The sequence below is a fragment of the Rubellimicrobium aerolatum genome, from assembly GCF_017872975.1.
GTDB classification, from domain to species: Bacteria; Pseudomonadota; Alphaproteobacteria; order Rhodobacterales; family Rhodobacteraceae; genus Rubellimicrobium; species Rubellimicrobium aerolatum.
On sequence record NZ_JAGGJP010000009.1, the window covers coordinates 1 to 53,619 of the forward strand.

Annotated in this window: 54 protein-coding genes; 23 read left to right on the forward strand and 31 right to left on the reverse strand. The window is 72.1% G+C overall.

Annotated features, from left to right (window positions below):
• Positions 1 to 189 precede the first annotated feature (189 nt).
• The 3 genes from J2Z33_RS11015 (at position 190) to J2Z33_RS11025 (ending at position 1,312) form a co-directional block, all read left to right on the forward strand.
• Positions 190 to 504, forward strand: a complete 315-nt coding sequence (locus J2Z33_RS11015) for an I78 family peptidase inhibitor (protein WP_209840792.1) — start codon at positions 190 to 192, stop codon at positions 502 to 504.
• Between the two features lie 43 nt (positions 505 to 547).
• Entirely contained in the window at positions 548 to 898 is a 351-nt protein-coding gene (locus J2Z33_RS11020) for a hypothetical protein (RefSeq protein ID WP_209840794.1), read from the forward strand.
• Positions 899 to 961: 63 nt separating this feature from the next.
• Complete coding sequence (locus J2Z33_RS11025) at positions 962 to 1,312, forward strand: DUF2794 domain-containing protein (protein WP_209840796.1); 351 nt, start codon at positions 962 to 964, stop codon at positions 1,310 to 1,312.
• On the opposite strand, the gene J2Z33_RS11030 is transcribed toward J2Z33_RS11025, so the two are convergent.
• Both J2Z33_RS11030 and J2Z33_RS11035 read right to left on the reverse strand, forming a co-directional pair.
• Positions 1,309 to 2,136, reverse strand: a complete 828-nt coding sequence (locus J2Z33_RS11030; protein WP_209840798.1) for a C40 family peptidase — start codon at positions 2,134 to 2,136, stop codon at positions 1,309 to 1,311. The genes J2Z33_RS11025 and J2Z33_RS11030 overlap by 4 nt on opposite strands.
• The gene (locus J2Z33_RS11035) at positions 2,133 to 3,515 is read right to left on the reverse strand and encodes a leucyl aminopeptidase family protein (RefSeq protein ID WP_209840800.1); all 1,383 of its coding nucleotides are present in this window, start codon (positions 3,513 to 3,515) and stop codon (positions 2,133 to 2,135) included. The genes J2Z33_RS11030 and J2Z33_RS11035 overlap by 4 nt, the downstream gene beginning before the upstream one ends.
• Before the next feature lie 140 nt (positions 3,516 to 3,655).
• Here J2Z33_RS11035 and J2Z33_RS11040 point away from each other — a divergent pair, with 140 nt between their 5' ends.
• Positions 3,656 to 4,303, forward strand: a complete 648-nt coding sequence (locus tag J2Z33_RS11040; RefSeq protein ID WP_209840802.1) for a carbonic anhydrase — start codon at positions 3,656 to 3,658, stop codon at positions 4,301 to 4,303.
• Between the two features lie 720 nt (positions 4,304 to 5,023).
• On the opposite strand, the gene uvrC is transcribed toward J2Z33_RS11040, so the two are convergent.
• The 6 genes from uvrC to J2Z33_RS11070 all read right to left on the reverse strand — a co-directional run bounded on the left by uvrC (position 5,024) and on the right by J2Z33_RS11070 (position 10,836).
• Positions 5,024 to 6,898 carry an excinuclease ABC subunit UvrC gene (gene uvrC, locus J2Z33_RS11045; protein ID WP_209840804.1) on the reverse strand — a complete coding sequence of 625 codons (1,875 nt, stop codon included), beginning with the start codon at positions 6,896 to 6,898 and terminating at the stop codon, positions 5,024 to 5,026.
• 260 nt (positions 6,899 to 7,158) lie between these two features.
• Positions 7,159 to 7,947 (reverse strand): SDR family oxidoreductase, encoded by a 789-nt coding sequence (locus tag J2Z33_RS11050; RefSeq protein WP_209840806.1) that lies wholly within the window; start codon positions 7,945 to 7,947, stop codon positions 7,159 to 7,161.
• On the reverse strand, positions 7,944 to 8,108 hold the full coding sequence (locus J2Z33_RS11055) for a hypothetical protein (protein WP_209841207.1): 165 nt from the start codon (positions 8,106 to 8,108) through the stop codon (positions 7,944 to 7,946). Before J2Z33_RS11055 ends, J2Z33_RS11050 begins: the two co-directional genes overlap by 4 nt.
• Positions 8,105 to 8,902 (reverse strand): S49 family peptidase, encoded by a 798-nt coding sequence (locus J2Z33_RS11060; protein ID WP_209840807.1) that lies wholly within the window; start codon positions 8,900 to 8,902, stop codon positions 8,105 to 8,107. The genes J2Z33_RS11055 and J2Z33_RS11060 overlap by 4 nt, the downstream gene beginning before the upstream one ends.
• A 228-nt stretch (positions 8,903 to 9,130) precedes the next feature.
• A complete protein-coding gene (locus J2Z33_RS11065; RefSeq protein WP_209840809.1) occupies positions 9,131 to 9,892 on the reverse strand; it encodes an ABC transporter permease in 762 nt (253 codons plus the stop codon).
• Positions 9,889 to 10,836 (reverse strand): ABC transporter ATP-binding protein, encoded by a 948-nt coding sequence (locus tag J2Z33_RS11070; RefSeq protein ID WP_209840811.1) that lies wholly within the window; start codon positions 10,834 to 10,836, stop codon positions 9,889 to 9,891. Before J2Z33_RS11070 ends, J2Z33_RS11065 begins: the two co-directional genes overlap by 4 nt.
• A gap of 229 nt (positions 10,837 to 11,065) precedes the next feature.
• Here J2Z33_RS11070 and epsE point away from each other — a divergent pair, with 229 nt between their 5' ends.
• Both epsE and aroC read left to right on the forward strand, forming a co-directional pair.
• Positions 11,066 to 12,334, forward strand: coding sequence for an exopolysaccharide biosynthesis GT4 family glycosyltransferase EpsE (epsE, locus tag J2Z33_RS11075; RefSeq protein ID WP_209840812.1), 1,269 nt, complete (start codon positions 11,066 to 11,068; stop codon positions 12,332 to 12,334).
• Between the two features lie 27 nt (positions 12,335 to 12,361).
• Positions 12,362 to 13,465, forward strand: coding sequence for a chorismate synthase (gene aroC / locus J2Z33_RS11080; protein WP_209840814.1), 1,104 nt, complete (start codon positions 12,362 to 12,364; stop codon positions 13,463 to 13,465).
• A gap of 4 nt (positions 13,466 to 13,469) precedes the next feature.
• Here aroC and J2Z33_RS11085 read toward each other — a convergent pair whose 3' ends face one another.
• The 4 genes from J2Z33_RS11085 to J2Z33_RS11100 all read right to left on the reverse strand — a co-directional run bounded on the left by J2Z33_RS11085 (position 13,470) and on the right by J2Z33_RS11100 (position 17,603).
• A complete protein-coding gene (locus J2Z33_RS11085; RefSeq protein ID WP_209840816.1) occupies positions 13,470 to 13,829 on the reverse strand; it encodes a PRC-barrel domain-containing protein in 360 nt (119 codons plus the stop codon).
• Between the two features lie 93 nt (positions 13,830 to 13,922).
• Positions 13,923 to 14,213 (reverse strand): HU family DNA-binding protein, encoded by a 291-nt coding sequence (locus tag J2Z33_RS11090; RefSeq protein ID WP_209840818.1) that lies wholly within the window; start codon positions 14,211 to 14,213, stop codon positions 13,923 to 13,925.
• A 109-nt stretch (positions 14,214 to 14,322) separates the two neighbouring features.
• Positions 14,323 to 15,810: an AMP nucleosidase gene (locus tag J2Z33_RS11095; protein ID WP_209840820.1), complete on the reverse strand. Its 1,488-nt coding sequence runs from the start codon at positions 15,808 to 15,810 to the stop codon at positions 14,323 to 14,325.
• Positions 15,807 to 17,603, reverse strand: a complete 1,797-nt coding sequence (locus J2Z33_RS11100; RefSeq protein ID WP_209840822.1) for an adenine deaminase — start codon at positions 17,601 to 17,603, stop codon at positions 15,807 to 15,809. The genes J2Z33_RS11095 and J2Z33_RS11100 overlap by 4 nt, the downstream gene beginning before the upstream one ends.
• Positions 17,604 to 17,889: 286 nt before the next feature.
• Between J2Z33_RS11100 and J2Z33_RS11105 the strand changes: the two genes are divergently transcribed.
• From J2Z33_RS11105 to J2Z33_RS11115, 3 genes are all read left to right on the forward strand, one after another.
• Positions 17,890 to 18,309 carry a DUF1810 domain-containing protein gene (locus tag J2Z33_RS11105; RefSeq protein WP_209840824.1) on the forward strand — a complete coding sequence of 140 codons (420 nt, stop codon included), beginning with the start codon at positions 17,890 to 17,892 and terminating at the stop codon, positions 18,307 to 18,309.
• A 121-nt stretch (positions 18,310 to 18,430) separates the two neighbouring features.
• On the forward strand, positions 18,431 to 19,282 hold the full coding sequence (locus J2Z33_RS11110; protein WP_209841173.1) for an SDR family oxidoreductase: 852 nt from the start codon (positions 18,431 to 18,433) through the stop codon (positions 19,280 to 19,282).
• A 210-nt stretch (positions 19,283 to 19,492) separates the two neighbouring features.
• Positions 19,493 to 20,494 carry a TerC family protein gene (locus J2Z33_RS11115; RefSeq protein WP_209840826.1) on the forward strand — a complete coding sequence of 334 codons (1,002 nt, stop codon included), beginning with the start codon at positions 19,493 to 19,495 and terminating at the stop codon, positions 20,492 to 20,494.
• Between the two features lie 60 nt (positions 20,495 to 20,554).
• Here J2Z33_RS11115 and J2Z33_RS11120 read toward each other — a convergent pair whose 3' ends face one another.
• The 7 genes from J2Z33_RS11120 to J2Z33_RS11150 form a co-directional block, all read right to left on the reverse strand.
• Positions 20,555 to 21,076 (reverse strand): SH3 domain-containing protein, encoded by a 522-nt coding sequence (locus tag J2Z33_RS11120; protein WP_209840828.1) that lies wholly within the window; start codon positions 21,074 to 21,076, stop codon positions 20,555 to 20,557.
• A 237-nt stretch (positions 21,077 to 21,313) separates the two neighbouring features.
• Positions 21,314 to 23,254, reverse strand: a complete 1,941-nt coding sequence (gene dxs / locus J2Z33_RS11125; protein WP_209840830.1) for a 1-deoxy-D-xylulose-5-phosphate synthase — start codon at positions 23,252 to 23,254, stop codon at positions 21,314 to 21,316.
• A 4-nt stretch (positions 23,255 to 23,258) separates the two neighbouring features.
• Positions 23,259 to 24,161, reverse strand: coding sequence for a polyprenyl synthetase family protein (locus J2Z33_RS11130; protein WP_209840832.1), 903 nt, complete (start codon positions 24,159 to 24,161; stop codon positions 23,259 to 23,261).
• Between the two features lie 7 nt (positions 24,162 to 24,168).
• Positions 24,169 to 24,411 (reverse strand): exodeoxyribonuclease VII small subunit, encoded by a 243-nt coding sequence (locus J2Z33_RS11135; RefSeq protein WP_209840835.1) that lies wholly within the window; start codon positions 24,409 to 24,411, stop codon positions 24,169 to 24,171.
• Complete coding sequence (locus J2Z33_RS11140; protein ID WP_209840837.1) at positions 24,408 to 25,325, reverse strand: histone deacetylase family protein; 918 nt, start codon at positions 25,323 to 25,325, stop codon at positions 24,408 to 24,410. Before J2Z33_RS11140 ends, J2Z33_RS11135 begins: the two co-directional genes overlap by 4 nt.
• Positions 25,326 to 25,400: 75 nt before the next feature.
• Positions 25,401 to 26,105: a response regulator gene (locus J2Z33_RS11145; RefSeq protein WP_209840840.1), complete on the reverse strand. Its 705-nt coding sequence runs from the start codon at positions 26,103 to 26,105 to the stop codon at positions 25,401 to 25,403.
• Between the two features lies 1 nt (position 26,106).
• On the reverse strand, positions 26,107 to 26,616 hold the full coding sequence (locus J2Z33_RS11150; RefSeq protein ID WP_209840843.1) for a MarR family winged helix-turn-helix transcriptional regulator: 510 nt from the start codon (positions 26,614 to 26,616) through the stop codon (positions 26,107 to 26,109).
• Between the two features lie 139 nt (positions 26,617 to 26,755).
• On the opposite strand from J2Z33_RS11150, the gene J2Z33_RS11155 reads away from it, so the two are divergent.
• Complete coding sequence (locus J2Z33_RS11155; RefSeq protein ID WP_209840845.1) at positions 26,756 to 27,625, forward strand: branched-chain amino acid aminotransferase; 870 nt, start codon at positions 26,756 to 26,758, stop codon at positions 27,623 to 27,625.
• Between the two features lie 94 nt (positions 27,626 to 27,719).
• Complete coding sequence (locus J2Z33_RS11160) at positions 27,720 to 29,009, forward strand: aminotransferase class V-fold PLP-dependent enzyme (protein ID WP_209840848.1); 1,290 nt, start codon at positions 27,720 to 27,722, stop codon at positions 29,007 to 29,009.
• A gap of 25 nt (positions 29,010 to 29,034) precedes the next feature.
• Here J2Z33_RS11160 and J2Z33_RS11165 read toward each other — a convergent pair whose 3' ends face one another.
• Together J2Z33_RS11165 and J2Z33_RS11170 are read right to left on the reverse strand one after the other, a co-directional pair.
• Positions 29,035 to 29,955, reverse strand: coding sequence for a DMT family transporter (locus J2Z33_RS11165; RefSeq protein ID WP_209840850.1), 921 nt, complete (start codon positions 29,953 to 29,955; stop codon positions 29,035 to 29,037).
• Positions 29,956 to 30,017: 62 nt separating this feature from the next.
• On the reverse strand, positions 30,018 to 30,212 hold the full coding sequence (locus tag J2Z33_RS11170) for a hypothetical protein (RefSeq protein ID WP_209840853.1): 195 nt from the start codon (positions 30,210 to 30,212) through the stop codon (positions 30,018 to 30,020).
• 417 nt (positions 30,213 to 30,629) lie between these two features.
• Between J2Z33_RS11170 and J2Z33_RS11175 the strand changes: the two genes are divergently transcribed.
• Genes J2Z33_RS11175 through J2Z33_RS11185 form a run of 3 tightly spaced genes read left to right on the forward strand, consistent with a single transcriptional unit; the run spans position 30,630 to position 33,364 of the window.
• Positions 30,630 to 31,124: a c-type cytochrome gene (locus J2Z33_RS11175; RefSeq protein WP_209840856.1), complete on the forward strand. Its 495-nt coding sequence runs from the start codon at positions 30,630 to 30,632 to the stop codon at positions 31,122 to 31,124.
• 24 nt (positions 31,125 to 31,148) lie between these two features.
• Entirely contained in the window at positions 31,149 to 32,819 is a 1,671-nt protein-coding gene (locus J2Z33_RS11180) for a hypothetical protein (protein ID WP_209840858.1), read from the forward strand.
• Positions 32,816 to 33,364 (forward strand): HAD-IIIA family hydrolase, encoded by a 549-nt coding sequence (locus tag J2Z33_RS11185; protein ID WP_209840861.1) that lies wholly within the window; start codon positions 32,816 to 32,818, stop codon positions 33,362 to 33,364. Before J2Z33_RS11180 ends, J2Z33_RS11185 begins: the two co-directional genes overlap by 4 nt.
• On the opposite strand, the gene glgX is transcribed toward J2Z33_RS11185, so the two are convergent.
• The 4 genes from glgX to treZ all read right to left on the reverse strand — a co-directional run bounded on the left by glgX (position 33,304) and on the right by treZ (position 40,626).
• On the reverse strand, positions 33,304 to 35,406 hold the full coding sequence (gene glgX / locus J2Z33_RS11190) for a glycogen debranching protein GlgX (RefSeq protein WP_209840864.1): 2,103 nt from the start codon (positions 35,404 to 35,406) through the stop codon (positions 33,304 to 33,306). The two genes, J2Z33_RS11185 and glgX, sit on opposite strands and share 61 nt — an antisense overlap.
• A complete protein-coding gene (locus tag J2Z33_RS11195; protein WP_209840867.1) occupies positions 35,406 to 36,440 on the reverse strand; it encodes a sugar phosphate nucleotidyltransferase in 1,035 nt (344 codons plus the stop codon). Before J2Z33_RS11195 ends, glgX begins: the two co-directional genes overlap by 1 nt.
• 140 nt (positions 36,441 to 36,580) lie before the next feature.
• Positions 36,581 to 38,842: a malto-oligosyltrehalose synthase gene (treY, locus tag J2Z33_RS11200; RefSeq protein WP_209840868.1), complete on the reverse strand. Its 2,262-nt coding sequence runs from the start codon at positions 38,840 to 38,842 to the stop codon at positions 36,581 to 36,583.
• Positions 38,839 to 40,626 (reverse strand): malto-oligosyltrehalose trehalohydrolase, encoded by a 1,788-nt coding sequence (gene treZ / locus J2Z33_RS11205; RefSeq protein ID WP_209840871.1) that lies wholly within the window; start codon positions 40,624 to 40,626, stop codon positions 38,839 to 38,841. Before treZ ends, treY begins: the two co-directional genes overlap by 4 nt.
• Positions 40,627 to 40,795: 169 nt before the next feature.
• Between treZ and J2Z33_RS11210 the strand changes: the two genes are divergently transcribed.
• The 4 genes from J2Z33_RS11210 (at position 40,796) to J2Z33_RS11225 (ending at position 44,144) form a co-directional block, all read left to right on the forward strand.
• Positions 40,796 to 41,599 (forward strand): SDR family oxidoreductase, encoded by an 804-nt coding sequence (locus tag J2Z33_RS11210; protein WP_209840873.1) that lies wholly within the window; start codon positions 40,796 to 40,798, stop codon positions 41,597 to 41,599.
• Positions 41,600 to 41,717: 118 nt separating this feature from the next.
• The gene (locus tag J2Z33_RS11215) at positions 41,718 to 42,908 is read left to right on the forward strand and encodes a PRC-barrel domain-containing protein (protein WP_209840877.1); all 1,191 of its coding nucleotides are present in this window, start codon (positions 41,718 to 41,720) and stop codon (positions 42,906 to 42,908) included.
• Positions 42,909 to 43,056: 148 nt separating this feature from the next.
• Positions 43,057 to 43,245, forward strand: coding sequence for a PLDc N-terminal domain-containing protein (locus J2Z33_RS11220; RefSeq protein ID WP_209840880.1), 189 nt, complete (start codon positions 43,057 to 43,059; stop codon positions 43,243 to 43,245).
• Between the two features lie 14 nt (positions 43,246 to 43,259).
• On the forward strand, positions 43,260 to 44,144 hold the full coding sequence (locus J2Z33_RS11225) for a YihY/virulence factor BrkB family protein (RefSeq protein ID WP_342454171.1): 885 nt from the start codon (positions 43,260 to 43,262) through the stop codon (positions 44,142 to 44,144).
• Between the two features lie 4 nt (positions 44,145 to 44,148).
• On the opposite strand, the gene J2Z33_RS11230 is transcribed toward J2Z33_RS11225, so the two are convergent.
• The gene (locus J2Z33_RS11230) at positions 44,149 to 45,132 is read right to left on the reverse strand and encodes a zinc-binding metallopeptidase family protein (RefSeq protein ID WP_209840883.1); all 984 of its coding nucleotides are present in this window, start codon (positions 45,130 to 45,132) and stop codon (positions 44,149 to 44,151) included.
• Between the two features lie 11 nt (positions 45,133 to 45,143).
• Positions 45,144 to 45,959: a transglutaminase-like domain-containing protein gene (locus J2Z33_RS11235; RefSeq protein WP_209840886.1), complete on the reverse strand. Its 816-nt coding sequence runs from the start codon at positions 45,957 to 45,959 to the stop codon at positions 45,144 to 45,146.
• Between the two features lie 254 nt (positions 45,960 to 46,213).
• Here J2Z33_RS11235 and J2Z33_RS18710 point away from each other — a divergent pair, with 254 nt between their 5' ends.
• The 5 genes from J2Z33_RS18710 (at position 46,214) to J2Z33_RS11255 (ending at position 49,130) form a co-directional block, all read left to right on the forward strand.
• Positions 46,214 to 46,339, forward strand: coding sequence for a hypothetical protein (locus J2Z33_RS18710; RefSeq protein ID WP_280922904.1), 126 nt, complete (start codon positions 46,214 to 46,216; stop codon positions 46,337 to 46,339).
• A gap of 51 nt (positions 46,340 to 46,390) precedes the next feature.
• Positions 46,391 to 46,702 (forward strand): hypothetical protein, encoded by a 312-nt coding sequence (locus J2Z33_RS11240; RefSeq protein WP_209840889.1) that lies wholly within the window; start codon positions 46,391 to 46,393, stop codon positions 46,700 to 46,702.
• 183 nt (positions 46,703 to 46,885) lie between these two features.
• Positions 46,886 to 47,650, forward strand: a complete 765-nt coding sequence (locus tag J2Z33_RS11245) for a hypothetical protein (RefSeq protein WP_209840892.1) — start codon at positions 46,886 to 46,888, stop codon at positions 47,648 to 47,650.
• Positions 47,651 to 47,656: 6 nt separating this feature from the next.
• Complete coding sequence (locus J2Z33_RS11250) at positions 47,657 to 48,064, forward strand: phage holin family protein (protein WP_209840895.1); 408 nt, start codon at positions 47,657 to 47,659, stop codon at positions 48,062 to 48,064.
• Positions 48,048 to 49,130, forward strand: coding sequence for a DUF3618 domain-containing protein (locus J2Z33_RS11255; protein ID WP_209840898.1), 1,083 nt, complete (start codon positions 48,048 to 48,050; stop codon positions 49,128 to 49,130). Before J2Z33_RS11250 ends, J2Z33_RS11255 begins: the two co-directional genes overlap by 17 nt.
• A gap of 77 nt (positions 49,131 to 49,207) precedes the next feature.
• Here the strand turns inward: J2Z33_RS11255 and J2Z33_RS11260 are convergent, their stop codons facing one another.
• From J2Z33_RS11260 to J2Z33_RS11275, 4 genes are all read right to left on the reverse strand, one after another.
• Entirely contained in the window at positions 49,208 to 50,836 is a 1,629-nt protein-coding gene (locus J2Z33_RS11260; RefSeq protein WP_209840902.1) for a phospholipase D-like domain-containing protein, read from the reverse strand.
• A 60-nt stretch (positions 50,837 to 50,896) separates the two neighbouring features.
• The gene (locus J2Z33_RS11265; RefSeq protein ID WP_209840905.1) at positions 50,897 to 52,615 is read right to left on the reverse strand and encodes a sensor histidine kinase; all 1,719 of its coding nucleotides are present in this window, start codon (positions 52,613 to 52,615) and stop codon (positions 50,897 to 50,899) included.
• A gap of 83 nt (positions 52,616 to 52,698) precedes the next feature.
• A complete protein-coding gene (locus J2Z33_RS11270) occupies positions 52,699 to 53,265 on the reverse strand; it encodes an RNA polymerase sigma factor (RefSeq protein WP_245218801.1) in 567 nt (188 codons plus the stop codon).
• Between the two features lie 176 nt (positions 53,266 to 53,441).
• Complete coding sequence (locus J2Z33_RS11275) at positions 53,442 to 53,600, reverse strand: NepR family anti-sigma factor (protein ID WP_245218790.1); 159 nt, start codon at positions 53,598 to 53,600, stop codon at positions 53,442 to 53,444.
• Positions 53,601 to 53,619: the final 19 nt, after the last annotated feature.

Here is a 53,619-nt window from a genome sequence, read left to right on the forward strand (position 1 = left end):
CCGGCCCGAGGCCCCCCCAGCTCCACCTCCATCACCTCCAAGGGCAACCCCGCCCCCACCGCAACCGCCGCCCGCGCCCGCATGGACCCCCTCCCCATGACCTCAATTCGAGACGGGACTTCACCATTCCGCGAGCGGATTGGCAACCGTGCGCTGGCGGGAGGCCCGGACTCGGGCTAGGCTGGGGGCATGACCCTGATCCGCTTCGCCTTCCCGCTCCTCGCGCTTGCCGCCCTGCCGGCCTGCGTCGTTCCGATCCCGGTGCCGCCCGGCACGCCCTTCGCTTTCGAGGTCGTTCTCGACGAGGGCGACTCCTGTGGGGCGCGCAGCTTGCAGGACTACGTGGGCCAGGACGCGGACGTGGTGCGCGGCACGACGTTCCAGTCGCCCGTCCCCGTCCGCGTGGTGGGGCCCGGCGCGACTTCGGCCGACGGGGTGAACCCGCAGCGGGTGACCTTCGTCACGGACGCGGCGGACAAGGTCGTCACCGTCGGCTGCGGCTGAGGGCGGCTTGGCGGGGCCGCGCCCTGTGCTAGGATCACCGACCATGACCCATGCCCGACTCCTCGCCCCCGCCCTCGCCCTCATGTTCCTGTCCGCCTGCGACGCCGGGCCCGGATCGGAGGTCGCGCCGTCGCCGGACGGCACGATCTCGGCCGGCGAGGCCCTGGGCGAGATGCCGCTTCCCGTCCTGCCGCCGATGGCGGCCGACACCTGCGGGGGCGGGGCTCTCGCCGGCTACATCGGCATGGAGGCCGGGTCGGTCGATCCCGCCCGCTTCGAGGCGCCGGTGCGGGTGATCCGGGCGGGCTCGGGACCCTTGCGGAACCGCGACCCGCGCCGCATCAACTTCGAGGTCGGCAGCATGAACGAGATCATCCGCGTCCGCTGCGGCTGACGCCGACCGGGGTTGCGCCGTTCGGCCTTGATTTGGGACGGGCGCGACCCCAGACTCCTGCCCATGTCCGTCTTGCCGCCGATCCCCTTTCCGGGACCCGCCAACCCGGCCGCCCTGTCCCAGGTCGCCTTCCACCGCACCGAGCTGAGCCTGATCCTCGGCCTCTACGGTCGCAGGGTCGCGGCTGGCGAGTGGCGCGACTACGGCATCGCGCATCTTCGGGACGCGGCCGTCTTCTCCATCTTCCGCCGCACGGCCGAGACGCCGCTCTACCGCATCGAGAAGCGCCCGGCGCTGAGGCTGCGTCAGGGGCAATACGCGGTGATCGGCGCCGAGGGGCAGGTGCTCCGGCGCGGGCACGACCTGGGGCAGGTGCTCCGGGTGCTGGAGCCGAAGCCTCGGGTCGTGGACTAGGCTCGGGGCCGCCGCCGGGCGATCACCTCGCTGTCGCCCTGCGCGGCGATGCGGCGCATGGCGTGGTCGGTCCCCTCGTAGGCCACGGCCATGTGGTGCGCGTTGGCGTGGATCAGCGTGCCCTCGTCCACCGCCATCGCGACGTGGCCCTTCCAGAACAGCAGATCGCCCCGCCGCGGGGGCTCGCCCTCCGGCACCTCCGCGCCCACGGCCTGCTGGAGGTCGCTGTCGCCGCCGCAGGCGATCCCGCAGGCCAGCAGCGCCGCCTGCACCAGCCCCGAGCAGTCGATCCCCAGGACCGAGTTCCCGCCCCACAGGTAGGGAACCCCGAACAGGAGTTGCGCGACCGCCGCCGGGTCGGTGAAGGGGCGGTCCAGCGGGCGCAGGTGGGCTTTCGGGATGTAGCCCTCGGGCGTCTCCCAGAACCGCCGGCCCTCGGCCTCGACCGTCACCAGCGACCCGAAGGACAGGTGCCGCAGGTCCGGGCTCTTCATGTCGTCGTCGCGGTAGAGATGCGTGGCGGGCACGGCGACGCGGTGGGTGGGCGCGCGGGCGGGGGCGAGCGAGACGGCGGAGACGTAGCCGACGTAGCCGTCGCGCTGGGCCTCCACGAAGGCCACGCCGTTGCGGGTCTCGTAGACCGTCACCCCCTCGCCCCAGAGGAGCTGGCGGTCGCGCATCCCTCCGGGCGAGCCGTCGAGGTCGGCCACCGGGACGGCGACGCGGCGGGGCTCTCCGGCGACGTAGCGCTGGGCCGGCACGAGGCCGCGCAGGCGTTCCGCCGCAACGCGACCGTTGGCGGGGGTCAGGCGGGGGTCGGTCACAGGGGCAGCGCCTCGGGCAGGGCGGCGAGGAGGGCGCGGACGCCCTGCATCAGCCCGCCCTTGGTCCGGCCCGGCGCATTGGACTGCGACCACGCGAAGATGTCGAAGTGGCAGTAGCGCGTCGGCGCGAAGCGGCGCAGGAACAGCGCCGCCGTGATCGCCCCGGCCATGCCGCCCGAGGGCGCGTTGTCGAGGTCGGCGATGGCGGGCTCGATCAGCGCCTCGTAGGGCTCGTGGAAGGGGAGCCGCCAGACTGGATCGGCCCAGTCGCGACCGCCCTGAGCCAGGGCCTGCGCGAGGGCGTCGTCGTCGGTGAAGAAGGGCGCGAGGTCGGGGCCGACAGCGACGCGGGCCGCGCCGGTCAGGGTGGCGAAGGTGACGGTCAGGCCGGGCTCGCCCTCGGCGGCCAGCGCCAAGGCGTCGGCGAGGACGAGGCGGCCTTCCGCGTCGGTGTTGTTGATCTCGACGGTCAGGCCCTTGCGGGAGCGGAGCACGTCGCCGGGGCGGAAGGCGTCCGGGCCCACGGCATTCTCGACCGCCGGGATCAGGACGCGCAGGCGCAGCGGCAGGGCCAGCGCCATGATCGCCTGGGCCAGCGCGAGGACGTGGGCCGCGCCGCCCATGTCCTTCTTCATGGTCAGCATCGACGCCGACGGCTTGAGGTCGAGCCCGCCGGTGTCGAAGCAGACGCCCTTGCCGACGAGGGTGAGCTGCGGCCCGGCCTCGCCCCAGGCCATGTCGATCAGGCGGGGCGCGCGGTGGGGCATGGCGGCGCGGCCGACTGTGTGGATGAGCGGGAAGCCATCGCGCAGGGCCTCGCCCGTCATGACCTCGATCCGCGCGCCGAAGCGGGTGGCGAGGTCGCGGGCGGCCGCTTCCAGCTCGGCGGGGCCGAGGTCGTTGGCGGGGGTGTTGACGAGGTCGCGGGCGAGGGCCTCGGCCTGCGCGAGGATCTCCAGGCGGGGGGCGTCGATCCCTTCGGGCGCGACGAGGCGGGCGCGGGGGGCGGGCGCGTCCTTGTAGCGGCCGAAGCGGTAGCCGTCGAGGAGCCAGCCCAAGGCCAGCTCCCGCGCCTCGGCGGGATCGAGGGGGGCGTCGAGCCGCCAAGCGCCCTCGGGCAGGCGGGCGGCGGCCTGGGCCAAGGCGAAGCGGGTGCGGGCGCGGGTGGCAGGGGTGCCCCGGCCGAGGAGGGCGCGGGCGATGCCGTCCTCGCCGGGCAGCACCGCGACCTCGCCGGCGGCGGCCTTGAAGCCGAGCGCGCGGACCCAGGCCGCCTGGGCGGGCGGCAGCGCCGAAAGGGTCGCCTCGAGCGCGTCGGAGGCAACCGGGGTCAGGGGGAGCGCGGGGGCGTCGGCGGGGGCGAAGGAGGGGATCGGCATGGGCCTCGGGGGGCTGTGGGGGGACGGGGCGGGAGCCTAGCCGCGCGGGCGGGCGGGGCAAGGGGGTCCAGCGCGCCGTTGCGTCACGCCGGATTTGATCTCATATGAACGGGATGCCGCGACGCGGCGACAGGAGACCCATGATGACCGCACGGCCCCTGCCCGATTACCTCGTCCGCCGTTACCAAGGCTGGCGGGCGACCACCTACGCCGGCAATCGCCCCTGGTACCGGCGGCTGGCCGAGGAGGGGCAGCGCCCCCGCGCGATGATCGTCGCCTGCTGCGACAGCCGGGTGCACGTCGCCTCGATCTTCGGGGCCGATTCGGGCGAGTTCTTCATCCACCGCAACATCGCCAACCTGATCCCGCCCTTCGCGCCGGACGGGGACCACCATGGCACCTCGGCCGCCGTGGAATACGCGGTGAACGCGCTGCGGGTCGCCCATGTCATCGTCATGGGCCATTCGCAGTGCGGCGGCGTGAAGGGCTGCTACGACATGTGCGCGGGCCACGCGCCGGAACTGCTGGAGGCCACGAGCTTCGTCGGGCGCTGGATGGAGATCCTGCGGCCGGGCTTCGAGGCGCTGCCGCCGGGCGACGACGAGGCCCGAGTGCGGGCGCTGGAGAAGCTGTCGGTGAAGGTGTCGCTGGAGAACCTGCTGACATTCCCCTTCGTGAAGGCGGCGGTGGAGGACGAGCGACTGACGCTCCACGGGCTCTGGAACGACATCGGCGAGGGCACGCTGGAGGCCTGGGACGAGGCGCGGGACGAGTTCGTGGGGATCTGAAGGGGCTCTGCCCCTCGCCGCTGGCGCGGCTCACCCCGGGATGCTTGGAGCCAAAGAAGGGGGGTCTCGGACAGACTAAATCCCCGCGAAGCCTCCGGGTTCACTCCCGGGCTCGCGGGGACCAGGGGCGCGCGCGAGCGGGAGCACCGGCCGCCATTGGGCGGGCTGGGTCTCAGTGGCATCGAGGGAGAACGCCCGTGGGGCGCCTCGGCCTCCCTGGCCGGGTATCTGGCCGCTCCTGGCCCATCGCGTGTGTCTCGCGCCACCCCTGTCACGGGTGGCTCGCTCTTTGTCCCTCGTCTCTCCTTTCCGCCCCCCGCCGTCGGTGCCGGCCGGCCGCCCCTGCGGGAGGGCCGGGCCGTGCGGCGGGGGAGCCGCTGCGTGTGTGCGAGGGAGAGAATCGCACGGAAGCGTTAACCCGGAGTGTAAGCAACGAACGGTCGGGCGCGATCCGCGCAACACCCCGAGGGGCCGTGCCAAGCGCGCGAAGGTGAGTCGGAACGGGGCGACGCCCCAGCGCGGGAATGGATGCGGGACGGGCCGCCCGCTCCACCGGCGCGGCCGTGGCGGGCGGAGGCCCGCCCTGCAGGGGATGCACGGGGCCGCACCGGGCGCGCGCCGCGCCGCCGCGTGCCTTGGCCTTCTTTGGCTCCAAATATCCCGGGGGGAGCGAAGCGGGGGGCAGAGCCCCCCTCGGCGGTGGACGCGGGGGGCCGCGTCTCAGCCTTTCTCGTGGAAGTATCCATAGATCGCTTCGGCCAACTGGTCCGACACGCCGGGCACCGCCTTGAGGTCGAGAAGCGCCGCGCGGCTCACGGCCTTGGCGCTGCCGAAGTGCTGGAGCAGAGCGCGCTTGCGGCCGGGGCCGACGCCGGGGATCTCGTCCAGGGGGTTGGCGAGGAGGGACTTGGCGCGCTTGGCGCGGTGGGTGCCGATGGCGAAGCGGTGCGCCTCGTCCCGCAGGCGCTGGACGAAGTAGAGCACCGGGTCGTTGTGCGGCAGCGCCATGGGACGGCGGCCGACGCGCCAGAACTCCTCCTTGCCGAGGTCGCGGTCGATGCCCTTGGCGACGCCGATCATCGGGATGTCGTGGACGCCCATCTCGGCCATGACCTCGTGGACCGCCGAGACCTGCCCCTGCCCGCCGTCGATGAGGAGGAGGTCGGGCCAGGCGGGCGACTCGCGATCGGGGTCCTCCTTGAGGAGGCGGGTGAAGCGGCGGGTGAGGACCTCCTTCATCATGCCGAAGTCGTCGCCGGGCTTGGCCGTCTCGATGTTGAACTTGCGGTACTGGCCCTTCTCGAACCCGTCCGGGCCGGAGACGATGAAGGCGCCGATCGCGTTGGTGCCCATGATGTGGGAGTTGTCGTAGACCTCGATCCGGCGCGGGGGGGCGGGGAGCTCGAACTTCTCGGCCAGGCCATCGAGGAGCCTGCCTTGCGTGGCGCTCTCGCTCATGCGGCGGGCGAGGGATTCGCGGGCGTTCCGCAGCGCGCCCTCGACCAGCTCGGCCTTCTCGCCGCGCTGGGGCACGGCGATGTCGATGCGGCGGCGGGCCTTTTCCGACAGGGCGGCCATCAGCACCTCAGGGTCGTCCACGCCAGCCGATGCGAGGATCAGCGGCGGCGGGTCGCGGTCGGAATAGAACTGGCCCAGGAAGGCCTGCATGACCTCGGCCGGGTCGTCGTCTCCCGCAAGGCGCGGATAGAAGTCGTGGTTGCCCCAGTTCTGGTTGGCGCGGATGAAGAACACCTGCACGCAGGCCTGCCCGCCCTCCATGTGGAGCGCGACGATATCGGCCTCCGCCACCGTGCGGGGGTTGATGCCCTGCGCGGTCTGCACGGCGGTCAGGGCCTTGATGCGGTCGCGCAGCGCGGCGGCGCGCTCGAACTCCATGGCCTCGGCGGCGTCCTGCATCTGGCGGGCGAGCGTTTCCTGCACCTTGGTCGTCTTGCCGGACAGGAAGCGGGCGGCGTCGTGGACCGAGTCGGCGTAGTCGTCCTCGGAGATGAGGTTCACGCAAGGGGCGGAGCAGCGCTTGATCTGGTGGAGGAGGCAGGGCCGCGTGCGCGAGGAGAACACGGCGTCCGTGCAGGAGCGCAGCAGGAACGCCTTCTGGAGCTGGTTCAGCGTGCGGTTCACCGCGCCGGCGCTGGCGAAGGGGCCGAAGTAGTCGCCCTTGTCGGTGCGCGCGCCCCGGTGCTTGCGGACCTGGGGGTAGCGGTGGGCCGAGATGATGATGTTGGGGAACGACTTGTCGTCGCGCAGCAGCACGTTGTAGCGGGGCTTGAGCTGCTTGATGAGGTTCTGCTCCAGCAGCAGCGCCTCGGTTTCCGTGCGCGTCGTCAGGAACATCATCGACGCGGTTTCCCGGATCATCCGACTGATGCGCGCCGAGTGGCCCGAGGGGCGCGCGTAGTTCGACACCCGCGCCTTCAGGTTCTTGGCCTTGCCGACGTAGAGGACGCGGTTCTGCTCGTCGAGCATCCGGTAGACGCCGGGCGAGGCGTCGAGCTGGCGCAGGTAGGCCGCGATGCGCTCGGGACCGCGGAGCGCGCTTTCGGGGGATTCGGAAGGGAGGAGGTCGTCGGGCATGGGCGTCGGCCTGGGGGATCGGGAGGGGTATCTAGCGCGATGGATGGGGATGGAACAACGGGGGCTGTGGATAAGTCGGGGGACGGATCGCGGAAGGGTGAATCGGGGGGCTGGCCTCGCGGCGGCGCGGCGTGAAGGTCGGCCCGCAAGCTACGGAATTGATGTTGCTCGGGTTTTCCTGCGGCGGCGCGGCATCGACCCCTTGGGGCGAGTCCCCCACAGGCCCCGGTGGAGAATCTGTGGATAACTGGGGATAACCCCTATTCCACCCCCAGGACGTCCGGGGTCTTCCAGCCGAGGTGCTGGCCGCCATCCACGCAGAGGAGCTGGCCGGTGACCGCCTTGGCGTCGAGGAGGTAGGCCAAGGCCGCCGCGATGTCCTCGGGGTCGGAGCCGCGTTCGAGGACGGTGCTGGCGCGCTGGCGGGCGAAGTGGGCCTCGCTCTGGCGCGCGCCCCGGAGGGTGGGGCCGGGGCCGATGGCGTTGACGCGGACGCGGGGGGCGAGGGCCTGGGCCGCCGTCCGGGTGAGGGTCCAGAGGGCGGACTTGGCGAGGGTGTAGGTCATGAACTCGGGCGTCGGCTTGCGGACGCGCTGGTCGATCATGTTGACGACGAGGGCCTGGGCGACGGGCTCTCCGTTGAAGTCTCTGAGGGGGTCGGGGGCCTGGGCGGCGAGTGCCTGGGTCAGCAGGAAAGGGGCGCGGAGGTTGGAGCCGAAGTGGCGGTCCCAGCTTTCGCGCGTGGCGGTGGCGAGGTTGTCGTAGTCGAAGATCGAGGCGTTGTTGACGAGGGTGGTGATGGGGCTGCCCAGAGCGGCGGCGGCGCGGGGGAGGAGCGCGGCGGCCTGGGATTCGTCGAGGAGGTCGGCCTGAAGCGCCATGGCGCGGCGGCCCTTGGCCTCGATCTCGCGGACGACCTGTTCGGCGGCCTCGCGGGAGCCGTTGTAGTGGACGGCGACGTCGTGGCCCCGGTCGGCGAGGGTCAGGGCCATGGCGCGGCCGAGCCGGGCGGCGGCGCCGGTGACGAGGGCGATCCTGGGGGCGGTCACGTCTTCGCCCCGCAGGCGCAGCGGTCCTTGCCGATCCGGGGACGGCCGCAGGCGGGGCAGAAGCGGGCGGCCTTGCGGGGCTTGGGCTTGCGGAAGCGGCCCCAGATGGCGATGCCGACCATGAACAGGAGGAAGAGGATCGAGGCCTTGATGAGGATCACAGGCCGAACCGGGCGAAGGCCGCCCGCTCCTCCAGCGTGGCGGCCATGTCCTCGGCGACCTGGAGGCCGAAGCGGGACAGGAAGGGGCGGCGGGGGCCGTAGCGGCGGAAGCGGACCTTGTCGCCGAAGCGGGCGCGCAGGGTGGGGACCATGTGGCCGATTCCGTCGGCGAGCCCTTGGGTCACGGCGCGCTGGCCGATCCAGACCTCGCCGGTGAAGAGGTCGGGGTTGTCGGCGAGGCGCGGGCCGCGCCGGGCGCGGACATGGGCGATGAACACGTCGTGGAGCTGGGACAGCCAGCGGTTCAGGCGCTCGATGTCCTCGGGCTTCTCGGGGCGGAAGGGGTCGAGGAGGGACTTGGAGCGGCCGGCGGTGTGGACGCGGCGCTCCACCCCCAGGCGGGAGATGAGGTCCTGGAAGCCGAAGCCCGACGAGATGACGCCGATGGAGCCCAGCATGGAGCCGGGGTCGCAGAGGATCTCGTCGGCGGCGGTGGCGAGCCAGTAGCCGCCCGAGGCCGCCACGTCCTCGACGAAGGCCAGCACCGGAACCTTCTTCTCCTCGGCCAGCCGCCGGATGCGGGCGGCGATGAGCGAGGACTGCACCGCCGAGCCGCCGGGCGAGTTGACCTGGAGGGCGACGGCGACGGGCCTCGACTTGAACGCCGCCTCGATCGCCGGGGCGAGGGTGGCGTCGGTCAGCGACCGCGCGCCCATGCCGATGGGGCCCTGGAGGCGGAGGACCGACACCGTGGGGTGGCGCGGGCGGAGGCGGAGGAGGTCGGGGAGTTGCATGATCCGCAGGTAAGGCCGTGGGGGGCGTCCCGCAAGGCGCAAGGTGGGGTGGAGGCCCGGCCTGCGGGGCGGCCCCGTTCGGAGAAAGGGGCGCCCGGGCCACGGACCGGGGCGCCCGGCCCGGCGGTCGCTTGCGTATTTGGGGCCAAGTTGATGAGGCTGCCCTTCAACTTGGCCCAAATACGCATCTTGCGACCGTCCCACCCGCGTCGCGGCGTCCGGACCGCCCTAGCGCCGCAGCCGCCAGCCGGTGCGGAAGATCCACCAGACCACGGCGAGGCAGGCCGTCGTGAAGGCGGCGATGGCGAGGAGCGAGATCCCCACCGGCACGTCGGCCAGCCCGAAGAAGGACCAGCGGAAGCCGGAGATCAGGTAGACGACCGGGTTGAACAGCGCCACCGTCTGCCAGATCCCCGGCAGCATCGACACCGAGTAGAAGCTGCCCCCCAGGAACACCAGCGGCGTGACGATCAGGAGGGGGACGAGCTGGAGCTGCTCGAAGTTGCCGGCCCAGATGCCGATGATGAAGCCGAGGAGCGAGAAGCTGACGCAGGTCAGGACCAGGAAGGCCAGCATCGCGACGGGGTGCGCGATGGACAGGTCCACGAAGAACCACGAGGTCGCGAGGATGATGAGGCCGATGAGGAAGGACTTGGTGGCCGCCGCGCCGACGTAGCCCAGGACGGCTTCGAGGAAGCTGACGGGGGCGGACAGGACCTCGAAGATGGTGCCGACGAACTTGGGGAAGTAGATGCCGAACGAGGCGTTCGAGATGCCCTGGGTGATTACCGAGAGCATGATGAGGCCGGGGACGATGAAGGCCCCGTAGGAGACGCCCTCCACCTCCTCGATCCGGCCGCCGATGGCCGCTCCGAAGACCACGAAGTAGAGCGACGTGGACAGCACCGGCGCGACCAGCGACTGCGTGACCGTGCGGAAGAAGCGGCCCATCTCCTGGGCGTAGATGGCGCGGACGGCGCGGAGGTTCATGGCGCGGCCTCCCCTTCGGCGTCGTCGCCGTGGACCAGGCCCACGAAGATCTCTTCGAGCGACGACGCCTCGGTGTCGAGGTCGGCGACGGCGATCCCGCACTCGGCCAGCGCGGCGAGGAGGGTGGCGATGCCCGTCCGCTCGGCCTTGGTGTCGTAGCTGTAGGTGAGGCGGCGGCCGCCGTCGTCGAGCGCCAGGCCGAAGCGGGCAAGGTCGGCGGGGATCGCGACCAGCGGCTGCTGGAGCGCGACGTGCAGCACCTTGCGGCCCATGCGGCGCATGAGGCTGTCCTTGTCCTCCACGAGGAGGATGCGCCCGCGCGAGATGACCGCGACCCGGTCGGCGATGGCTTCGGCCTCCTCGATGTAGTGGGTGGTGAGGATGATGGTGACGCCCTCGCGGCGCAGTTCGTCCACGACGCGCCACATGTCGCGGCGCAGCTCCACGTCCACGCCGGCCGTGGGTTCGTCGAGGAAGAGGACGCGGGGCTCGTGGACCAGCGCCTTGGCGATGAGGACGCGGCGCTTCATGCCGCCCGAGAGCTGCATCGCCGTCGAGTCGCGCTTGTCCCAGAGCGAGAGCTGGCGGAGCACGCGCTCCACCGCCGCGTCGTCGCGGGGCTTGCCGAAGAGCCCGCGCGAGAAGGCGACGGTGCGGCGGACCTTCTCGAAGGATTCGAGGCTGATCTCCTGCGGGACAAGGCCGATGAGCTCGCGCGCCTGCCGCCAGTCGCGCTGCACGTCGTGGCCGGCGACGGTGGCGGTGCCGGAGGTGATGCGGGTGATGCCGCAGACGGCGGAGATGAGCGTGGTCTTGCCCGCGCCGTTGGGGCCGAGGAGGGCCAGGATCTCGCCCGGCTGGATGTCGAGCGACACGCCCTTGAGCGCCTCGAAGCCGTTGTCGTAGGTCTTGCGGAGGTCTCGGATCGACAGGATCGGCGCCATACGCCCCTCCCCCGGGCCGGTTGCCGGGACGTGGTAGCGCGGGCCGGGGGCCGGGGGAACCCCCCTCCCCGACGGCGGGACGACCTGGGGTTGATCCGGGGTTCGGGGGCCTCTCGCACGGGGCCTCGATCTTGCGCGGGCGCTAGCGTTAACCTTTGACGCCGGGGCCGGTCCTGCGGCAGGTTTCCGCCAGTGGCCCGGCCCGGAGAGGCGGAGGCGCAGGGGGACCATGCCAGCGATACGACCACGCATCGGCTATCTCGTGCCGTGTTTTCCCGGGCCGACGCATCCCGCCGTCCGGCGCGAGGTGGCGGCGCTGGAGGCGCAAGGGGTCGAGGTCGTGCTGCTGTCCGACCGCCCGCCGCCGCCCGCCCTGCGCGTCCATGGCTGGTGCGCCGAGGCGATGGCGCGGACGACCTATCTCGCACGCGGGCTCCACCGGGGCCTGGGCGCCCTGGCCGGCCTGCCCTGGGCCGAGCTGCGGGGCGCGGAGCGGGGCTTCGCGCGCGACCTGCTGGGGGCGCTGGGCCCGGCGCGGGCGCTGGTCGAGGCGGCGGCGCGGCTCGGGCTGCGGCACGTCCATGTGCAGTCCTCGGGACGGGTGGCGCTGGTCGCCGCGCTGGCCGAGCGGCTGGGCGGGCCGTCCTACAGCCTGGCGCTGCACGGGCCCTTGTCCGAGGACGGGCCGGGGCAGAACCTCAAGTGGCGCGCGGCGCGGTTCGCCACGGTGGCGTCGCGGCGGCTGCTGGCCGAGGTCAAGACCGTGCTGCGCGAGGACCGGCCGGCGCGGCTGGTGGTGCAGCCGCTGGGCGTGGACGCCGGGTGCTTCGGCCCCCTGCCCTACGCGCCCCCCGCCCCGGGCGAGCCGCTGCGCCTTCTCGCCTGCGGGCGACTGGAGGAGTCGCGGGGCCTGGCCGAGCTGCTGCTGGCGCTGCGCCGCCTTCTCGATCGCGGCGTGCCGGCGACGCTGCGGATCGCGGGGCCGGACGGCGCCGAGGGCCGGAACGCGCGGCCCGGGCTGGAGCGGCGGATGCGCGGGCTGCGGCTCGGGGAGCGGGCGGTGCTGACCGGGCCGCTGGGCGAGGAGCGGATGCGGGAGGAGATGCGGGCCGCCCATGCCTTCGTGCGCCCGAATCCCCGCGAGGGCCTGAGTGCGGCGTTGATGGAAGCGATGGCCTGCGGGCTGCCGGTGGTGGCCGCCGCGACGGGCGGCGTGCGCGAGCTGGTGACGCATGGGGTGGACGGGATCCTCGTGCCGCCGCGCGACCCGGGCGCGCTGGCCGGGGCGCTGGACGCGCTCGCGCGGTCGCCCGCGCGGGCACGGGCTCTGTCCGAGGCGGCGCGCGCCCGCGTGGAGGCCGGGTTCGACGCCGGCCGGGGAGCGGCGACGCTGATGCGGGAGCTGGGGCTGCGGCCCTGGGAGGAGGTGGAGCACGACCTGCCTCCGCTGCCGCTGGCGATGGGGACCGGGCTTTCGGGTTCCGCGGCCTTGCGCTAAGGGCCGAGGGATCAACGGAGCCCGCGCATGAGCCTCAACAGTTTCGGCCACCTGTTCCGCTTCACGACCTGGGGCGAGTCCCACGGGCCGGCGCTGGGGGTGGTGGTGGACGGCTGCCCGCCGGGGCTGCCGCTGACCGAGGCGCTGATCCAGCCGTGGCTGGACAAGCGGCGGCCGGGGCAGAACCGGAACACTACCCAGCGGCAGGAGCCGGACGCGGTGCGCATCCTGTCGGGGGTGTTCGAGGGGGTGACGACGGGGACGGCGATCAGCCTGCTGATCGAGAACACCGACCAGCGGTCGAAGGATTACGGCGACATCGCGCAGGCGTTCCGGCCGGGGCACGCCGATCTGACCTATCACCTGAAATACGGGGTGCGGGACCATCGCGGCGGCGGGCGGAGCAGCGCGCGCGAGACGGCGGCGCGGGTGGCGGCGGCGGGCGTGGCGCGGGCGGTGCTGGATGCGCTGGCCCCGCAGGTGCGGATCACCGGCTACATGGTGCAGATGGGCGAGAAGCGGATCGACCGGGCGCGGTTCGACCGGGAGGAGATCGGGCGGAACGACTTCTGGTGCCCGGACCCGGTGGCGGCGGCGGAATGGGCCGACTACCTCGACTGGCTGCGGAAGGACGACCACAACTCGGTCGGCGCGATGATCGAGGTGGTGGCCGAGAGCGTGCCGCCGGGGCTGGGGGCGCCGGTCTATGGCAAGCTCGATTCGGACCTCGCCAGCGCGATGATGTCGATCAACGCCGTCAAGGGCGTGGAGATCGGCGAGGGGATGGCCGCCGCCGCGCTGACGGGGCGCGACAACGCCGACGAGATCTTCCTGGAGGACGGGAGCCTGCGGTTCGGGTCGAACAAGGCGGGCGGCATCCTGGGGGGCATCTCGACGGGGCAGGCGATCACGGTGCGGTTCGCGGTCAAGCCCACGTCGTCGATCCTGTCGCCGCGCCGGTCGATCCGCACCGACGGCACGGCGGTCGAGGTCGTGACCAAGGGCCGCCACGACCCCTGCGTGGGCATCCGAGCCGTCCCGGTGGGCGAGGCGATGATGGCGCTGGTGCTGGCGGACCACCTGCTGCTGGACCGCGCGCAGACTGGCGGCGTCCGGGGGCGGATCGGCTGAGGCGTCAGACCCAGTAGAAGGGCAGGCCGTCCGGGACATAGGCCTGAGCCTCCCACCGGCGGTCGCCAGGTCCGTCGCCGGAAGACGGCGGCCCCGGGTGGAGCCGGGACCCGGCGAGGTCGGTGGCGTAGCCGCCGAGCGCGGCGTCGTAGCGGAGCGCCGCCCAGGGGATCGGATGAAGGTCCTGCCCCAGGCCCAGGAGCCCGCCAAAGGCCATGACGGCATGGGTGATCCGGCCGGACCGGCGGTCGACCAGGAGGTGGTCGATGGCGCCGAGCCGCTGTCCGCCGAGGTCGAAGACGGCCGCTCCCTCCACCCGGTCGGACGAGATCACGCGGCCTTGGAGCGGTTCGCGGTCGGCCATGGCGCTGCCCCCTTGCCCTCACGGCAAGGATGGAACGAGCGACGGGGCCGAACGTTCCCCGCGCCCCCGTCGATGGGCGCGGGGCCGCGCCGATCAGGCGTTGATGCTGTCCTTGAGCGCCTTGGCGATCGTGACCTTCACGACCTTGTCCGAGTCCTTCTTGATCTGCTCGCCCGTAGAGGGGTTGCGGACCATGCGCTCGGGCCGCTCGCGGCAGTAGATCTTGCCGACGCCGGGCAGCGTCACGGCGCCGCCCTCGGACACGGTGCGGGTGATGATGCCGGTCAGGGCGTCGAGCATCGCGCCCGCCGCCTTCTTGTCGCCTCCGGTCTCCTCGGCGAGGGCGGCGACGAGCTGCGCCTTGGTCATCTGGTTGGTGGCCATGTTGCTCTCCTGTTGTGCGCGCCCCTAGGGGCCGTCTGGGTTCATGCTGCACAACCATTATTCGCGCTTGTCCAGCATAAAGCGCGGTTTCTTGAGGAAAGCCGTCGATTCAGAGGAAAGCCGTCTCCGCGAAGCTACGCAACTTGCGGCTATGGATGCGTTCGAGCGGTTCCTCGCGCAGCCGCTCCATGGCGCGGACGCCGATCATCAGGTGGCGGGCGACCTGCGTGCGGTAGAAGTCCGAGGCCATGCCGGGGAGCTTCAGCTCGCCGTGCAGCGGCTTGTCGGACACGCAGAGGAGCGTCCCGTAGGGCACGCGGAAGCGGAAGCCGTTGGCGGCGATGGTGGCCGATTCCATGTCGAGCGCGACGGCCCGGGACTGGGACAGGCGGGCCACGGGGCCGGACTGGTCGCGCAGCTCCCAGTTGCGGTTGTCGATGGTGGCGACGGTGCCCGTCCGCATGATGCGCTTGAGCTCGTAGCCGTCAAGGCCCGTCACCTCCTCCACCGCCTTCTCCAGCGCGATCTGGATCTCGGCCAGGGCGGGGATCGGCACCCAGATGGGGAGGTCGTCGTCGAGGACGTGATCCTCGCGCAGGTAGGCGTGGGCGAGGACGAAGTCGCCGAGGCGCTGCGAGTTCCGCAGGCCCGCGCAGTGGCCGACCATCAGCCAGGCGTGGGGGCGCAGGACGGCGATGTGGTCGGTCGCCGTCTTGGCGTTCGACGGGCCGACGCCGATGTTGACGAGGGTGATCCCCTGCCCGTCCGCGCGCTTGAGGTGGTAGGTCGGCATCTGCGGCATCTTGCCGGGCGCGGGCAGGACCGCCTCGGCCTCGGTGATCACGTGGTTGCCGGGGCCGACGAAGGCGGTGTAGCCCGACCCCTCCTGCCCGAGCTGCTGGCGGGCGTAGGCCTCGAACTCCTCGACGTAGAACTGGTAGTTCGTGAACAGGACGTGGTTCTGGAAATGGTCGGGGTCGGTCGCCGTGTAGTGCGACAGCCGAGCGAGCGAGTAGTCCACCCGCTGCGCCGTGAAGGGCGCGAGCGGGATGGAGCCGTCGGCGTAGAGGAAGCCGTCGCCGTTCACGATGTCGTCGTTCATGGTGGCGAGGTCCGGCACGTCGAACACGTCGCGGAGCGGGAAGTCCATCGCGCCTTCCTGCGGGACGGACAGGCGCGCGTCGTTGGACACCGCGAAGTGGATGGGGATGGGGGTTCGCGACGGCCCCACCGTTACCGGCACGCCGTGGTTGCGGATCAGGAGGCCGACCTGCTGCTCCAGGTAGCTCTGGAACAGGTGGGGGCGGGTGATGGTGGTGGAATAGGTCCCCGGCCCCGTGACGTGCCCGAAGGACAGCCGCGAATCGGCGGCCGCGAAGCTGGAGGTGGAGAGCCGCACCTCGGGGTAGTAGGCGCGGACGCGGCGTTCCGGGCGGCCGTGGCGGAGCGTGGCGGCGAAGCGCTCGCTCAGGAAGGCGGTGGAGGCCTCGTAGATCGCGGTGAGCCGGGCCACGGCGGCACGGGCGTCGTCGAAGGTTTCGGGCGCGGGGAGCGCGGGGGTGTCGAAGGGGCCGAAATCCGGGTTCTGGGCGTTCATGTGTTCCCCTCGAAGAGGCTGACGACCTCGAAGCGCCGGACATCCACGAGGCCCTTGTCGGAGAGGCGAAGCTCGGGGATGACGACGAGCGCCAGAAGCGAATGCTGCATATAGGCGTTGTTCAGGCGGCAGCCGCATTCGGCCATCGCCTCGACGAGATGTTGCGCGCGGGCCGCGACCTCGCGCGCCGGGGCGTCGGACATGAGGCCGGCGATGGGGAGGGGGACGAGGGCCAGTTCGGCGCCGTCCTTCCAGAGGGTGACGCCGCCGCCGACCTCGGCCAGCCGGTTCGCGGCCTGGGCCATCATGGTCCGGTCGGTGCCGACGACGATCATGTGGTGGGAGTCGTGGGCGACGGTGGAGGCCATTGCCATGCCCGGCCCGTAGCCGAAGCCCGAGACGAAAGCGTTGGTGACGCCCCCCGTCGCGCGGTGGCGTTCGACGAGGGCGATATGGGCCACCTCGCCCTCGGGCTCCACGAAGCCGCCGCGCACGGGAAGGTCGGCGGAGAGGGCCTTGGTCGGGGCCTGGTTCTCCACGACGCCGATGACCTTGACGCGCACGCGGTCGCGGCTGTCGGGGGCGGGCACGGCGAAGTCGTCCGCCGTCAGCCGCTTGCCGAGCCGGACGGTTTGCCGGGCGTCGGCGGGCCAGTCGTAGTGCGGGCAGTCCACGAGGAGGCGGCCCCCTTCGGCCACCCTCACGCCGCGCGCATAGACGACCTCGATGGGGAGGTCGGTGAGCGAGGAGGTGAGGATCAGGTCGGCGCGGCGGCCGGGGGCAATGGAGCCCAGTTCCCGCTCCAGCCCGAAATGGGTGGCGGTGTTGATCGTCGCCAGTTGCAGGGCCACCAGCGGGTCGCACCCGCAGGCGATGGCGTGACGCACGACGCGGTCCATGTGGCCGTCGTTCACGAGCGTGCCGGAATGGCAGTCGTCGGTGCAAAGGATGAAGTTGCGGGGGTCGAGCCCCTTCTCGGTGATCGCGGTGATCTGGCTTTCCACGTCATACCACGCCGAGCCGAGCCGCAGCATCGACCGCATCCCCTGGCGGGAGCGGGCGATGGCGTCGGCCTCGGCGGTGCCCTCGTGGTCGTCGGCCGCGCCGCCCGCGACATAGGCGTGGAAGGGGATGCCCCGGTCGGGCGAGGCGTAGTGGCCGCCCACCGTCTTGCCGGCGCGTAGGGTGGCCGCCATCTCGGCCAGCATCTGCGGGTCGCCGGCGATGACGCCCGGATAGTTCATCATCTCGCCGAGGCCCACGATGCCGGGCCAGGCCATCGCCTCGGCCACGTCCTGGGCCGTGATCTCGAAGCCCGTCGTCTCCAAGCCCGGCGCGGAGGGGGCGCAGGAGGGCATCTGCGTGAAGATGCTGACGGGCTGGAGAGCCGCCTCGTCGTGCATCATGCGGACGCCCGCGAGGCCGAGGACGTTGGCGATCTCGTGCGGGTCGGCGAACATCGTGGTCGTGCCGTGGGGGATGACGGCGGCGGCGAACTCGGCGGGCGTCAGCATCCCCGATTCGATGTGCATGTGGCCGTCGCAGAGGCCGGGGATCAAGAAGCGGCCCCCGGCCTCCACGACCTCGGTCGCGGGTCCGATGCAATGCGAGGCGTCGGGGCCGACATATGCGAAGCGCCCGGCGGCGACGGCGACCTGCCAGCCGGGGAGGACCTCGCGGCTCTGGACGTTGACGAGGGTGCCGCCGCGAATCACGAGGTCGGCCGGTTCGCGGCCCGCGGCCACGGCGACGAGACGGGGGGCGCAGTCGGCCCAGGGCTGGAGGTCGGACATGGCCCATTTGGACGCGGGGGCCGCGCCTTCGCAAGCCCCGGGGGCGGTCGTTCCGTGCCGTGTTCCGTTCATCGCCGCCTCCCTTGTCCTGTGCGCCTGCGAGAGGTGTAGCACCCCATCCGTTACCATCGCGTGTCAGCAACGAACGGTCAGCACCCGATTCGCGCAACACCCCCAAGGCTCTCCCGGAACCTCGCGCCGGGGTTGCAATCGGCGGGGACGCGGGAACGCGGGCGCGGCGCGGCCCGTTCCATCGGGGACCGCCCCCGGAGACACGACGAGCCCGATGCCCGACCTCGACCGCTTCCTGACCGCGCAGGAGAACACCCACCCCGCCGCCATGGCCGAGCTGCGGCGCGGCCGGAAGCGGAGCCATTGGATGTGGTGGACCTTCCCGCAGCTCGCGAGCCTGGGCCGGTCGCCCACCGCCAAGGCCTATGGTCTGCGGGACCTGGAGGAGGCGCGGGCCTACCTCGCCCATCCGGTGCTGGGCGCGCGGCTGGTGGACGCGGCGCGGCTGATGCTGGCGCATCGGGGCACGCCGGCCGACGCGGTGCTGGGCGGCATCGACGCGATCAAGCTGCGGAGTTGCGCCACGCTCTTCGCCGCCGTGCCGGGCGCGCCGCCCGAGTTCCGCGACCTCCTCGACGCCTTCCACGACGGCGAGCCCGACCCGCTGACCACCGCCGAGCTGGCGCGCGGCTGATCCTGGCCCGGCCACCGAGCCGGGCCTCTGCCTGCCCTGTCAACTTGGCCCCAAATACGCATCCGCACCTTCAGCCCGCGCGCCCTTGCAGGTCCAGGTCCCCTGCCCCATCCTCTGCGCCATGCCCACGCTCCTGTCCTTCGGCCACGGCTATTCGGCCCGCGCGCTGGCGCGGCTCCTGATCCCGCGCGGCTGGCGGGTGATCGGCACAGTCCGGGGAGAGGACCGCCGGGCCGGGATCGCCGCCGAGGGGGTGGAGGGCGTGGTCTGGCCGGGCGCGGACATGGGGCCGCTGCTGGACGAGGCCACGCATCTGCTGACCTCGGTGGCCCCGGACGAGGGCGGCGACCCGGTGCTGCGCGCCTGGGGGGGGGAGATCGCGGCGCGGGCCGGGCGGCTCGACTGGGCGGGGTATCTCTCCACCACCGGGGTCTATGGCGACCACGCGGGCGGCTGGGTGGACGAGGACAGCCCGCTGGCCCCCGCCACCCGGCGCGGGCGGCTGCGGGTCGAGGCCGAGGCGGCGTGGCGGGCGATCCCCGGCCTGCCGCTGCACGTGTTCCGGCTGGCGGGCATCTACGGGCCGGGGCGCGGGCCGTTCGAGAAGGTGCGGCAGGGCACGGCGCGGCGGATCGTCAAGCCGGGGCAGATGTTCTCGCGCATCCACGTCGAGGACATCGCGCGGGTGCTGCTGGCCTCCATCGAGCGGCCGAATCCGGGCGCGGCCTACAACGTCTGCGACGACGACCCCGCGCCGCCCGAGGACGTGATCGCCCATGCGGCGGTGCTGCTGGGCCGACCGGTGCCGGAGGCCGAGGACTTCGCCACCGCCGAGATGACGCCCATGGCGCGGAGCTTCTACGCCGAGAGCAAGCGCGTGCGGAACGACCGCATCAAGCGCGAGCTGGGCGTACGGCTGCTGTATCCCGATTACCAGACCGGGCTGGCCGCGCTGCTGGCAGCGGGGGAGTGACATTCCCGCATCCCGTTCTCACGGCGTCGTGAGACTTTTCGCGATCGGGGGGTTGAAGCCTGCCGCGCCCTGTCCATATTCGACCCTGCGGACCGGGCCCCTCTGACGACCTCGCGTCGTGATGTCGGACCGCATCGAGCGCGCTCGGTGTGTTGGCCCATTCTGTCCGACCTCCGATGCGCGATGGATGCAATGCTGCGCGAGGTTGCTATGGAATTCCTTCTGTTACTCTGGCTGGGCAAGCCGATCTGGATGTGGCTGCTGTTCGTCGGCATCGTCGTCGCGCTGCTGGTCTTCGACCTGGGCGTGCTGCACAAGGACGACCACGAGATCGGCGTGGGGGAGAGCCTGAAGCTCTCGGCCATGTACATCGCCATGGGCGTGCTGTTCGCCGGCTTCGTCTGGTGGCAGATCGGCGCGGAGGAGTCGAAGCTCTACCTGACCGCCTTCGTGGTCGAGAAGACGCTGGCGATGGACAACGTCTTCGTCATCGCGATGATCTTCGGCTATTTCGCCATCCCCCGCGAATACCAGCATCGCGTGCTGTTCTGGGGCATCCTGGGCGTGATCCTGCTGCGGGCCATCATGATCGGCCTGGGGGCGACGCTGGTCGCGCAATACGGCTGGGTCCTCTACATCTTCGCCGTCTTCCTGATCTTCACGGGCATCAAGATGATGTTCGCGGGCGACCACGAGATGGACATCTCGAAGAACCCGGTCCTGAAGTTCCTCAAGCGGCGGATGAACGTCACCGAGGAGCTGCACGGCAACAGCTTCTTCGTCCGCAAGCCTGACGCGAGCGGCAAGCTGGTGCGCTTCGCGACGCCGCTGTTCCTGGCGCTGGTGCTGATCGAGATCGCGGACGTGATCTTCGCCGTGGACTCGGTGCCGGCGGTGTTCGCGATCACGGCGGACCCGTTCATCGTCTACACGTCGAACATCTTTGCGATCCTGGGCCTGCGGGCGCTGTATTTCGCGCTGGCGGCGATCATCCACCGCTTCCACTACCTGAAGTATGCGCTGTCGATCCTGCTGGTGTTCATCGGGTCCAAGATCTTCGTGGCCGACCTGATGGGCTGGGAGAAGTTCCCCGCCGCCTGGTCGCTGGGCATCACCTTCGCGATCCTCGGCGCGGGCGTGGCGTTCTCCCTGTGGAAGACGCGCGGCGGGAACCACGACGGGCACGACGGGAAGGCCGTGGTGGCGGAGTGACGGTGGAGGCTTGATCCACGGGGGCGCCCGGGCCGAAGGGTCCGGGCGTTCTGCATTTAACTAGGGCCTGCGCCGTAGGAGCGTCATGACCTCGGATTGGTCGCGAATCCATGCGGCCTTGGCCGGGCTCATCCAGCCAATGAACTCCAGGCAACGGGCATGGTCGAGTGAGACATCGCGCCGGAAGATAGGCTCATGGTGGAAGATGCGGTTGCGTAGATCGCGCAACTGCTCTCCCCTTCCATGCAGCGCCGCCCGATCCAGTCCGGCGGGCAAGTCGGGGAAACCTGCGGTGAGCGGCGTCCATAGGTCCGCTTCATACTTGGGCAGAAGCGTGCCGACCCAGAAGCCGAAGCTGAGTTCGGCCGTCATCCGGCCACTGTCGGCCGCCTTCCCGCGCTCGGCCAAGGTGGCTTCGGCCCGCTTGATGATGCCGATGCCCTTCTTGCCGAGATGGTCCCGGAATGACGCGCTGCGCCACCATTGCGGGTCATAGGCCTGCACGAGCCGGGAAGCGACGCGGTTCCTGAGCGCAACCTCGGCGGCACCGAGGACGGGGTAGAAGGCCCCGCTGAGCCTCATGTTCCAGAAATATAGAAGAAGTGCCCGATGCTCATCGAATCCGGCAGCTTGAAGATAGGGGGCTAGTCGCTCATTCGAGATTATTTCCCGTAAACTCACAACAACTAGGACTTTCTACAGAATCTTGACTTCAGCATGGCATGGCGTTAAATGGAAAGCCGTCGAGGGCCACGTCAAGCCCTCAAACTACCTAGAGCCCCGCGACAGCCGACAGGCCCTCGCGGGGTTTCGCATATCTCAGGCCCTCTTCCCCAGCACCTTCGCGCCCAGCAGCTCCAGCACCTTGCGCTCGATGTCCTCGGCGTTCAGGCGGGCCTCGGCATACATCTCGCTGGGGCTCGCGTGGTCGATGAAGGTGTCGGGGAGGGTCAGGCTGCGGAACTTGAGGCCGTGGTCGAAGAGGCCCTCGTCGGACAGGAGTTGCGCGACGTGGCTGCCGAAGCCGCCGACCGCGCCTTCCTCAATCGTCAGGAGGATGTCGTGGGTGCGGGCGAGGGACAGGATCAGGTCGCGGTCGAGGGGCTTGGCGAAGCGGGCGTCGGCGACGGTGGGGCGGATGCCTCGGGCTTCGAGGGACTCGGCGGCCTTGAGGGCCTCGGACAGGCGGGTGCCGAGGGATAGGAGGGCGACGCCCGAGCCCTCGCGGACGATTCGGCCTTTCCCGATCTCCAGGGGCGGGGCGGTCCAGTCGATCTCCACGCCGACGCCCTCGCCGCGCGGGAAGCGGAAGGCGATGGGGCCGGTGTCGTGGGCGGCGGCGGTCGTCACCATGCGGGCGAGTTCCGCCTCGTCCGCCGCCGCCATGACCACGAAGCCGGGGAGGTTCGCGAGGAAGGCCACGTCGAAGGACCCTGCGTGGGTCGCACCATCCGCGCCGACGAGGCCCGCGCGGTCGATGGCGAAGCGGACGGGAAGGCGCTGGATCGCCACGTCGTGCACGATCTGGTCGTATCCGCGTTGCAGGAAGGTCGAGTAGATCGCGCAGAAGGGGCGCAGGCCCCCGGCGGCGAGGCCGGCGGAGAAGGTGACGGCGTGCTGCTCGGCGATGCCGACGTCGAAGCAGCGGTCGCTGAACCGGTCCATGAACTTGGACAGGCCGGTGCCGTCGGGCATGGCGGCGGTGACGGCGACGATGCGGCGGTCCTTTTGGGCGGCGCGGATCAGGGCGTCGGCGAAGACCGAGGTGTAGGAGGGCGCGTTCGAGGCGGCCTTGGCCTGCGCGCCGGTGATGACATCGAACTTGGCGGTGGCGTGGCCCCGGTCAGCGGCGGCCTCGGCCGGGGCGTAGCCCTTGCCCTTGCGGGTGATGGCGTGGATCAGGACGGGCCCGGTCGCCCGCGCCTTGACGGTGCGGAGGACGGACAGGAGCTGGTCCATGTCGTGCCCGTCCACGGGGCCGACATAGGAGAAGCCGAGCTCGTCGAAGAGGGTGCCGTGGCCGACCGCGAGGTGCTTGAGGGCATCCTTGGCGCGCTTGGCGCCCTCGCGCAGCGGCTCGGGGAGAAGGTGGGCGGCGGCCTTGGCGGCGGCGCGGAGGTCCTGGAACGGGGCTCCGGCGTAGAGGCGGGTGAGGTAGGCGGACATCGCGCCGACGGGCGGGGCGATGGACATCTCGTTGTCGTTGAGGATCACGAATAGCCGCGTGCCGAGGTGGCCCGCGTTGTTCATCGCCTCATAGGCCATGCCCGCCGAGATGGAGCCGTCGCCGATCACGGCGATGCAGTCGCCAAGCCCGCAGTTGTCCGGGGGTTCCGCCCCGAGGTCGCGGGCCACGGCGAGGCCCAGGGCGGCGGAGATGGAGGTGGAGGAATGGGCCGCGCCGAAGGGGTCGTAGGGGGATTCGCTGCGCTTGGTGAAGCCCGACAGGCCGTCCTTCTGGCGCAGGGTGCGGATGCGGTCGCGGCGGCCCGTCAGGATCTTGTGCGGGTAGGCCTGGTGGCCCACGTCCCAGATCAGCCGGTCGCGCGGGGTGTCGAAGACCGCATGGAGCGCGACGGTCAGCTCCACCACGCCCAGGCCCGCGCCGAGGTGGCCGCCGGTGACGGAGACGGCGGAGATCGTCTCGGCCCGCAGCTCGTCGGCCACCTGCCGGAGCTGGGCGTCGGTGAGGGCCTTGAGGTCGCGGGGGTCGCGCACCCGGTCGAGGAGGGGGGTGCGGGGACGGGCGGGGTCGGTCATGTGTTCACTTCCGGCGGGTCGTGACGAAGCGGGCGGCCTCGCGCAGGGGGTCGGCGGCGGGGCCGAAGGGGTCGAGCGCGGCGCAGGCCTCCTCCGTCAGCGATCTGGCGCGGGCGCGGGCGGCGTCGAGCCCGAGGAGCGAGACGAAGGTGGCCTTGCCCCGGCCGGCGTCCTTGCCCGTGGCCTTGCCGACGGTGGCCGCGTCGCCCTCCACGTCGAGGAGGTCGTCGGCGATCTGGAAGGCGAGGCCGAGGGCGTCGCCGTAACGGAGGAAGGGCGCGGGATCGCCGCCCGCCATGCGCGCCCCGGCGGCGGCGGACCACGACAGGAGCGCGCCGGTCTTTTTCGCCTGGAGCGCGGTGATCTGGTCGAGGGTCAGCGGCGCGGGCGCGGTCTCGGCGGCGAGGTCGAGCGCCTGGCCGCCGACCATGCCCGCCACCCCGGCGGCGCGGGCGAGCGAGCCCATGAGGGCGACCTTGGCGCGGGCGGAGAGGGCGGCGTCGGCGATCAGCTCGAAGGCGAGGGATTGGAGCGCGTCGCCGGCGAGGACGGCGGTCGCCTCGTCCCATTTGCGGTGGACGGTGGGGCGGCCCCGGCGGAGGTCGTCGTCGTCCATGCAGGGGAGGTCGTCGTGGACCAGCGAATAGGCGTGCAGCGCCTCGATGGCGGCGGCGACGGGGGCGGCGGCGGGGTCGGCGACGCCGTGGAGGCGCCCGCCCGCCAGCACGAGGAAGGCGCGCAGGGCCTTGCCGCCCTCGCAGGCGTAGAGCATCGCCTGGGCCACGGGGCCCGGTTCGTCGGCGAGCGCCCGGCGCAGCTCCGCGTCCGCGAGGGCGCGGGCGTGGGACAGGGCCGCGTCGAAGGGGGCGGGCCCTGCCGGGGCGGGGCGGAGGGCGCTGCCGGTCATGGGGGCGTCAGCCGGCGTCGAAGGGCTGGAGCCCGGCGGGCTGGCCGCCGTCGCCGAGGGTGATCCTCGACACCTTCTCCTCGGCCTCGGCGAGCTTGGCCTGGCAGCGGGCGCGCAGCTTGGCGCCGCGCTCGTAGAGCGAGATGGAGGCGTCGAGCGCGACGTCGCCGCGTTCGAGCTGGGTCACGACGGATTCGAGCTCGGCCAGGGCCTCCTCGAAGGTCATCTCCTCGACGGGTTTCTCGGTCATCCCTGCCCTCCCAAGGCCTTGACATGAGCGGCCACGGAGTCCCGCAGCGCGGCGAGGTCATAGCCGCCTTCGAGGACGGACGCCACCCGGCCGCCGGCGTAGCGGTCGGCGACATCGCGCAGGCGCGAGGTGATGCGGCCGAAGTCGGCGGCGATGAGGCGGAGGCCGCCGAGGGGGTCGTCGGCGTGGGCGTCGAAGCCCGCCGAGATCAGCAGGAGGTCGGGGCGGTGGGCGTCGAGGCGGGGGAGGATGATGTCGGTGAGCACGCGGTCGTAGGCGGCGCCGTCGGTCCCGGCGAAAAGGAGGAGGTTCAGGACGGAGCCGTGGGGGCCGGTGTCCGTGGCCTCTCCGGTGCCGGGCCAGAGCGGGGACTGGTGGGTGGAGACGAAGAGGATGCGGGGATCGTCCTCGACCAGCGCCTGGGTGCCGTTGCCGTGGTGCACGTCGAAATCGACGATGGCGACGCGGCTCGCGCCGTGGTGGTCGATGGCGCGGCGGGCGGCCAGCGCGACGTTGCCGAAGAGGCAGAAGCCCATGGGCGTGCGGGCGAGCGCGTGGTGGCCGGGGGGCCGGGTGGCGGCGAAGGCGGTGCGGTGCGCGCCGGTCATCACGCGGTCGGTGGCGCGGAGGGCCGCGCCGGCGGCCAAGCGGGCGGCGCGGACGGAGCCGGGGGAGAGCCAGGTGTCGGCGTCGAGGGGGGTCTCGCCCTCGCGCGGCTCCTTGGACCTCAGGGCATCGAGGTAGGCCTGGGGGTGGAGGGGGAGGAGATCGGCGTCGGTGGCCTCGGTGGCCTCCTCGCGCGTGAGGGGGAGGGTGGCGAGGCCGGCCAGCGCGGCGGCGTGGCGCTCGGGCCGCTCGGGGTGCCCCTTGGGCGGGCGGTGGCGGGCGCAGTCGGGGTGGGTGAGGAGGAGCATGGGGGGAGGATGGGCCGGAGGCGGGGGCGGGCGCAAGCGAGGGCGGAGGCCGGGCGGGAGGTTCCGCCGATGGGTTCAGTCCGTCGCCAGCCGATAGCCCGCGCCGCGCACGGTCTGGAGGTAGCGCGGCTGGCGGGGGTCGGGCTCGATCTTGCGGCGGAGGCGGGTGATCTGCACGTCCACGGCGCGCTCCTGCACTGGGGAGGGGGAGCCGCCGGCCTCCTCGATCAGGCGGGTACGGGTGACGGTCGCGCCGGGGTCGGCGGCGAGGATGCGCATGAGGCCGGCCTCGGTGGCGGTGAGGCGCAGGGGCTCGCCCTCGTCGCGGCTCAGCTCGCCGCGTTCCACGTCGTAGGTCATGGGGCCGAGGCGGAGGAGCCTGGGCAGGGCGGGGGGCGGGGCGGCGGGCTCGGGCGCGGCGCGGCGGAGGATGGCGTTGATGCGGAGCAGGAGCTCCTTGGGGTCGAAGGGCTTGGGGAGGTAGTCGTCGGCCCCGGCCTCCAGCCCCCGGATGCGGTCCCCGGTCTCGCCCCGCGCGGTGAGGAGGAGGACGGGGACGCGGAGGCGCGCGCGGAGGTCGCGGCAGAAGGACAGGCCGTCCTCGCCCGGCATCATCACGTCGAGCACGAGGAGGTCGAAGGCGAGGCCAGTCAGGAGCCGGCGGGCGCGGGCGGCGTCGGGGACGGCGGTGACGAGGAAGCCGTTCTTGCGGAGGAACTTGCTCAGAAGGATGCGGATGCGCTCGTCGTCGTCCACGACGAGGAGGTGGGGGGTCTCCACGTCAGCGGCCCCCCGCCTTGGCGTCGCCGTCGAACTGGCGGCGCATCTCGGGGTCCATCATGGCTTCGAGCACCTGCCGGAAGCCCTGGACGGCCTGCGGACCCGCCGCGCGGTAGGCGGCGCGCATCCGGTCGCGCTGCGCCTCGGAGAGCGCGCGTTCGAGGGCCACCCCCTTCTCCGTCAGGTGCAGGTGACGCTCGCGCCGGTCCTCGCGGCCGACGCGGGCCTCCACGAGGCCGTCCTCCATCAGGCGGCGCAGGACGCGGTTCAGGGACTGCTTGGTGACGCCCAAGATGTCGAGGAGGTTGCCGACGGTGGTGCCGGGGCTGCGCTGGATGAAGTGGAGCGCGCGGTGATGGGCGCGGCCGTAATCCTGTTCGTCGAGGATGCGGTCGGGCGCGGCCGTGAAGCCGCGATAGGCGAAGAACATCGCCTCGATGCCTTTCCGAAGCTGCTCGTCCGTCAGGTAGAGGAGCCCGTGCCCCCCCTGCGGTCCCGGTCGCTCGGCCATGCGTTCCCCTCATGCTTGGGCTGCAAGATACGTCAGCCTTGTTGACACTCCAAGCCCCCGCTGATAGCCGATTGCCCGAAGCGCGCAACATTATGTCCGCTTTGGACCAAATCACGACAGAAATGGCAAGGAGGCTGACATGGCCGGGGCCTACGACGACCGCGACGGGTGGATCTGGATGGACGGCACGCTCGTGCCGTGGCGCGAGGCGACCGTGCACGTGCTGACCCACGCGCTCCACTACGCCTCGGCGGTGTTCGAGGGGGAGCGGTGCTATTCGGGGCGCATCTTCAAGGGGCCTGAGCATTCGCGGCGGCTGATCCGGTCGGCGGAGCTGCTGGACATGGAGGTGCCGTTCTCGGCCGAGGAGATCGACGCGGCCAAGGACGCGATGCTGACGGCGAACGGCTGGACGGACGCCTATGTGCGGGTCATCGCGTGGCGCGGGTCGGGCGAGGACATGGGCGTGTCGGCGCGGCGCAACCCGGTGCGGCTGGCGGTCGCGGGCTGGGAGTGGGGCAACTACTACGGCGACGCCAAGACGCAGGGCGCGAAGCTCGACATCGCGAAGTGGCGGCGGCCGTCGCCGGAGACGATCCCGTCCGAGGCGAAGGCGGCGGGCCTTTACATGATCTGCACGATGAGCAAGCACGCGGCCGAGGCCAAGGGCTGCTCGGACGCGATGATGCTGGATTATCGCGGGTATGTGGCCGAGGCGACGGGGGCCAACATCTTCTTCGTCAAGGACGGCGAGGTGCACACGCCGCTGGCCGACTGCTTCCTGAACGGGATCACCCGGCAGACCGTCATCGGGATGCTGGAGGACCGGCAGGTGAAGGTGCACCAGCGGCACATCCTGCCATCGGAGCTGGAGGGCTTCGAGCAGTGCTGGCTGACCGGGACCGCCGCCGAGGTGACGCCGGTGGGGCAGATCGGCGAGTTCCGGTTCGAGGTGGGGCGGATGGTGCAGGACGTGGCCACGGCCTACGAGAGGCTGGTGCGCGCCTGACGCGGGACTTGTGCGCCTGACGCGACGGAACACGGCGCGTCCTTCGTTGTTGCCCTGAAAGCGCGTTCCGCTTCGGGCGATCATGGAGGCCGCCGTGTCCGTTTCCCGCCGTTCCCTCCTGATGCTGACCGCCACGGCGACGGCCCTGGCGGGGCTGCGGCCCCGAACGGGCCGGGCCGCCGCCGTGAGCGACTGGGCGGGGGTGCGCGCCCTTTTCGACCTCAACCCCGAGCGGGTGCACATGAGCACCATGCTCATCACCGCGCATCCCCGCCCCGTGCGCGAGGCGATCGAGCGGCACCGGGCGGCGATGGACCGCGACCCGGTGGAATACCTGGAGCGCAACGACGAGCGGCTGACCGACGAGAGCCGGGCGGCGGCGGCGCGGCGGTTGGGGATGCACCGGGACAACATCGCCATCGTGGAGAGCACGACGGTGGGCGTGGGGCTGGTCTACGGGGGCCTGAAGGTCCGCGAGGGCCAGGAGCTGCTGACGACCGAGCAGGACTACTACGTGACCCACGAATCGCTGCGGGGCCTTGCCCGGCGGACGGGGGCGGTGGTGCGGATGATCTCGCCCTTCGACCGGGTGGCGCAGGCCAGCGAGGCGGGGATCGTCGCCCGCATCGCGGAGGCGATCACGCCCCGGACGCGGCTGGTGGCGCTGACCTGGGTGCAGTCCAACACCGGGCTGAAGATGCCGGTTGCCGCCGTCGCCGCGCATCTGGCCGAGGTGAACGCCGGGCGGGACGAGGCGGATCAGGTGCTGTTGGGTCTCGACGCCGTGCACGGCTTCGGGATCGAGCCGGACCATCTGGCGGGGCTGGGCTGCGACTTCCTGATGGCGGGGTGCCACAAGTGGCTGTTCGGTCCGAGGGGGACGGGGATCATAGCCTTCAGCGAGCGGGGCCTGCGGGCGGTGGAGCCGGTGGTGCCGACCTTCGACGACAGCGGCGTGTTCTCGGCGTGGTATGCCGGGCAGGAGGAGCGGCCGAGCAACAACGGGCGGCAGATGACGCCGGGGGGCTTCAAGGCCTTCGAGCATCGGTGGGCCCTGGCCGAGGCGTTCCGGCTGCATGAGGAGATCGGCGTGGCGCGCATCGCGGCGCGGACGCGGGAGCTGGCGGGGGCGCTCAAGGACGGGCTGGCGGGGGTTCGGGGGGTGACGGTGGTCACGCCCCGGTCCGAGCGGCTGTCGGCGGGGATCGTCGCCTTCCGCGCCGAGGGGGTGCGGTCGGGCGCGGTGGTGCGGCGGCTGCGCGAGCGGGGGGTGATCGCCTCGGTCGCGCCCTATCCGAGCCAGCTCGTGCGGCTGACGCCTAGCATCATCAACAGCGAGGCCGAGATCGAGGCGGCGGTCGCGGCGGTGCGGGCGAGCGTCTAGGGGCGCCGCGCGCCCTTGTCGCGCGCTAGGGGGCGTCGGCGTCGCGGCGGAGGCCCAGTTGCCGCTCGCGCCAGATGATGAGGAGGCCGGCGGCGATGATGACCGCCGCGCCGACAAGAGTGGTGGGCGCGGGCACCTCGGCGAAGGCGGCGTAGCCGATGGCGATGGCGAGGAGCATCGAGGCGTATTCGAAGGGGGCGACGAGCCCGGCCTCGGCGTAGCGGTAGGCGGAGGTGAGGCCGATCTGCGCCACCCCGCCCAGGAGCCCGGCCCCCACGAGGAAGGCCGTGTCGCGCGGCGAGGGGACGACCCAGCCGAAGGGCAGAGTGGTGAGCGACAGCACCGTGCCGGTGACGGAGAACCAGAAGACGATGGCGGAGGTCGATTCGGTCGCGGTGAGGCGGCGGATGAAGATCTGCGCCAGCGCCGAGAACACGGCGGCCCCCAGCGTCACCACCGCGCCCAGCGTCTCGTAGGGCGAGGCGGCGGCGCCGAGCGTCAGCCGCGGCCAGAGCACCACCAGAACCCCCAGGAGGCCCATCGCCACCGCGAGGAGGCGGACGGCTCGGACGCGCTCGCCCAGGAACATCGCGCCGAAGACCACGATGAGGAGCGGCGCGGCGTAGCCGAGCGCCGTCACCTCGGGCAGCGGCAGGAGGCCCAGGCCCGCGAAGCCCAGGCCCATGGCGGTGGTCCCGGCGAAGCCGCGCCAGACATGGCCCAGCGGGTCCCGGGTGCGGAGCCCCTGCCGCAGCGTCCCCTGCCAGGCGAGCCAGGCCAGGATCACCGGGCAGGCGAAGAACGAGCGGAAGAACACCGCCTCGCCCGGTGGCACCTCGTCCGAGGCGGCCTTGATGAGCGCGGCCATGGCCGTGAACAGCGCCACGGAGACGAGCTTGAAGGCGATCCCCCGCAGGGGATGACGGGAGGTCGAGGCAGGCGGCATGAAGGGGGCTCCGGGACTCGGACGCCCCCGTCTAGGCCCGGGGCCGGGACGGGTTCAAGCCGTCAGCGGTCGCGGCCGAGATCGCGCAGGACGCGGAGGAGCGGCTTGAGCCGTCCCTCGGCGGGAGTGGCCGGGCGGCGGGCGTGAAGCGCGCGGACGGCCGGGTGACGCTGCTCCTCGCGCGCGAGGCGCAGGAAGTGGCGCAGGCGCAGGGCGGCGTTCTCGGGCGAGGGGTGGTCGGCGATGTGGCGAGTCATGGGAAACCTCCGGTGCCAGTGCGATGAGTCTAGCGCGGATGGGTCCAGGTTTCACCTGTCCCGTGGCGCATCGGCGAAGGATGGCGCCCCCCGGAACGTCATCCGCCGGAGAGCGAGGGGAGCGCTCTCCGGCGGGAACGGCCGCGGCAGGGAACACGCGGCCAGGGGAACGCGGCGCTTCGCTTGGGACAGGCATCGGACATCGGCGCCGCTGTGAAGGTGAACGTCGGTTTGCGGTCAGGGTTCCGGCCCGCGCGCGTTTTTTTCGCCTTGCCGTTGTAACAGCCATCGGCGGCCCCTGCGCCTTTGGTCGCGGGGCACGTGTCGCCCCCTGGACCGGGCCACGGGACAAGCTAACCTCCGGGCGGAGGCGCGGGGGGAGGCCCGCGCCCGCAGGGAAAGAGGAAAGCCACAGCCATGAAGACCAAGCTGATCGCCATCCTGGCGCTGATGGGACCGGGCGCCGCCTGGGCGCAGGAGGGAACGGGCGACCCGGCCGCGGGCGAGACGGCATTCGGCCGCCAGTGCGTCGCCTGCCACGTCGTGCAGGACGAATCGGGCGAGGTCCTGGCGGGACGCAACGCCAAGGTGGGGCCGAACCTCTATGGCGTGGCCGGGCGCGTGGCGGGGTCGGTGCCGGACTTCGCCTACAGCGAGCTGATGACGGCCTACGGCGCCACCGGCGCGGTCTGGGAGGGGGCGAACTTCGTGGCCTATGTGCAGGACCCGACCGGCTACCTGCGCGAGGCGACCGGCGAGACCTCGGGCCGCAGCAAGATGGCGTATCAGGTGCGGGACGAGCAGGACGCGCGCGACCTCTGGGCCTATCTCGCGACCTTCGGGACGGCCAGCGGCGCGGAGGCGGCGGAGGGGGCCGAGGCTCCGGCGGAGGGCGGGGCGGCGACCCAGTAAGCCCGTGAAGGGTCCGCTCCGCGCATGATCGTCTATTCCGAGAGGACGCGGCGCGCGGACCCCCGGGCGTTGCTGGAGGAGTTGCGGGCGGGTCTCTTCGCGGGCGGCGAGCCCGACGAGGCGCTGCTGATCGCGGCGGGCGTCCTGGAGGCGGGCGTGACGGACGCGCTGTCGCCCGAGGAGGACGACGAGCCGGAGGCGGCGCGGCCCTTCGCGCGAGTGACGCGGGAGTTGGCGCAGGCGCGTCGGGGGGACGGGGCGGCGCAGGCGCGGGCCTTGGCGGCGGTGGATGAGGCGGCGAGGGGGCCCCTGCCCCGCGTCGTCGAGGTGACGGAGCCCGAGGGTTTCGCCTTCTACGCGTTGATGCCCGAACTGCACGCCGAGGCGGCGCGGCGCTTTGCCGTCGCGGTGCGGCCCGCGCGAGCGACCGTGGTGGGGCTGCGGAGCATCGGAACGACGCTCGCCGCCGTGGTGGCGGCGGAGCTGGTGGCGGCGGGCGTGGCGGTCCGCGTCGTCACCGTGCGTCCGCGCGGGCACCCGTTCGAGCGGGAGCTGCGGCTGGGGTCTCGGCTGCGGGCAGCGCTAGAGCAGGCGGACCATGTGCTCATCGTGGACGAGGGACCTGGGATTAGCGGGTCGTCCTTCGCCGCCGCCGCCGAGGCGGCGCTGCGGGCGGGCGTGCCGGAAGGGCGTATCGCGCTGTTCCCGAGCTGGGACTCGGATGGGACCGGGCTGCGATCGGAGCGGGCGCGGGCGCTGTGGCCCCGGCTGTCGCGCTGGGTCGTGGGGTTCGAGGAGGCGTTCGTGGACACGGGCCGGCTGGCCGCGCCCTGGGGCGGGGGAGCTTTGCGCGACCTGTCGGGAGGGCTCTGGCGCGAGCTGATCCCCGAACGGGAGCGCCCGGCGGTGCAGCCGCAGCACGAGCGGCGGAAGTATCGGCTGGCGCGGGAGGACGGGCCGCTGCTCCTGAAGTTCGCGGGGCTGGGGGAGCGGGGGCGGCGGATGCTGGCGCGCGCCGAGGCGCAGGCGGCGGCGGGGCTCGCGCCCGAGCCGGTAGGGCTGGCGGACGGGTTTCTGGCGCTGCGGTTCGTGGAGGGGCGTCTGGTGGGGGCGCTGGACGATGCGACGATGGGCGCGGTCGGGCGGCATCTGGCCTGGGTGGCGAGGCAGGCGCCCGTGGGGCAGGTGCGCGCAGGGGAGCTGCTGGAGTTGACGCGGACCAACGTCGCCGAGGGGCTGGGCGAGGGGGTCGCCGAACGGCTCGGGTGGATGGAGGCGCAGGCGGGCGTGGTCGAGGCGCGGCCGGCGGTGGCTGTGGATGGGCGGATGCTGCCGCAGGAGTGGCTGCGGACCGGACGCGGCGTACTCAAGACGGATGGGCTCGATCACCACGATGACCACTTCTGGCCGGGGACGCAGGATATCGCCTGGGACCTCGCGGGCGCGATGACGGAGTTCGGGATGGACGCAGAGGCGCGGGAGCGGCTGGTCGGAGACTATATCGCCGCGACGGGCGACCGGGGGGTGCGCGAGGTGCTGGCCTTTCAGGAGACGGCCTATCTGGCGTGGCGGCTGGGCTATGCGTCGTTGGCCGCCGAGACCTTGGGCGACGGCCCGGACGGCCGGGGCATGGCACGGGCGCGAGACGGCTACGCGGCGGCGCTGCGGGCGGCGATCGAGCGAGGGGCGGCGTGAGCCCGTTCCCCCCCTGGGTGCGGCTGGTGATCTTCGACGCCGACAACACGCTGCGGCGCGTGACCGTGCCCGATCAGCCCTGCCCCCATGGCCCCGGCGAGTGGGAGCCGATGCCCGGCGTGCGGGACGCCTTGGCCGGGGTGCGTTGGGGGCCGGGCGGCCTCCTCATGGGGATCGCGTCGAACCAGGACCACATCTTCTACGGGCATCTGTCGGCGGAGATGGCCCAGCGGCTGCTCATGGACGCGGCGGAGGCCGTGACGGGGCACCGCCCCCCGCCCGGCGCGGTGCGGTTCTGCGCCCATGCGATGGACGCGGGCTGCGCCTGCCGCAAGCCCGCGCCGGGGCTGCTACGCGAGGCGATGGACTTCCACGGGGTCGGCCCCGCCGCGACCCTGTTCGTGGGCGACGCCGAGGTGGACCGGAAGGCCGCGCGCCGGGCGGGCGTGGCCTTCCTCCATGTGGCGGACCTTCTGGCCCGCGCTCAATCGACGATGCCGCCGTCGCGCGGCTCGGAATCGCCGTCGGTGAACCAGAAGACCTGAACGCTCTGCCAATCGAGGGTGGCCGTGGCCTCGGCGGGCTCGTCGCAGGCGACCGTTTCGCGCGCGGTGTCGATGCGGAGTTGCCAGCCGCCCTCGGGGAGGGCGAAGTCGGCGGCGTCGCCGGCGTTGAGCAGGATCGCGAGGCGTGGCCCGCCGGGGAGCGACAGGTCCGCGCCGAAAGTCCGCAACCCACCGTCCTGCCAGTCCTCGGGCGTCATCTCGCGGCCCGCCGGGTGGAGCCAGCGCACCACCGGGCCGTCGTCCTCCGTGTCGTCCGGCGCCTTGGCGAAGCGCAGCCGCGCCAGCCGCGCCTCGCGCCGGAAGGCCGCGAGGTCGCGCACGGCGGACAGGAGCCCCTCGCGCGGGGCGGACCAGTCGATCCAGGCGGTCTCGTTGTCCTGGGCGTAGGCGTTGTTGTTGCCGTCCTGGGTCTGGCCCATCTCGTCGCCCGCCAGCATCATCGGGACGCCCTGGCTGAGGAGGAGGGTCGCCAGCATCGCCCGCGCCCGGCGCTCGCGCGACTCGGTCACGCGCGGATCGTCGCTCGGCCCCTCGACGCCCATGTTGTCGCTGAGGTTGTTCGAGTGGCCGTCGCGGTTGTCCTCGCCGTTGGCCTCGTTGTGCTTGTCGTTGTAGCTGACGGTGTCCCAGAGCGTGAAGCCGTCATGCGCCGCCAGGAAGTTGACCGAGGAGGTTGCCGGCCGGTGCGAGTGGTTGAACTGCACGGGGGAGCCGAGGAGCCGTTCCGACATCTCGGGGATCTTGCCGTCCTTGCGCCAGAAGCCGCGCGCGTCGTCGCGGAACTTGTCGTTCCACTCGCGGAAGGGCCAGGGGAAGCCGCCGACCTGATAGCCGCCCTCGCCCACGTCCCAGGGCTCGGCGATCAGCTTGACGGTGGACAGGACGGGGTCCTGCCGGATGGCGGCGAAGAAGGCGCCCTCGCGCTCGAAGCCGGTGGATTCGCGGCCCAGCGTGGAGGCGAGGTCAAAGCGGAAGCCGTCCACGTGCATGACCTGCACCCAGTAGCGCAGGGAGTCGAGCACCATCCGCAGCACCATCGGATGCGCGACGTTGAGCGTGTTGCCGGTGCCGGTGGTGTCGTAGGAGTGGCGCTTGTCCTCGGGCGAGAGGAGGTAATACGACGCGTTGTCGATGCCCCGGAACGACAGGGTGGTGCCCTTCTCGTTCCCCTCGCAAGTGTGGTTGTAGACCACGTCGAGGATGACCTCGATCCCGGCCGCGTGGAAGCGGCGCACGGCCTCCTTCACCTCGCGGATGGCGCCGTCGCGCAGGTAGCGGGCCTGGGGCGCGAAGAAGGACAGCGTGTTGTAGCCCCAGTAGTTCGACAGGCCTTTCTCCTGAAGGAACTGGTCGTTGGCGAAGGCGTGGACGGGCAGCAGCTCGATGGCGGTGACGCCCAGCCCCTTGAGGTGGTCGATCACCGGCTTGGAGGCGAGGCCCTGGAAGGTGCCCCGCTCGGCCTTGGGCACGTCCGGGTGGCGCATGGTCAGGCCGCGCACATGGGCCTCGTAGACGAAGGTGTCCTGCCAGCGGTGGCGCAGCGCGCGGTCGGAGTCCCAGTCGAAGTCGGGATCGACGACGACCGCCTTGGGCATGAAGGGCGCGGAGTCGCGCGGGTCGGGGGTGTCGTCGTCGCCGTCCTCGACCACGTAGCCGTGGAGGGCGTTGTCCCAGGCGATCTCGCCGCGCAACTCGCGGGCGTAGGGGTCGAGCAGGAGCTTGTTCGGGTTGAACCGGTGGCCCTCGGCGGGCGCATAGGGGCCGTGGACGCGGTAGCCATAGACCTGCCCGGGCGTCACGCCGGGAAGGTAGCCGTGCCAGATGCCGCCTTCCATGGCGGGGAGGTCGAGGCGGTGCGTCTCGGTGGTGCCGGCGTCGTCGAAGAGGCAGAGCTCGACGCGGGTGGCGTTCTCGGAGAACAGGGAGAAGTTGGTCCCCTGGCCGTCGAACAGCGCGCCCATGCCGTCGGCATGGGCGGAGTCGCGGTCGAAGGCGAGGGACGCGGAGGGTCGTTTCAGCATCATCGGGGTCCTGAGGTGATGGCGAGGCCGGGGGTCCGGTCCTGGAGGCGGGCGCGCATCCGCGCGGCGGCGCGGGCGGCGAGCATGGGCGGGGTGAGCAGCGTGGTGCCACGGGGCGTCACGCGGAACCAGCGGGCGTCCTCCTCGGGGTCCTCGCCGACGACGAGGCCGGCGGGGACGATGGCCCCGGGGGCGACGAGGGCGCGGGTCAGCCGCGCGCCGGGGGCGACGCGGGCGCCGGGCAGGACGGCGCTGTCCTCGAGCATCGTCCAACGGCCGGGCGAGCGCGCGCCGAAGCGCGGGACGGAGAGGGCGATGCCGGCCACCTCGAACACAAGGTCGCGGCTGTCGGGCGCGAGGGGGCCGGCGTCGTCGGGCGGAAGCGGGGGCGCGAGGCCGCGCTGGAGGTCGAGCGCGACCTCGCGCAGGTCGTCGAGCGTGTCCACGTCGCGCCAGTAGGTGCCAGCGGGTGGCGTCCAGGTGGCGAGGTCGCCCCGCGCGGCAAGGCGCGGCAGGAGGTCGGCCCAAAGGTCGCCGCCGCCGTCCAGCGCGGCGTGGAGGGCGGGCCAGCCGATCGCCACCGGCCCCCGAAGAGCGTCGCGCGCGGCGACGGTGGCGGCCGCGCCGGCCTCCCGGTGCGCGGCGAGGAGGGCGCGCAGATCGAGCGCCTGCACCTGATCGGAGGGCAGGAGCAGCACGACGTCCGGGGCCGCCGCCTCGATGGCGTCGCAGGCGGCGGCGAGGGCGCCGAGCGTGCCCGGCCCGCCCGCGTGGCGCGGACCTTCGACAAGGGCGAGGTCGAGCCGGTCGCCCCATCGGGCGGGGAGGTGCCGGGCAAGGGCCGCGGGACGGTCGCCGAGCAGGGCCAGGAGGCGCGGCAGCCCGGCAGCCGCCACGCCTGCCATGGCGAAGTCGGCGAGCCGGCCGTCGCCCAGGGGCAGGGCGGGCTTTGCCCCCAAATCGGACAACTCGTGAAGGCGCGCGCTGGAGCCGCCCGCCAAGAGGATCGGCAGAGTCCGCGAAAGGTCAGGCATATCGGGTCGATCCAAGCGGGACTCCGGGAGGGGCTGGGGATGGTACGCCCAGGGTCAACCGTCGCGCCGCGCGCCGGTTCCCGCCGACCGAAGCGAGCCGCATCGGCGGGACGCCGCGTTGCCTGCGGAGCGGGCGGGCGCTACTCGGCGGCGCGCATTTCGGGCGACGGCGACCCGTCGAGCGTCACCGCCTCGGCCCCGCCCTCGCCCGACCAATCCAGCGAGAGGATGACACGGTCCCCGTCCCCGCCCTCGCGGATCAGCCGCCAGCCTTTCGCATCGTCCTCCACGCGGGTCGCGCCGCCCTCGAAGAGCGCCGGCCGTTCGGCCCGGAGCGCGAGGAGGCGGCGGGTCAGGCCGTCCTTGCGCTGGGCGAAGCCCTCGGGCTCGGGGCAGCCAAGGCGGTCCCAGTCCACGGCGAGGCGGTTGTCGGGGTCGGTCAGGTGGTGGAGCGGCCCCTCGGCGCCCTGGTAGAAGTCGGGGATGCCGGGCATCACGCCCTTGATCGCCAGTTGCGCCAGCGACAGCTCGTCCGCGCGGGCGATGAGGTCGGGCGCGCCGGGGGGCAGGCCCTTTTCCCAAGCGGCGGCGAGGGCGCGGGCGAAGTCCTCGGGCCGGGCCTCGGCCTCCTCGCGCGGGTGGGTCCAGTTGGTGACCTCGCGCGCCTCGCGCAGGGCCTTCTCCAGATGCGCGGCGAGGCGGTCGGCCAGCCCCTCGCGTCCCTCCTCCCAGAGCGCGAGGAGGCTCTGGACGACATACCAGCGGATCGCGGCGGGGACATGGCGCGCGCCGTCCACGGACTTGGACGCTTCCCAGACCCGCGCGAAGGCGTCGGGGAGGTGGGTCATGGCGACGAGGCGCATCCGGGCGTCCTCGGCCCGCTTGGTGTCGTGCGAGGAGGTCAGCGTCAGGTCGCGGCCCGTGCGCGTCGCCAGCCATTCGCCGAAGCGGGCGGGCGACCAGACGGGCTCGCCGGGCTCGCCGCCGACCTCGCAATGGGCGAGGCAGCGGGTGAAGCGGTAGAAGGCGGTATCCTCCTGCGACTTGGCCATGAGCGCGCCCGTGACCTGCTGGAAGCGGACGCGAAGGCGCCGGGCCTCCTCGGTGTCGCCCTCGCGAATGGCGCGGGCGACGAAGCGGAGCGCCGTGTCGCCGACCAGCCCCTCGGCGGCGCGGTCGGCGCAGGCGTCGAGGAGGCCTGCGTCCTCCGCGCGCCGGGCCGGGTCGTCGGATTCGAGATAGGTGCGATAGCGCGGCATCTGCACGAGGAGGGCGAGGACGGCCTCGCGCAGCGCCTCCTCGCCGGCCTCCACTTCGCCCGAGGCCTGGGCAGCCGCCATGGCGAGGTTCTTGAGCTGCGCCAGCTCGGCCGCGAGGTCCTGGCGGATCACCTGCGCCTTGGCCTCGGCCAGCACCTGCGGCCAGTCGCGGTCCTCGCCGGTCTCCTCGCGCCAAAGGGCGTCGATCCTTGCGAGGCCCTTGGGGTCGGTGAGGACGCGCACGATCGCCGCGCAGCACTCGTAACCGGTGGTGCCGTCGATGGGCCAGTCCGGCAGGGTCTCGTCGCCCACGAGGATCTTCTCGATCCAGATCGGGCATTCGCCCGCCTCCTCGCGCAGCCGGCTCAGGTAGGCGCCCGGATCGGCGAGGCCGTCCACGTGATCCACCCGCAGCGCGTCCACCAGCCCCGCGCGCACGAGGTCGAAGGTCAGGGCGTGGGTGTCGTCGAACACCTGGGGGTCCTCCACCCGCATCCCGATCAGGCCGGTGACGTTGAAGAAGCGCCGGTGAGTCACGCCGTCGCGCTCCAGCTCCCAATGGGCGAGCCGCCACGCCTGCCGCGCATGAAGATCGCGCAGCGCCTCGGGGTCGCCGGCGCGCTCCTCCTCGGTCAGCGGATGGGGGGTAAGCGGGATTTCCAGCTCGCCCGCGCAGAGCACGGGGCCGTCCTCGCCCTCCTTGGCCTCGATCCGGCCCGCCTCCAGCAGGGCCTCGAAGGGCTCGGGCAGGAATGGCAGCACCAGACGGCCCGCGCCCCAATCGATGTCGAAGTGCCGCGCCCAGCGCGACCGCTCCCCGTGGCGGAGCACGTCGAGCAGCCAAGGGTTCTCGAGGTTGAAGGCCGTGTGGTTGGGCACGATGTCGAGGATGACGCCGAGCCCGTGGTCGCGGGCGGCGCGGACCAGCGCCTCGAACCCCTCGCGCCCGCCGAGGGTCGGGTCGATCTCGCCGGGGTCGGTCACGTCGTAGCCGTGGGTCGAGCCGGTGGTCGCCGTGAAGATCGGCGACAGGTAGAGGTGACTGGCCCCCAGGTCGCGGATCGGCCCGAGGCGGTCGAGGACCCGCTCGAAGGTCATGCCCTCGCGCAGTTGCAGGCGGTAGGTGGCGCGGGGAAGGGTCATGTGGAACTCACGGTCAGGGTGAAGGCGTAGGGGTCGGCGGCAAGGTCGCCCAAGGCGAAGTCGTTGACAGCTGTCAACTCGGGCGGGGCATCGGGCCGGCTGCCCAGGTTGGCCTGGGCGGTAATGGTGCCCGCGTGGAACGGCCACGTGACGGCGAGCGCGCGCTCGCCCGTCCGGGTGACGGTGGCGGGACCGGCGCGACCGGACAGCAGCAGCGGCACGATCCTCTCGTGCCGGAGCGCGAGGAGGCGGCGCGTCAGCTCGCGCCAGTGGCGGGCGTGCGCGCTGGCGCTGTCGGTGAAGGGACGCGACTCCTCCATCGTCCGGGGGTCGTTCGCGTCGGGGAAGTCGGTGCGGCCGAACATCCGGCCGAACTGCTCCTCGCGGCCTTCGGTGATCCTCCGGGCCAGCTCCTCGGACACGTCGCAGAAGTAGTGGAACGGCCCGCGCTCGCCCTCCTCCTCGCCCATCCAGAGCATGGGGACGAACGGCCCGGTGAGCTGGAGCGCGTGGACCACCTCCACGGCGCGGGGATCGTCCACCAGCGTGAGGAGCCGCGCGCCGTCGGGCCGGTTGCCGACCTGATCGTGGTTCTGCTTGTGAACGATGAAGGCGGTCCAGGGCAGGTCGTAGACGGGGAGGCCGGGCGCAGGCGCCGGGGCCGTCTCCGCCTCCCAAGCGAAGCCGTGGGCGAGGAGGCGGGTGAGCCTGCCCACGGGGTCCTCGGCGAAGTCGGCGAGGTAGTCGCCCTTCTCGTCCGTCAGGAGCGTGTGCAGGGCGTGGTGGAAGTCGTCGTCCCAGAGCGCGGTGAAAAGCGCATCGCGGATGAGCCAGGGGTCGTTGCGCGGGTCCTCGGCGATCAGGTGGATCGGGCGTCCGAAGTCGCGGGACCGGATGGCCTGGGCGATCTCGACCAGCAGCTCGGGGTCGGAGTTCGGGTCGCGGATCTCGTGGATGGCATCGAAGCGCAGGCCGTCGAGGCGGTACTCGGTGATCCAGCCGAGGCAGAGGTCGGTGAAGAAGGCCCGGACGGCGGGTTGGGCGAAGTCGATGCCGATGCCCCAGGGCGTGTCGTTGCCGGGGTCGAAGAAGGGGGGCGCGATGCGCTGGAGGTCCGAGCCCTCGGGGGAGAAGTGGTTCAGCACGATGTCGAGGATCACCATGATCCCCTGGGCCTGCGCGGCCTCGACGAAGCGCTTCATCTCCTCGGGCGTGCCGTAGGCGGGGTGCGGCGCGGCGAGGAGCGCGCCGTCGTAGCCCCAGCCGCGCCGGCCCGGCCCGTGCGCGACCGGCATGACCTCGATGGCGGTGACGCCCAGCGCCGCGAGGTCGGGCAGCCGATGCTCGGCGGCGGCGAAGGTGCCCTCGGGCGTGAAGGTGCCGACGTGCAGCTCGTAGAGGACTGCCTCCTCCCAGCGGCGGCCGCGCCATTCGGAGGTCCAGGCGTGGCGACGCGGGTCGAGGAGTCGGGACGGCCCCGCAAGGTCGAGGCCGGTCTGCGCCCGCCCGACGGGATCGGAAGTCGGGTGGCCGTCCACGACGAAGCGGTAGGGCCGGTCGGGCGGTGCGGCGGCGGTCGCGCGCCAGAAGCCGTCGGAGTCGCGGGCCATGGGGACGCGCGCGCCGTCGAGGTCGAGCGTGACCTCGCGAGCCTCGGGCGCCCAGAGGGCGAAGCGCCAGGAGCCGTCGCCCAAGGGCTCGGCCCCCCAAGCCCTCGGGTGGTGGAGCGCATGAGGCCGCGCCCCGGTCCCGCGCGTCGCATCGGCTGGCCACCCGTCCGGCATCCCGTCCCTCCTTGACCCAATCCCCTAAGGGCCTCGCCGACCCGCCTTCGGAACAACCTTGGCGCGTCGAAGTTCCAGGGCGGGCGGAACCCGGGGGGCGGGCGACCACGTTTCCGCGCCGACGCGGACGGGGTGCCCGCCCCGGCCCTCAACTTCAGGAGACCCAGCGATGCCCGACCCCAGCACCCCCTTCGACGAATCCCCGCGCGGCAAGGGCAGCGACAAGCTGCGCGGCCGGACCGCCTACGTGACCGGCGCCTCCTCGGGCATCGGCCGGGCCGTGGCGCTCCTCTTCGCGCGGGAGGGAGCGAAGGTCGCGATCTCCTACTACTCCGACCCGCAGGACGCCGAGGAGACGGTCCGGCGCATCCGCGAGCTGGGCGGCGAGGCCCATGCCGTCGGCATGGACGCTGGCCTCCACGAGGAGAACACGCGCGCCACCAGGGAGGCCATCGAGTGGCTGGGCGGCACGCTCGACATCCTGGTGTGCAACGCTTCCATGCAGATCGTGCAGGAGGACGTGCTGGACGTGACGCCCGACCAGGCGCGGGACACGCTCTTCGTGAACGCGCTCGGCTACCTTTGGACCGTCCAGGCGGCGCTCCCCCACATGAAGGCGGGCGGGTCCATCATCGGCACCGTGTCGGTGGTGGCCTACAAGGGCAACCAGCAGCTCGTGGACTATGCCATGGGCAAGGGCGCGGAACTCGCGCTGATCCGGTCGCTGGCCGCGCAACTGGCCGAGAAGGGCATCCGCGTGAACGCCGTCGCCCCCGGCCCGATCTGGACCCCCTTCATCACCGAGACGATGAGCCCCGACAAGATCGCCACCTTCGGCCAGGACACGCCGATGAAGCGGCCGGGGCAGGCCTACGAGCTGGCGCCAGCCTACCTGTATCTCGCCTCCGAGGACGCGAGCTACGTCACGGGTCAGGTGATCCACGTCAACGGCGGGACGCCCGTCGGGAGCTGACCGGGCATCCAGAGCACAAAGGAACCGCGCCATGGGAACGGCGTTGGGGGGCCGAGCGCATGAAGCGCGCCATGCCCTCCGGGGCCAGACCATCCAATCTCAGATCGGGAGAACGCTCGTGAAAAAGCTGCTGCTGACCACCGCCATCCTGGGGGCCACGGCTATCCCCGCCTTCGCCCAGGAAGCGACCGTCACCACCGACCCGGCCATGACCGACACCATGGCCACCACCTCCATATTCCGCGAGGCCCCCGAGGCCACCGAGATCCGCGCCTCGGACTTCCTGGGGATGCGCGTCTACGCGACCGAGACCGCCGACGCCGGCACCGCCGAGGTGGCGGGGATGCAGGAAGGCTGGGACGACATCGGCGAGATCAACGACATCGTCATGAACCGCGACGGGCAGGCGCAGGCCATCCTCGTGGACATCGGCGGCTTCCTCGGCATCGGCGAGCGCCAGGTGGCCATGACGATGGACTCGCTCCAGTTCGTATCGGATTCGGCCACGGCCGAGAACGCCGACGACTTCTTCCTAGTGGTCAACACCACCCGCGAGGCGCTGGAGGCCGCGCCCGAATACATGGGCGGCGACAACGGCGACATGAACGCCCAGGCCGCCGCCGAGCAGACCGAGCAGGCGGTCGATGACGCCGGCGCCGGCATGGCCGCCGCGGGCGCGGCCGCCGGGGCCGCGGCGGGGGCCGCTGCCGGAGCCGTCGCGACGGCGGGCGAGAACGTCGCCGACGCGGCGGGCGACGCCGCCACCGCCACCGGCACCGCCGTCGAGAACGCGGGCGACGCGATGGCCGATGCCGCCACGGGCGCCGCGACCGAGACCGAGATGGAGGCCGACCAGACCGCCCAGGCCGCCACGGACGATGCCGCCGCCGGAGCCGCCGCCGGGGCCGCCACGACCGACATGGCCTCCCAGGGCACGACCGGCATGACCGAGGAGGGCGTGACCAACACCGAGACGACCTCGGCCGAGACGACCGCCAGCGCCCGCGAGGGCTTCGTCGCCGCCGGGATGGAGGACTTCACGGCCGAACGCCTGCAAGGGGCGGCGGTCTATGGCCCCAACGACGAGCGGATCGGCGAGGTGGGCGAGATCCTGCTGTCCGAGGACGGGCAGGTGTCGGAGCTCGTGATCGACGTGGGCGGCTTCCTCGGCATCGGCGAGAAGCCGGTCTCCATGGCGATGGATGCCATCCAGATCATGCGTGCGGACGGCGGCGAGGAGCTGCGCGTCTTCGTCGCGCAGACCGAGGAGGAGCTGAACGCGCTGCCGACCTACGAGGCGGCGCAGTAAGCCCGACGAACGGCACACCGGGGGTCCGCGCGCTTGCGCGGACCCCTTTTTCATGCCCAACTGCAGGGCGGGCCGGTCAGGAACCCGCTCCGATCCAGGACGTTGCCGGAACGGACGGGCGTGGCCCGCGGCTTGGGAAGGAATGGCCATGCGCTACGGCGGCATCTTCGGACTCATCGTTCTCGCCCTCGACATCTGGGCCATCGTGTCCGTCGTGAACTCGGGCGCCTCCACGGGGTCCAAGGTGATCTGGATCCTCGTCATCCTCATCCTGCCCATCCTGGGCTTCATCGCTTGGTTCCTGTTCGGCCCCAAGAGCGCCGCGCGCGGTATCTGACCGGGACGCGGGCCGTGAGACGCGCCCTCGCGGCCTTCTGGTACATCTGGGACGTGATGGACCGGCTGAACCTCAGCCTGATCGCGGCCGGGGTGGGCTTCTTCGCGATGCTGTCGCTGTTCCCGGCCTTGGCCGCCATCGTTCTGGTCTGGAGCTGGTTCGCCGACCCCGTGCAGATCAACGCCCTTCTGGAGATGGCGGCCGAGGTCGTCCCGCCCGAGGTCCACAGCGTCATCCTCAACCAGATCGCCGGCATCATCAACGCGGGCAGCGGCGGCAAGATCGGGACCGCGACCCTGATCTCGATCCTGGTGGCGGTGTGGTCGGCGCGAGCGGGGGTCTCGGCGCTGATCCGGGGCCTGAACGCGGCCTACGACATCGGCCACCGCCAGAGCATCCTGCGCCGCTACATGGCCGATATCGGCGTGACGCTGGCGCTCTGCGGCCTCACCTTCGTCGCCATCGCGGCGGTGGTGATCGCGCCCATCCTCATCACCATCCTGCCGCTCGGCCCCTGGGTCGCCATCGCCGCCGAGATCACGCGCTGGGCCGTGTCCATCGGCGTCATCATGGTGACGCTGGGGATCGTCTACCGCTACGGCCCCAACCGGCGCGGGCACCGGCCCAAGTGGATCACGCCGGGCGCCATCGTGGCGACGGTCCTGTGGATGCTGGTGTCGGTCGCCTTCGGCGTCTACCTGCGGAACTTCGCCCACTACAACGAGGTGTATGGCTCGCTCGGGGCGGCCGTGGCGCTGCTCATGTGGTTCTACCTGTCCGCCTACGTCGTGCTGATGGGCGGCTGCCTGAACGCCGCCATCGAGGCGGGCGGGGCCGAGCGGCTCCAGCACGCCCTGGAGAAGGAGCAGGCCGGAGCCGTCGCCCCCCGCCCCTCCTGACGCCTCAAGCCGCCGAGCGGAGCCGGTCGGCCATCAGGTCGTGGATGAAACCCAGCTTCTCCACCACCGGGGGGGCGATCACGAAGGGATAGAGGTCCGGCTGCCCCAGCGCGCGGCTCATGGCGTTCATGGCGATCGCGAGCGGCACCCAGGCCTGGGCCAGCGGCTCGACCGGACCCCTGGCATAGGGATCGGGCGCGGAGACCAGCCCGTAGGCCGAGGCCGTCTCCAGCCCGTCGGTCATGTGCAGCCAATGGGCGAAGGTCTCGGCGAAGTCCTCCCAGGGATGGGTGGTCGCGTAGGCCGAGACGTGGCGATCCTCCCAGCCCTCGGGCGGCCCCTCGGCGTAATGACGGTTCAGCGCGGCCTGATAGTCCTGATCCGGGTCGCCGAAGAGCGCGGTGAACTCCGCCTTGCGGCCGCCCTCGGCCACCAGCACGTCAAAGTAGAAGTGCCCGACCTCGTGCCGGCAATGACCGAGCAGCGTCCGATAGCGCTCGCCCATCTCGGTCCGCATCCTCTCGCGCCGGTCGTCGTCGGCCTCCGACACGTTGAGCGTCACGAGGCCGTCATCATGGCCGGTCAGCACCCGCTGCACCCGCCCGTCGGGCATCTTCTCGTCGGCGAGGAGACGGAAGCGCAACGCATTGCCCGCCCGCGACACCAGCGGCAGGTCGAGCCGGAGCAGCGAATAGATCAGCCGCCGCTTGGCGGCCTCGATCTTGCGCCAGCGCAGGTCGTTGCCGGGCACGGTCAGGTCCGGGATAGTCTCGGTCAGAGCGCAACTGGCGCAGAAGGCACCCTCCTCGGGCTTGCGGGCGATCCAGTTGCAGCCGATCTCCGCGCGGTTGTCGCAGCCGGGGCGGCCGTCCAGCGCCTCGACCCGCGCGCTGTCGGGGTCATAGGCGAGGTCGATCCCGCAGCCCAGGCAGGTGAGGCTGTCGAAGAAGACCTCGTGGTCGCAGGACGGACAGGCGAAGCGTTTCACGGGCGGCCTCCTCAGGCGACGGCGCGGGCGGGGACCTCGTCGCACCACACCTCGAAGCTGTCGAGGTTGGTGGGGCCGAACGAGGTGATCATCGGCACGTCCGCCGCGTCGCGCCCCCGGACCATGACGATCCGCCCAATGCGCGGCGCGTTGTAGCGGGCGTCGAAGGTGTACCAGCGCCCGCCCAGGAAGATCTCGGTCCAGGCGCAGAAGTCGCCCGGCCCCATGTCGGGCCAGTCGATGTCGCCCAGGTAGCCCGAGGCGTAGCGCGCCGGGATGTTGAGCGCGCGGGCATAGGCGATGACGAGGTGCGCGAAGTCCCGGCACACCGCCTTGCCCTCCTCGATGGAGGAGCGGGCCGTGCGGAAGGGCGAGGCGTCGCCGTAGTCGAAGATCAGCGACTCGTGGACGTGATCGCAGATCGCCTGCACCCGCGCCCATCCGGCGGGCACGGCCCCGAAGCGGTCCCAGGCCTCCTGCGAAAGGAGGTCGCTCTCGCAGTAGCGCGAGGGCAGCAGGAACGGCAGCACCTCGTCGGGCAGGTTCTCGACCGGATGCTGCACCGCGCCGGGGTCCATGTCGTCGGGGCGGCCTTCGTCGGTGGCAAGGCCGCTCCAGGTGAGCCGGAGACGCCCCGCCGGCATGACGAGCCGCCCGCGGAAGTTGCCGAACGTGTCGTGGAACCAGCGCACCGGCACGGCGGGATCGACGACGAGCGCATCGGCCGACAGGCGCGGAAGCTCGGTCGGATGCGGCGACAGCGCCAGGATCAGCGGCGTCGGCGCAGGCGACGAGAGGGTGATGTCGAAGGCGGCGCGGATCAACATGGGAACGGTCCTGTCGGCCAAAGGGGGCAGGCGCAGCCCCGCGCCGGGCACGGCCCGGCACGCGACGCATGACCCCTGAAACTCCGCTCCCATGCCTCCGGTTCCAGCGGAGGAACGTCGGGTTATGCCTCTCCGGACACGTTCCCGACACGTTCCCGCGCGGGGGCCCGCATGGGCGGAACCCGCCGGTTCGGAGAGAGTTCTCCCTTCAGCCCGTCCCAGACGGACATCCATCCCCATCGCCGGAGGCTTCCGTGCTCGACCCCATCGTGAACTTCTTCGCCAAGCTCCTCGACCTCGTCGCCCCGACCCCGCGCGAGTCCGATTACCTCGCCATCCCGATCCGCCGCGACGACCGGCGCGACGCTTCCCGCCGCTGAGGCCCGTCCGGGGCGCCCGGCCCCGACACCTCCCCTCCATTGGCATTCCCCATGAATCCGCTGACGCTCGTCCTGGCCATGCTGACGGCCACGGTCGTGACCGGCCCCATGCTGGTCGCGGCCTTCCTCCTGGGCCTTTACGGCTGGCCCCCGATCCTGCTGGCCTTTGGGCTTGGAGGCTTCGGTGCTTGGGCGCTGGCGCGCCGGATCGAGGAGGAGATCAAGCGGCAGGACCCAGCCTGGGACGAGCGGCGCGACCGCCCGCGCCAGTTGGTCCTGGTCCGGCCGCGCATCGACGACCATCCCGGCCGCGGACGCCCGGAGCCGCAGCGCTTCGATCCCAGCCGCCACTGGCGGCACTGATCCCACCATCCGATCCTGCGCCGGAAGCGGCGTCTTCCCTGGCTCTCCGGGGAACCGCTTGGCGCAGCGCGCGTTTGGCCCCCGTCACGACCTCGCGATCCGCATCCTTGGCGCGCCCGCCGCCGCGCCGCCGTTCCCTTCGGGAGCGGACGTATGTCGGACGCCCCTTAGAAGGAGACCCCGATGAGCGACACGAACATGAGCGACTCGACCGGCCAAGGCTCGTCCATGACGGGCGGGCTCTCGGACGCCGGGCGGCAGACCTATGAGCAGGTCAAGTCGAAGGCCATGGAGGCCATGCCCAAGATCACCGAGGCCGCCAAGTCGCAGGCCATGGAGCAGGCCGAAACCGCCAAGGACGCCCTCGCCTCGACGGGCGAGAGGCTCGCGCAGTCGCTCCGCAGCGGCGTGGAAGGCGGGGACGAGTCGATCCAGGCGCGGCTGATGGCGGCAGCGGCGGACACCGTGTCGGACTGGTCGAACCAGCTTCGCGGCCGCAGCTTCCAGGAGATCGTGGGGCAGGCCGAATCCTTCGCCCGCCGCAACCCTGGCGCCTTCGTGGCGGCCGCCGCTCTCGCGGGCTTCGCGCTGGCCCGCTTCGCCCGCGCCTCCGCGCCGTCCAAGTCCTACGGGTCCTCGGGCCTCGGCTCCTATGGCGCGGGTTCGTTCGGAGACAGCTCGATGGGTTCGGGCCTGGGTTCGGGCGGCAGCTTCGCCGGAACGGACTCCTATGGCGCTGGCACCGGGTCGGGCTACGGTTCAGGGCGGGCGGCCGGCTTGGTCAGCACGACCGGCATGAGCACGCATGACGACGATCTCGACGACGTGGGCTCCATCGCCGACGACGGCATGGGCGGCGGCAGCGCGACCACGGGCACAACCGGGGATGTCGGCACGGCAACGCCCAACTCCACGGGCGACCGGACCGGCTCCGGCTACGACAGGTAGGCCCCCATGAGCTTCGACGCCGATCCCCGACCCACGGGCTCGCTTCTGAGCGACGCCATCAACCAGCTCACCCGCCTCGTGCGGGGGGAGGTCGCGCTCGCCAAGGCCGAGGTGGCGCAGAACATCCGCAACGCCGGCATCGGCGTCGGGCTGCTCGTCGGCGCCGCCATCCTGGCCCTCGTGGCGCTTCACGTCCTGGCCGCCGCCCTGGTGGCGGCCCTGGCGCACTGGATCGGCCCCGGCTGGGCCGCGCTCCTCGTGGGCGTGGTGGTCCTGATCGTGGCCGTGATCCTCGCGCTCCGTGGCCTGAACGCGCTGAAACCCGAGAACCTGGCGCCCAGCCGCACCGTCCGCAGCGTGCAGGCCGACGCCCAAGCGATCAAGGAGAACGTTGGAAATGGCAACCACAAGTAACGACCCCCGCGAGATCGAGGCCGACCTCGACCGCGAGCGCGCGGCCCTGGCCAGCACGCTCGACACCCTGTCGGACCGCGTCTCGGTGGACAACCTCGCCAAGGAGGCGCTGGGGATGCTCAAGGGCCATGCCGGCACCGCGACCAGCACCATCGACCACGCGGTGCGGGCCAACCCCCTCGCCGTGGCGCTGATCGGCGCAGGGATCGCCTGGATGTTCCTCGGGCCCAAGGTGTCCTCCTCCAAGTCCTCCGACCAGTCCTCGGGCTATGGCGGCGGGCTGCGCCATGACGATGGCGGCTGGGCCGCCACAGGGTCGCGCTCGGCCGATTACGGTCGCGTGGGCTACGTGCCCTCGGACAACGACGACGACCACTCCTGGTCGCGCGAGGCCACGGGCCTGCGCGCCAAGGCCTCGGCCGCTCTCCAGAAGATCGAGCAGGAGGCCAAGCACTACTACGAGAGCCTGAAGAACGCGCTGCCCGGCTCCTCGTCCTCCTCGCAAGACCGCGACTTCGACGCGGAGCGCCAGTCGGTGATCTCGTCCTTCACGAACGATCTGCGGTCGCGCCTGTCCTCGGGCCTCGACAGCCTGCCCGAAGGGTCCCGCGAGAGGATCGTCGCCGCGCGCGAGAAGGCCTACGGCGCCATGCTTCGGGCCGAGAGGACAGGCCGCGACGTGGTCCGCGACCCGACCCGCGCGCTGGAGGAGCACCCGCTGGTGGCGGGCGCCGTGGCCTTCGCGCTGGGGGCGGCGGTGGCCGCGGTCCTGCCAGGCACGGAGGCCGAGAACCGCGCCTTCGGCTCGGAGCGCGACCGGCTGATGGGAGATGCCTCGCGGCTCCTGCGCGAGGAGCGTTCGCGTGCGATGCAACTCGCGGGATCGTTGGGACAGGAGGTCAAGGCCGCCGCCCAGGAGACCGTCGAGGCGGTGACCGACACCGTGACCAAGAAGGCCTCGGATGCGGCGAACCGCGTGGGCGACCGGGCCTCGCAGGAGTTTCGCAACGGCCAAGGCGCGTCGGCGCCGTCGATGGCTGGTCCGGGCGACCCCGTGATCGGCTGAAGCGGCCCCTTTCCGAACGACCAAGGCCCGGGGCGCGAGTTCCGGGTCTTTTCCGTTCCGGGCACCCGCGAACCAGCTCAGACCATCTCCTCTGGCACCAGCGGCACCGAGCGGGCGATCCGCTCGGCCGCGGCGATGTCGTAGGGCAGGACGAAGCCCTCGCGGCGCTCGGGCGGGAGGCGCGAGTTCCGCAGCGCCAGCCGCTGCCACAGGGCCACGGCCCGATCGGGATCGAGGTAGCGGGAATCGGCGTCGGCGGGCAGCCAGTAGCCCATCACCCTCTCGCGCAGGCGCTGCACGACCTTGGGCGCGGTCAGCAGCACCCCCGCCTCGGTGTCCCAGCGCAGGCTGCACCCGGTCAGGTTGGCCGAGGAGACAATGGCCGCATCGTCGAAGATCGACACCTTGGCGTGGATATGGACGATGGGCTCTCCGAGCAGCCGTTCCCGTCCGTTCCCTTCGTCGAAGGTCGTCGCGGCTATGGGTTCCGCCTCGGGGCCAGCGGCCTGCGGATCGCCGGTTCCGCCCGCCGCCTCGCGCCGGGGTTGCGCGGCGGCACCGACGAAGAGGCGCGGCCCGAACGCCTCTCCCAGGATGTGGAGGCAGCGGGCCTGCATATGCTTCCTGATGCGGGTGTCGATGCTCCAGGCCCGGCCAAAGGCGACGTCCTCGGGGGCGGCGGGAAGGATCAGGATGAGGCCCAGCTCCGGCCGCTCGCGCGCGGCGCGCGCGAGACGCCGCGCCAGGCGGGTGTCGCGGAAGAACTGTGTCTCCAGGTAGATCAAGCGCCGCGCCTTGGCCGCGAGCATCTCATGGGCGTCCAGGATTTCCTGCGTCACCGGCTCGGGCCCGAACCCAGCCCAGAGGCCGCCCCGGGGGCGCGACAGGGTCCGCAGGAGTCGGCGCTGCGGCGCGGGCGACGCCTGCCGGGCTGTGACGTGGCGGAACCGCTCCAGATGAGCCTGCGCTTCGGCGACGATCGGACCCTCGATCATGAGCTGGAGGCCCTGCCAGGTTCCCTCGCCGGGGCGGTCGTGGTCGGGGCTGTTCCATCGGCGGTCGTCGAGGTCGAGCCCGCCGATGTAGAGCCTGCGGCGGTCGAAGACGGCGAGCTTCTGATGGTGAGTCGCCGGATGCAGCATCGGCGGCCGAAAGGCCCGCGCCCGCACGCGCCCGTCCGGTCCCTGGGCCAGGAGCCCCGCGAGCCCCGGCATGTCCCGCAGCGCGGCCGCGCGCCGCGTCAGGTCGCGGGCGTTGAGCCAGCGGGCGGTGCGGGCGAGGCGGACCGCCGCCTGCGGCCAGAGCGCGGCGCGTGGCAGGAGGCCGGTCGTCGCCGGATGCAGGGCGGCGCGCACCCGCAGCCGACCGGGCGCTCCCGAGGCCTCGCCGGCGGCGACCATCTGGCGCAAGGAGGCCCAGGTCCCGCGATGCAGCGACGGCTGGGCGATGGGGTCGAAGTCGGCGATGGTGAGGTCGATCCGCACCCCGCGCCGCAGGGCATCGACGAGGAGGTCGAACCATGTGTCGCCCACGGCGCGTGCCTCGGGGCTGCGAAGGCGGGTGCGGGGGTCGAAGATACGGAACGAGGCCCAGATCTCGGCCTGGCTTTCCAGCACGGCGCGCTCGAAGGCCGGGAAGGCATCCGAGGCGGTCAGGAGTATGTCGGTCGTGGTGCGGTCCCGCACCAGCCCGGTGACGTGCTGCATGATCCTGCTCGTTATCCGAGAGACTAACGACTCGGATACACGGGAGTTCCTGACGTTTCGTTAGCCCCCGTGCCGCTGCTCCGCGCCTTCGAGCGCGTGGAGCGCGAACTCGATCCGAAGCGTGTAGCGCCCACCCTCGGCCCGCGTCTGCGCCTCGGCGCCCAACTGGCTCGCGAAGGCGGCCAGGAGTTGGCGGCCCAGCCCGGTCCCCTCGGGCTCGCCGGGATCGATGCCGTCCCGGGCGTCGTTGGAGATCGACAGTTCGGCCCGCCCCCCGCCCGTGGGCGCGAACCGCAGCCTGAGGCGGGGCCTGGACCCGCCTGGCTCGGGCTCGGCATACTTGATCGCGTTGGTGAGTCCCTCGGTCAGCAGGAGCGACAAAGGCACCGCCTGGTCGGGCGTGAGCGGGATGGGCGCGAAATCGGTGTCGATCTCGAAGCTCCGCCCCGGGGCCGAGGCCATGCCGACGATCTGCCGCGTGATGTCGCCCAGCAGCTCGTCCGCGCGCACGTCCGTGAGCCCGGAGGTCTGATACAGCTCCTTGTGGACGGTGGCGAGGCTCATCACCCGCTCCTGCAAGCCCTTCATCAGCGCCTTTGTCTCGGGCGAGCGGGCGCGGCGGCTTTGCATGTTCATGATCGAGGCGATGAGCTGGAGGTTGTTCTTAACCCGGTGGTGCACCTCGCGCAGGAGTACCTCGCGCTGGTGCACCGTGTCCTCGAGCTCGGCCTCGTCGTGGAGGATGGTGTCCGTCATGCGGATGAAGGCCTGCCCCACGTCCCGGATCTCGGAGGGAGCGCCCTCCATGTCGAGGTCGCCCACGACGCGGCTGCCCGAGGCGAAGCTGCCGATGGCGCGGCTCAGGCGGCGGATGTGGCGGGAGACCAGATGCTCGGTCGCGATCCAGGCGACGGCCAGGGAACCCAGATACATGAGCCCCGAGAGCAGGAAGGGCGTGGTCATGGACAGCGGCCCCAGCCGCACGGCCTCGCGCACGGGGAGCGAGCCCAGCGCGTAGAGCTCCCCCTCGACAACGGGGGCGAGGGCGTAGAACCGCACCTGCCCCGAGGCGGTGCGGGCCGCGAAGCTGGACCGGCCCGACGACGCCCAGCCGGCCAGGGCCACGCCCGCCGGCAGGATGGACGCCGCTTCCGCGAGGCCCGTGGAGGCGGTGAGGACCGTTCCCTCGCGATTGAACGTGACGAAGTCCGGCGCCTCGCCCAGGCCCGCCGCCACGTCCTCGGGCACTTCGTCGGCCAGGGCCGCGTGCGGCAGGGCCAAGGCAACGTAGCCCGCATAGCCCCCTTCCTCGGCCAGGACAGGATGGATGACGAGGAGCACCGATGTCCCCGAGACCGGCCCGCGCGGGTTGACCACCGTTCGGGGCCGCAGGTCGGCGACGATCGCCTCGAATATCGCGTTCCCGGCGTAGTCGTAGCTCGCGCCGCCCGAGGCGCAGGTCATCGCCCCGCTCAGGGGCACATAGCTCACCAGGGAATACTCGCCGCTCATGGAAGCCAGATGCGACATGGCGGCGTCGCAAGCGGCCTCGTCCCTCAGGAGAGGGCGAACCGTCTGCGCCAAGGCGGCGGCGGCGCCCTTGGCCTCGCGGATCAGGCCGGTGACCGGCGCGCTGACCCGAAGCGTCTCGCCCAGCAGGATCGCGGCGCGCTGGTCGCGGGCGGCGGGCGGCGTCCCGCCAAGCCCCGGCCTGAACGATGGAGATCGCCGCCAGCGGCAGAAGGGCCATGGCGAGGAGCGCCGCCATCCGAAAGCCAAGCCGCCGCAGCAGGGGCGGCCGGGACGCGACCGGGCGCGCGACCCCGGCCGGCGCGATTCCTGCGTCGTCGTCTGGCCGGGTGTCAGGCAGCGCGGACCCCGGACCGGCCCAGCACGGCCATCGTGGCCCCGTCCACGCCCGAGAGCAGCTCCTCGCCGTCCTCGAGGCCCAGCATCTCGGACAGCCGGGCGCGCGCCCGGTTGGCGCGGCTCTTCACGGTCCCCACGGCCACTCCCATCATCACCGACGCCTCTTCGTAGGCGAACCCCGAGGCCCCGACAAGGATGAGGACCTCGCGATGCTCGGGCGAGAGTTGGTCGAAGGCGCGACGGAAGTCCGCCAGGGCGAGGCGGCCGTCGTGACTCGGCTTCTCGCAGAGCGCGGCGGCATAGACGCCCTCAGGGTCGGCGACCTCGCGGCGGGTCTTGCGCTTGTCGGAGTAGAAGGTGTTCCGCAGGATGGTAAAGAGCCATGCGCGCAGGTTGGACCCGGGCTGGAACTTGTCCAGATTGGTCCAAGCCTTGACGATGGTGTCCTGCACAAGGTCGTCGGCGGCCGCGACGTTACGGGTGAGCGAGATGGCGAAGGCCCGCAACGCGCCCAGATGCTCGGGCAGCTCGTCGCGCGGGTCGCGCACGCCAATGGGCAGGACTCCCTCGGGTCGTCCGACGATGACGCCGGACCCGGGAATGCCCGAACCGGAGGCGCCCGAATCGGGTCGCGCGTCCTCGATGGGGGCGCCGCCCGAGGCGGAATCTTCAACGTGCACGACCGGGTTCGGCTTCGCGGCGGCCAAGTCCGGGAGCCCCGTGGCCTGGGATCCCTTCATTGGCCGGCCTCCTTGGCGCGAAGACGGGCGATCAGCTCCTTGAACCGATCGGGGATCTCCTCGCTCAACGCCTCCTCGTAGACGCGCTTCAGGTTCTCATCTATCTGTTGATGGAGCCTGCTTTTCCCCTTTGTTTCCGTCATTTCAACATACATGCCCAAGTCGGTCCCCGCA

What these genes read in the sequence shown, in the direction of transcription:
- J2Z33_RS11015 (WP_209840792.1), top strand. Translation starts at nt 190, where the DNA reads ATGACCCTGATCCGCTTCGCCTTCCCGCTCCTCGCGCTTGCCGCCCTG.
- J2Z33_RS11020 (WP_209840794.1), top strand. Translation starts at nt 548, where the DNA reads ATGACCCATGCCCGACTCCTCGCCCCCGCCCTCGCCCTCATGTTCCTG.
- J2Z33_RS11025 (WP_209840796.1), top strand. Translation starts at nt 962, where the DNA reads ATGTCCGTCTTGCCGCCGATCCCCTTTCCGGGACCCGCCAACCCGGCC.
- J2Z33_RS11035 (WP_209840800.1), bottom strand. Translation starts at nt 3,515, where the DNA reads ATGCCGATCCCCTCCTTCGCCCCCGCCGACGCCCCCGCGCTCCCCCTG.
- J2Z33_RS11040 (WP_209840802.1), top strand. Translation starts at nt 3,656, where the DNA reads ATGATGACCGCACGGCCCCTGCCCGATTACCTCGTCCGCCGTTACCAA.
- uvrC (WP_209840804.1), bottom strand. Translation starts at nt 6,898, where the DNA reads ATGCCCGACGACCTCCTCCCTTCCGAATCCCCCGAAAGCGCGCTCCGC.
- J2Z33_RS11060 (WP_209840807.1), bottom strand. Translation starts at nt 8,902, where the DNA reads ATGCAACTCCCCGACCTCCTCCGCCTCCGCCCGCGCCACCCCACGGTG.
- J2Z33_RS11065 (WP_209840809.1), bottom strand. Translation starts at nt 9,892, where the DNA reads ATGAACCTCCGCGCCGTCCGCGCCATCTACGCCCAGGAGATGGGCCGC.
- J2Z33_RS11070 (WP_209840811.1), bottom strand. Translation starts at nt 10,836, where the DNA reads ATGGCGCCGATCCTGTCGATCCGAGACCTCCGCAAGACCTACGACAAC.
- epsE (WP_209840812.1), top strand. Translation starts at nt 11,066, where the DNA reads ATGCCAGCGATACGACCACGCATCGGCTATCTCGTGCCGTGTTTTCCC.
- aroC (WP_209840814.1), top strand. Translation starts at nt 12,362, where the DNA reads ATGAGCCTCAACAGTTTCGGCCACCTGTTCCGCTTCACGACCTGGGGC.
- J2Z33_RS11085 (WP_209840816.1), bottom strand. Translation starts at nt 13,829, where the DNA reads ATGGCCGACCGCGAACCGCTCCAAGGCCGCGTGATCTCGTCCGACCGG.
- J2Z33_RS11090 (WP_209840818.1), bottom strand. Translation starts at nt 14,213, where the DNA reads ATGGCCACCAACCAGATGACCAAGGCGCAGCTCGTCGCCGCCCTCGCC.
- J2Z33_RS11095 (WP_209840820.1), bottom strand. Translation starts at nt 15,810, where the DNA reads ATGAACGCCCAGAACCCGGATTTCGGCCCCTTCGACACCCCCGCGCTC.
- J2Z33_RS11100 (WP_209840822.1), bottom strand. Translation starts at nt 17,603, where the DNA reads ATGTCCGACCTCCAGCCCTGGGCCGACTGCGCCCCCCGTCTCGTCGCC.
- J2Z33_RS11105 (WP_209840824.1), top strand. Translation starts at nt 17,890, where the DNA reads ATGCCCGACCTCGACCGCTTCCTGACCGCGCAGGAGAACACCCACCCC.
- J2Z33_RS11110 (WP_209841173.1), top strand. Translation starts at nt 18,431, where the DNA reads ATGCCCACGCTCCTGTCCTTCGGCCACGGCTATTCGGCCCGCGCGCTG.
- J2Z33_RS11115 (WP_209840826.1), top strand. Translation starts at nt 19,493, where the DNA reads ATGGAATTCCTTCTGTTACTCTGGCTGGGCAAGCCGATCTGGATGTGG.
- J2Z33_RS11120 (WP_209840828.1), bottom strand. Translation starts at nt 21,076, where the DNA reads ATGAGGCTCAGCGGGGCCTTCTACCCCGTCCTCGGTGCCGCCGAGGTT.
- dxs (WP_209840830.1), bottom strand. Translation starts at nt 23,254, where the DNA reads ATGACCGACCCCGCCCGTCCCCGCACCCCCCTCCTCGACCGGGTGCGC.
- J2Z33_RS11130 (WP_209840832.1), bottom strand. Translation starts at nt 24,161, where the DNA reads ATGACCGGCAGCGCCCTCCGCCCCGCCCCGGCAGGGCCCGCCCCCTTC.
- J2Z33_RS11135 (WP_209840835.1), bottom strand. Translation starts at nt 24,411, where the DNA reads ATGACCGAGAAACCCGTCGAGGAGATGACCTTCGAGGAGGCCCTGGCC.
- J2Z33_RS11140 (WP_209840837.1), bottom strand. Translation starts at nt 25,325, where the DNA reads ATGCTCCTCCTCACCCACCCCGACTGCGCCCGCCACCGCCCGCCCAAG.
- J2Z33_RS11150 (WP_209840843.1), bottom strand. Translation starts at nt 26,616, where the DNA reads ATGGCCGAGCGACCGGGACCGCAGGGGGGGCACGGGCTCCTCTACCTG.
- J2Z33_RS11155 (WP_209840845.1), top strand. Translation starts at nt 26,756, where the DNA reads ATGGCCGGGGCCTACGACGACCGCGACGGGTGGATCTGGATGGACGGC.
- J2Z33_RS11165 (WP_209840850.1), bottom strand. Translation starts at nt 29,955, where the DNA reads ATGCCGCCTGCCTCGACCTCCCGTCATCCCCTGCGGGGGATCGCCTTC.
- J2Z33_RS11170 (WP_209840853.1), bottom strand. Translation starts at nt 30,212, where the DNA reads ATGACTCGCCACATCGCCGACCACCCCTCGCCCGAGAACGCCGCCCTG.
- J2Z33_RS11175 (WP_209840856.1), top strand. Translation starts at nt 30,630, where the DNA reads ATGAAGACCAAGCTGATCGCCATCCTGGCGCTGATGGGACCGGGCGCC.
- J2Z33_RS11180 (WP_209840858.1), top strand. Translation starts at nt 31,149, where the DNA reads ATGATCGTCTATTCCGAGAGGACGCGGCGCGCGGACCCCCGGGCGTTG.
- glgX (WP_209840864.1), bottom strand. Translation starts at nt 35,406, where the DNA reads ATGCTGAAACGACCCTCCGCGTCCCTCGCCTTCGACCGCGACTCCGCC.
- J2Z33_RS11195 (WP_209840867.1), bottom strand. Translation starts at nt 36,440, where the DNA reads ATGCCTGACCTTTCGCGGACTCTGCCGATCCTCTTGGCGGGCGGCTCC.
- treY (WP_209840868.1), bottom strand. Translation starts at nt 38,842, where the DNA reads ATGACCCTTCCCCGCGCCACCTACCGCCTGCAACTGCGCGAGGGCATG.
- treZ (WP_209840871.1), bottom strand. Translation starts at nt 40,626, where the DNA reads ATGCCGGACGGGTGGCCAGCCGATGCGACGCGCGGGACCGGGGCGCGG.
- J2Z33_RS11210 (WP_209840873.1), top strand. Translation starts at nt 40,796, where the DNA reads ATGCCCGACCCCAGCACCCCCTTCGACGAATCCCCGCGCGGCAAGGGC.
- J2Z33_RS11220 (WP_209840880.1), top strand. Translation starts at nt 43,057, where the DNA reads ATGCGCTACGGCGGCATCTTCGGACTCATCGTTCTCGCCCTCGACATC.
- J2Z33_RS11235 (WP_209840886.1), bottom strand. Translation starts at nt 45,959, where the DNA reads ATGTTGATCCGCGCCGCCTTCGACATCACCCTCTCGTCGCCTGCGCCG.
- J2Z33_RS11240 (WP_209840889.1), top strand. Translation starts at nt 46,391, where the DNA reads ATGAATCCGCTGACGCTCGTCCTGGCCATGCTGACGGCCACGGTCGTG.
- J2Z33_RS11245 (WP_209840892.1), top strand. Translation starts at nt 46,886, where the DNA reads ATGAGCGACACGAACATGAGCGACTCGACCGGCCAAGGCTCGTCCATG.
- J2Z33_RS11250 (WP_209840895.1), top strand. Translation starts at nt 47,657, where the DNA reads ATGAGCTTCGACGCCGATCCCCGACCCACGGGCTCGCTTCTGAGCGAC.
- J2Z33_RS11255 (WP_209840898.1), top strand. Translation starts at nt 48,048, where the DNA reads ATGGCAACCACAAGTAACGACCCCCGCGAGATCGAGGCCGACCTCGAC.
- J2Z33_RS11260 (WP_209840902.1), bottom strand. Translation starts at nt 50,836, where the DNA reads ATGCAGCACGTCACCGGGCTGGTGCGGGACCGCACCACGACCGACATA.
- J2Z33_RS11275 (WP_245218790.1), bottom strand. Translation starts at nt 53,600, where the DNA reads ATGTATGTTGAAATGACGGAAACAAAGGGGAAAAGCAGGCTCCATCAA.